This is a genomic window from Enterobacter cloacae complex sp. 6730903 (assembly GCF_048283985.1).
Taxonomy (GTDB): domain Bacteria; phylum Pseudomonadota; class Gammaproteobacteria; order Enterobacterales; family Enterobacteriaceae; genus Enterobacter; species Enterobacter hormaechei_C.
Genome location: NZ_JBLVXX010000044.1, coordinates 1 through 44782 on the forward strand (window position 1 = coordinate 1; position 44782 = coordinate 44782).

53 protein-coding genes and 1 pseudogene are annotated in these 44782 nt (G+C 53.9%); 18 read left to right on the forward strand and 36 right to left on the reverse strand.

The genetic code is table 11. From position 1 onward, the window contains the following. Positions 1-6: 6 nt before the first annotated feature. The 7 genes from ACNQ0W_RS19660 to ACNQ0W_RS19690 all read right to left on the reverse strand — a co-directional run bounded on the left by ACNQ0W_RS19660 (position 7) and on the right by ACNQ0W_RS19690 (position 6814). Positions 7-759, reverse strand: a complete 753-nt coding sequence (locus ACNQ0W_RS19660; RefSeq protein WP_417933234.1) for a DUF6651 domain-containing protein — start codon at positions 757-759, stop codon at positions 7-9. Positions 760-1110: 351 nt separating this feature from the next. After that, positions 1111-2214, reverse strand: coding sequence for a phage minor head protein (locus ACNQ0W_RS19665; RefSeq protein ID WP_417933235.1), 1104 nt, complete (start codon positions 2212-2214; stop codon positions 1111-1113). A gap of 1 nt (position 2215) precedes the next feature. Further along, a complete protein-coding gene (locus ACNQ0W_RS19670) occupies positions 2216-3619 on the reverse strand; it encodes a DUF4055 domain-containing protein (protein WP_116330024.1) in 1404 nt (467 codons plus the stop codon). A 4-nt stretch (positions 3620-3623) separates the two neighbouring features. Continuing rightward, a complete protein-coding gene (locus tag ACNQ0W_RS19675) occupies positions 3624-5195 on the reverse strand; it encodes a terminase (RefSeq protein ID WP_116330023.1) in 1572 nt (523 codons plus the stop codon). Beyond that, positions 5192-5842, reverse strand: a complete 651-nt coding sequence (locus ACNQ0W_RS19680; protein ID WP_116330022.1) for a helix-turn-helix domain-containing protein — start codon at positions 5840-5842, stop codon at positions 5192-5194. The genes ACNQ0W_RS19675 and ACNQ0W_RS19680 overlap by 4 nt, the downstream gene beginning before the upstream one ends. A gap of 165 nt (positions 5843-6007) precedes the next feature. Beyond that, positions 6008-6226 carry a hypothetical protein gene (locus ACNQ0W_RS19685; protein WP_116330021.1) on the reverse strand — a complete coding sequence of 73 codons (219 nt, stop codon included), beginning with the start codon at positions 6224-6226 and terminating at the stop codon, positions 6008-6010. Positions 6227-6532: 306 nt separating this feature from the next. Further along, complete coding sequence (locus ACNQ0W_RS19690) at positions 6533-6814, reverse strand: DUF7681 family protein (protein WP_057060560.1); 282 nt, start codon at positions 6812-6814, stop codon at positions 6533-6535. A 115-nt stretch (positions 6815-6929) separates the two neighbouring features. Between ACNQ0W_RS19690 and ACNQ0W_RS19695 the strand changes: the two genes are divergently transcribed. Then, positions 6930-7112 (forward strand): hypothetical protein, encoded by a 183-nt coding sequence (locus ACNQ0W_RS19695; RefSeq protein WP_048701753.1) that lies wholly within the window; start codon positions 6930-6932, stop codon positions 7110-7112. Positions 7113-7139: 27 nt separating this feature from the next. Here ACNQ0W_RS19695 and ACNQ0W_RS19700 read toward each other — a convergent pair whose 3' ends face one another. The 19 genes and pseudogenes from ACNQ0W_RS19700 to ACNQ0W_RS19790 all read right to left on the reverse strand — a co-directional run bounded on the left by ACNQ0W_RS19700 (position 7140) and on the right by ACNQ0W_RS19790 (position 18700). Further along, positions 7140-7586, reverse strand: coding sequence for a lysis protein (locus tag ACNQ0W_RS19700; RefSeq protein ID WP_417933249.1), 447 nt, complete (start codon positions 7584-7586; stop codon positions 7140-7142). Positions 7587-7612: 26 nt separating this feature from the next. Beyond that, positions 7613-8056, reverse strand: a complete 444-nt coding sequence (locus tag ACNQ0W_RS19705; protein ID WP_116330036.1) for a lysozyme — start codon at positions 8054-8056, stop codon at positions 7613-7615. Next, on the reverse strand, positions 8040-8381 hold the full coding sequence (locus ACNQ0W_RS19710) for a phage holin, lambda family (RefSeq protein ID WP_048976644.1): 342 nt from the start codon (positions 8379-8381) through the stop codon (positions 8040-8042). Before ACNQ0W_RS19710 ends, ACNQ0W_RS19705 begins: the two co-directional genes overlap by 17 nt. A 361-nt stretch (positions 8382-8742) precedes the next feature. Then, on the reverse strand, positions 8743-9552 hold the full coding sequence (locus tag ACNQ0W_RS19715) for an antitermination protein (RefSeq protein WP_417933236.1): 810 nt from the start codon (positions 9550-9552) through the stop codon (positions 8743-8745). Further along, positions 9552-9689: a YlcG family protein gene (locus ACNQ0W_RS19720; RefSeq protein WP_000801961.1), complete on the reverse strand. Its 138-nt coding sequence runs from the start codon at positions 9687-9689 to the stop codon at positions 9552-9554. Before ACNQ0W_RS19720 ends, ACNQ0W_RS19715 begins: the two co-directional genes overlap by 1 nt. Next, positions 9686-10042, reverse strand: a complete 357-nt coding sequence (locus tag ACNQ0W_RS19725; RefSeq protein ID WP_116330018.1) for a RusA family crossover junction endodeoxyribonuclease — start codon at positions 10040-10042, stop codon at positions 9686-9688. Before ACNQ0W_RS19725 ends, ACNQ0W_RS19720 begins: the two co-directional genes overlap by 4 nt. Next, positions 10039-10332 (reverse strand): DUF1364 family protein, encoded by a 294-nt coding sequence (locus ACNQ0W_RS19730; protein WP_032160589.1) that lies wholly within the window; start codon positions 10330-10332, stop codon positions 10039-10041. The genes ACNQ0W_RS19725 and ACNQ0W_RS19730 overlap by 4 nt, the downstream gene beginning before the upstream one ends. Further along, the gene (locus ACNQ0W_RS19735; RefSeq protein ID WP_057060569.1) at positions 10323-10529 is read right to left on the reverse strand and encodes a hypothetical protein; all 207 of its coding nucleotides are present in this window, start codon (positions 10527-10529) and stop codon (positions 10323-10325) included. Before ACNQ0W_RS19735 ends, ACNQ0W_RS19730 begins: the two co-directional genes overlap by 10 nt. Continuing rightward, the gene (locus ACNQ0W_RS19740; RefSeq protein WP_116330017.1) at positions 10529-11128 is read right to left on the reverse strand and encodes a DUF1367 family protein; all 600 of its coding nucleotides are present in this window, start codon (positions 11126-11128) and stop codon (positions 10529-10531) included. The genes ACNQ0W_RS19735 and ACNQ0W_RS19740 overlap by 1 nt, the downstream gene beginning before the upstream one ends. A gap of 404 nt (positions 11129-11532) precedes the next feature. Beyond that, complete coding sequence (locus ACNQ0W_RS19745; protein ID WP_048986190.1) at positions 11533-11766, reverse strand: DinI family protein; 234 nt, start codon at positions 11764-11766, stop codon at positions 11533-11535. Positions 11767-11909: 143 nt separating this feature from the next. Continuing rightward, positions 11910-13880, reverse strand: coding sequence for a DNA cytosine methyltransferase (locus tag ACNQ0W_RS19750; protein WP_417933237.1), 1971 nt, complete (start codon positions 13878-13880; stop codon positions 11910-11912). 272 nt (positions 13881-14152) lie between these two features. Next, positions 14153-14623: pseudogene (locus tag ACNQ0W_RS19755) on the reverse strand (class I SAM-dependent methyltransferase); the annotation flags it as partial. Beyond that, positions 14616-15101, reverse strand: a complete 486-nt coding sequence (locus ACNQ0W_RS19760; RefSeq protein ID WP_417933238.1) for a hypothetical protein — start codon at positions 15099-15101, stop codon at positions 14616-14618. The gene ACNQ0W_RS19760 and the pseudogene ACNQ0W_RS19755, both read right to left, overlap by 8 nt. After that, positions 15098-15358, reverse strand: a complete 261-nt coding sequence (locus tag ACNQ0W_RS19765; protein ID WP_417933239.1) for a DUF977 family protein — start codon at positions 15356-15358, stop codon at positions 15098-15100. The genes ACNQ0W_RS19760 and ACNQ0W_RS19765 overlap by 4 nt, the downstream gene beginning before the upstream one ends. Continuing rightward, a complete protein-coding gene (locus ACNQ0W_RS19770) occupies positions 15345-16076 on the reverse strand; it encodes a hypothetical protein (protein WP_417933240.1) in 732 nt (243 codons plus the stop codon). The genes ACNQ0W_RS19765 and ACNQ0W_RS19770 overlap by 14 nt, the downstream gene beginning before the upstream one ends. A gap of 16 nt (positions 16077-16092) precedes the next feature. Continuing rightward, the gene (locus ACNQ0W_RS19775; RefSeq protein WP_057060578.1) at positions 16093-16845 is read right to left on the reverse strand and encodes an ATP-binding protein; all 753 of its coding nucleotides are present in this window, start codon (positions 16843-16845) and stop codon (positions 16093-16095) included. Beyond that, positions 16842-17825 (reverse strand): replication protein, encoded by a 984-nt coding sequence (locus ACNQ0W_RS19780; protein ID WP_417933241.1) that lies wholly within the window; start codon positions 17823-17825, stop codon positions 16842-16844. The genes ACNQ0W_RS19775 and ACNQ0W_RS19780 overlap by 4 nt, the downstream gene beginning before the upstream one ends. Positions 17826-17924: 99 nt before the next feature. Beyond that, positions 17925-18467, reverse strand: coding sequence for a toxin YdaT domain-containing protein (locus ACNQ0W_RS19785; protein WP_417933242.1), 543 nt, complete (start codon positions 18465-18467; stop codon positions 17925-17927). Between the two features lie 2 nt (positions 18468-18469). Next, the gene (locus tag ACNQ0W_RS19790; RefSeq protein ID WP_417933243.1) at positions 18470-18700 is read right to left on the reverse strand and encodes a hypothetical protein; all 231 of its coding nucleotides are present in this window, start codon (positions 18698-18700) and stop codon (positions 18470-18472) included. Between the two features lie 111 nt (positions 18701-18811). On the opposite strand from ACNQ0W_RS19790, the gene ACNQ0W_RS19795 reads away from it, so the two are divergent. The 9 genes from ACNQ0W_RS19795 (at position 18812) to xis (ending at position 25654) form a co-directional block, all read left to right on the forward strand. Further along, entirely contained in the window at positions 18812-19225 is a 414-nt protein-coding gene (locus ACNQ0W_RS19795; RefSeq protein WP_417933244.1) for a helix-turn-helix domain-containing protein, read from the forward strand. Between the two features lie 194 nt (positions 19226-19419). After that, positions 19420-19620: a hypothetical protein gene (locus tag ACNQ0W_RS19800; RefSeq protein WP_032682189.1), complete on the forward strand. Its 201-nt coding sequence runs from the start codon at positions 19420-19422 to the stop codon at positions 19618-19620. After that, a complete protein-coding gene (locus tag ACNQ0W_RS19805; RefSeq protein WP_087878464.1) occupies positions 19620-19817 on the forward strand; it encodes a DUF1482 family protein in 198 nt (65 codons plus the stop codon). The genes ACNQ0W_RS19800 and ACNQ0W_RS19805 overlap by 1 nt, the downstream gene beginning before the upstream one ends. 7 nt (positions 19818-19824) lie before the next feature. Continuing rightward, positions 19825-19986, forward strand: a complete 162-nt coding sequence (locus tag ACNQ0W_RS19810; protein ID WP_417933245.1) for a YdaE family protein — start codon at positions 19825-19827, stop codon at positions 19984-19986. Between the two features lie 137 nt (positions 19987-20123). Next, positions 20124-23429 (forward strand): RecE family exodeoxyribonuclease, encoded by a 3306-nt coding sequence (locus tag ACNQ0W_RS19815; protein WP_417933246.1) that lies wholly within the window; start codon positions 20124-20126, stop codon positions 23427-23429. 9 nt (positions 23430-23438) lie between these two features. Further along, entirely contained in the window at positions 23439-24524 is a 1086-nt protein-coding gene (locus ACNQ0W_RS19820; RefSeq protein ID WP_121425091.1) for a RecT family recombinase, read from the forward strand. A 34-nt stretch (positions 24525-24558) separates the two neighbouring features. Further along, on the forward strand, positions 24559-25041 hold the full coding sequence (locus ACNQ0W_RS19825) for a hypothetical protein (protein ID WP_417933247.1): 483 nt from the start codon (positions 24559-24561) through the stop codon (positions 25039-25041). 39 nt (positions 25042-25080) lie between these two features. Continuing rightward, on the forward strand, positions 25081-25323 hold the full coding sequence (locus ACNQ0W_RS19830; RefSeq protein WP_417933248.1) for a DUF4060 family protein: 243 nt from the start codon (positions 25081-25083) through the stop codon (positions 25321-25323). 76 nt (positions 25324-25399) lie between these two features. Continuing rightward, positions 25400-25654 (forward strand): excisionase Xis, encoded by a 255-nt coding sequence (xis, locus tag ACNQ0W_RS19835; protein ID WP_229692509.1) that lies wholly within the window; start codon positions 25400-25402, stop codon positions 25652-25654. On the opposite strand, the gene ACNQ0W_RS19840 is transcribed toward xis, so the two are convergent. The 5 genes from ACNQ0W_RS19840 to rpoE form a co-directional block, all read right to left on the reverse strand. Beyond that, the gene (locus tag ACNQ0W_RS19840; RefSeq protein WP_048981735.1) at positions 25632-26861 is read right to left on the reverse strand and encodes a tyrosine-type recombinase/integrase; all 1230 of its coding nucleotides are present in this window, start codon (positions 26859-26861) and stop codon (positions 25632-25634) included. The genes xis and ACNQ0W_RS19840 overlap by 23 nt on opposite strands. Positions 26862-27292: 431 nt before the next feature. Beyond that, positions 27293-27769, reverse strand: a complete 477-nt coding sequence (rseC, locus tag ACNQ0W_RS19845) for a SoxR-reducing system protein RseC (RefSeq protein WP_062933315.1) — start codon at positions 27767-27769, stop codon at positions 27293-27295. Then, positions 27766-28719, reverse strand: a complete 954-nt coding sequence (rseB, locus tag ACNQ0W_RS19850; RefSeq protein WP_003860717.1) for a sigma-E factor regulatory protein RseB — start codon at positions 28717-28719, stop codon at positions 27766-27768. The genes rseC and rseB overlap by 4 nt, the downstream gene beginning before the upstream one ends. Next, positions 28719-29369, reverse strand: a complete 651-nt coding sequence (gene rseA, locus ACNQ0W_RS19855; RefSeq protein ID WP_003860719.1) for an anti-sigma-E factor RseA — start codon at positions 29367-29369, stop codon at positions 28719-28721. The genes rseB and rseA overlap by 1 nt, the downstream gene beginning before the upstream one ends. Before the next feature lie 31 nt (positions 29370-29400). Further along, positions 29401-29976: an RNA polymerase sigma factor RpoE gene (gene rpoE, locus ACNQ0W_RS19860; protein WP_006176728.1), complete on the reverse strand. Its 576-nt coding sequence runs from the start codon at positions 29974-29976 to the stop codon at positions 29401-29403. A 425-nt stretch (positions 29977-30401) separates the two neighbouring features. Between rpoE and nadB the strand changes: the two genes are divergently transcribed. Continuing rightward, a complete protein-coding gene (gene nadB / locus ACNQ0W_RS19865) occupies positions 30402-32021 on the forward strand; it encodes an L-aspartate oxidase (RefSeq protein ID WP_062933316.1) in 1620 nt (539 codons plus the stop codon). Here nadB and trmN read toward each other — a convergent pair. Beyond that, the gene (gene trmN / locus ACNQ0W_RS19870; protein ID WP_062933317.1) at positions 32006-32743 is read right to left on the reverse strand and encodes a tRNA(1)(Val) (adenine(37)-N(6))-methyltransferase TrmN; all 738 of its coding nucleotides are present in this window, start codon (positions 32741-32743) and stop codon (positions 32006-32008) included. The genes nadB and trmN overlap by 16 nt on opposite strands. Before the next feature lie 132 nt (positions 32744-32875). Between trmN and srmB the strand changes: the two genes are divergently transcribed. Further along, the gene (srmB, locus tag ACNQ0W_RS19875; protein ID WP_003860725.1) at positions 32876-34204 is read left to right on the forward strand and encodes an ATP-dependent RNA helicase SrmB; all 1329 of its coding nucleotides are present in this window, start codon (positions 32876-32878) and stop codon (positions 34202-34204) included. A 52-nt stretch (positions 34205-34256) separates the two neighbouring features. Here srmB and grcA read toward each other — a convergent pair whose 3' ends face one another. Further along, the gene (gene grcA, locus ACNQ0W_RS19880) at positions 34257-34640 is read right to left on the reverse strand and encodes an autonomous glycyl radical cofactor GrcA (protein ID WP_003860727.1); all 384 of its coding nucleotides are present in this window, start codon (positions 34638-34640) and stop codon (positions 34257-34259) included. A 315-nt stretch (positions 34641-34955) separates the two neighbouring features. On the opposite strand from grcA, the gene ung reads away from it, so the two are divergent. Further along, the gene (gene ung, locus ACNQ0W_RS19885; RefSeq protein WP_062933318.1) at positions 34956-35645 is read left to right on the forward strand and encodes a uracil-DNA glycosylase; all 690 of its coding nucleotides are present in this window, start codon (positions 34956-34958) and stop codon (positions 35643-35645) included. 39 nt (positions 35646-35684) lie between these two features. Here ung and ACNQ0W_RS19890 read toward each other — a convergent pair whose 3' ends face one another. Then, positions 35685-36770 (reverse strand): tRNA/rRNA methyltransferase, encoded by a 1086-nt coding sequence (locus ACNQ0W_RS19890; RefSeq protein ID WP_045344820.1) that lies wholly within the window; start codon positions 36768-36770, stop codon positions 35685-35687. A gap of 204 nt (positions 36771-36974) precedes the next feature. Here ACNQ0W_RS19890 and trxC point away from each other — a divergent pair, with 204 nt between their 5' ends. From trxC to ACNQ0W_RS19915, 5 genes are all read left to right on the forward strand, one after another. Next, positions 36975-37394 carry a thioredoxin TrxC gene (trxC, locus tag ACNQ0W_RS19895; RefSeq protein WP_003860733.1) on the forward strand — a complete coding sequence of 140 codons (420 nt, stop codon included), beginning with the start codon at positions 36975-36977 and terminating at the stop codon, positions 37392-37394. A gap of 70 nt (positions 37395-37464) precedes the next feature. Further along, a complete protein-coding gene (gene tapT, locus ACNQ0W_RS19900) occupies positions 37465-38163 on the forward strand; it encodes a tRNA-uridine aminocarboxypropyltransferase (protein ID WP_062933319.1) in 699 nt (232 codons plus the stop codon). Between the two features lie 35 nt (positions 38164-38198). Further along, on the forward strand, positions 38199-40862 hold the full coding sequence (locus ACNQ0W_RS19905) for a bifunctional acetate--CoA ligase family protein/GNAT family N-acetyltransferase (protein ID WP_062933320.1): 2664 nt from the start codon (positions 38199-38201) through the stop codon (positions 40860-40862). A gap of 109 nt (positions 40863-40971) precedes the next feature. Further along, complete coding sequence (pssA, locus tag ACNQ0W_RS19910) at positions 40972-42327, forward strand: CDP-diacylglycerol--serine O-phosphatidyltransferase (protein ID WP_026094276.1); 1356 nt, start codon at positions 40972-40974, stop codon at positions 42325-42327. 45 nt (positions 42328-42372) lie between these two features. Continuing rightward, on the forward strand, positions 42373-42696 hold the full coding sequence (locus tag ACNQ0W_RS19915) for a YfiM family lipoprotein (RefSeq protein ID WP_003860739.1): 324 nt from the start codon (positions 42373-42375) through the stop codon (positions 42694-42696). On the opposite strand, the gene ACNQ0W_RS19920 is transcribed toward ACNQ0W_RS19915, so the two are convergent. Together ACNQ0W_RS19920 and ACNQ0W_RS19925 are read right to left on the reverse strand one after the other, a co-directional pair. Next, positions 42693-44000: an MFS family transporter gene (locus ACNQ0W_RS19920; RefSeq protein ID WP_017383558.1), complete on the reverse strand. Its 1308-nt coding sequence runs from the start codon at positions 43998-44000 to the stop codon at positions 42693-42695. The two genes, ACNQ0W_RS19915 and ACNQ0W_RS19920, sit on opposite strands and share 4 nt — an antisense overlap. Before the next feature lie 151 nt (positions 44001-44151). Beyond that, the gene (locus ACNQ0W_RS19925; RefSeq protein WP_039270055.1) at positions 44152-44604 is read right to left on the reverse strand and encodes a DUF4385 domain-containing protein; all 453 of its coding nucleotides are present in this window, start codon (positions 44602-44604) and stop codon (positions 44152-44154) included. Positions 44605-44782 lie beyond the last annotated feature (178 nt).

Sequence of the window (44782 nt, forward strand, 5' to 3'; positions counted from 1 at the left end):
TTTCGATTAATCAACGATGCTCGTGCCGCCGCCAATCGCAGCCTGTTGTTCAGCTGGTGGCAGGGCGTCAAAAGCAGCGCGTTTCATGGTTTTCTGCCCAGCCTGATGCTGCGACTGGTGAGAACCACCGCCGCTGTTGCCGGACGCTTTGAGGATGTAGTCTTTCTGCGGGTGCGACTCGACCAGAGATTCCAGCGCTTCATCGAAGCTGGCCAGCTCGCCGGGCTTGGTGCGAGAGAACACCTTATTACCCTGGCCGTCGTAGGCCACAACCTTGCCGTCTTCGATTTTGAAGTTCTGCCCGAAGTACGAACGCACGAACTCAGCCGGGATCGCCATCTTCTCTGAAATGAATTTGGAGCCACCGAAGCGGCCGCCGATCATCTCGTCGTAGAGCTGGCTTTCGAGCTGTTTGGTCTTGCCGTTCGCTTCATCCAGCTGCTGCTGGAATACCTTGGTAATCTCAGCCTTAACCTGGTCAACAGCGCCAGCGTCGATCAGTTTTTTCTGGTCGATTTTGGTCATCATCTCCAGGGCTTCGAGCGCCTTGGCCGGGTCGGTGATGCCAGAGAATTTCGCGAGATTGGCTTCCGCCGCTTCCTTCGCTTCGCGGTGAGTTTTCGCCTCGCCATTCAGGGAGGTGATTTTGGTCATCGCTGCGACCGCATCGAACGGGATCTCTTTGCCATCATCATGGATGTACACAGGCATACCGTTTTCAACGACCACATTTCCGTTAGCATCAAGTTTCAGTTTCATTGTTTTTGCTCCAGCCTTCCGGCCATACGTAAAGGGTCATCCGACCCGGGCACCGCTTCGCATCCGCTCAGCGGCAGGCATAAAAAAAGCTGCCCGGAGGCAGCCTGATGTTGATTAAAGCAGGGGAGTCTTAATTGCTGTGCATTCTTTCGTAGAATGCCTCATCCAGATACCCAACCCATTTCCCATTGATGAGCACGACTATATCACCAGAGCAGTGGCTCTCATCTATGGATATGCTCGCTGGCGAGCACCTGTGCTCATTGGCGAGGAACAACACCTCATCCATATATTTGTCTGACGCGTCGTGTAGCTCGGATGGATGAAAGCGGATTTTGGTCATATGCGGCTCTACTCAAAAGCAGCGGCATCAATTCGCCGCAACTCATCCAGTGTAAGGAACTCACCTCGATCATTAAACATATCCGGCACGGTGATTTTGCCGTCACGCAGCATCTGCGCACGAGTAACGCCCAGCACCTGCTCCTGCCGCGCGTATGGTTGCCTCGCAAGCCATTCGGCATAGCTGGTATGCGCTGGTACCTGTCCGTCCATTGAGGCGCGCGTGGCGCTGCTCAGCTCGCCAGAGGCTATCTGCATCTCTTCCCACGATTTGGTAATCAGGATTTCACCGGAGCGGCAGCAAAAGTGGATTTTGCCGGGTCCGCGCAGATACGGAATTGCATGGCCCAGCGGCTTGCCATCGAGCGAGTAGAGTTTGCGGTCGCGGATGATGCACCACTGGCTGGTGTGGGTGTCCAGAGTCGAAGACCACTGTTTGGCCTTCACGATATCGCTGTTGGCCTGGGCGAACTCCTGACGCGCCGTAGCGGCCATGTGATTCACCGCGGTGCGGGTCACCACAGCCAGGTCGCGCCGGGATGCATTAATCACCCCGTCTTCACGGTTAAGTTTTGGCGTGCCTGCAACGCGCCGGACAATCTGCTCTACCGTTTCACCCTGAAGGAAGCCGGAACGCACGGCGTTAGTGATTTTATCCAGCCGGTCGGCTTCAAGCTTCTGCCCCCACTCTTTCAACAATCGCCCCTGGAAGGGCTGCGCCACTGCTGCGGCGTATACCTGCTCGGGCGCTATGCTCTGCAGCGGCACATGCTTGAGGATCTGCTTTGGAATGATGCTGCTGAACAGGTCAAGCTGATACCCGGCCTCATACTCAACGTAGCGCGTCAGTTCACGTGCCAGCGCATCAATTACCGGCTCATAGGCCTGTTGGTTCAGTTCACGCACACCAGCCAGCAGCGAAGCCAGGCGGCGAGCGCTGTAGGTATCGGCACGCTTACCATCCAGCAGCACCAGCAGTTTGGCAGCCAGGTCAGCATCCATCTTGCTGAGCAGCGCCACCATCCGACGAGCGACGCCAGTACCGTAGCGGTTTACATACAGGCCGTGCGCTATCGTTTCGTCCTGCAGGCGGTCATTGACGGAGCGGGCCATGCTATACCTCGTCTAACGTTCTGGTATCCAGAGACGATGATTCAGCCAGCAGTTCGCTCAGAACCACATCAGGATCCGCATCGGCATCAATAATGTTCAACTTCTGTAGCGATTTAATCGCATCAGCTCGACGGATATCACCACCCTGGCGCAGTGCCTGGATGGCAAGCGCGGCGGACGGATTGAATACGGTCGATTCGACATCCAGCTCAGTGCGAACATCAACGTTGCCACCATCTTTCTCGCCGATGTACTCGGCCATGATTTGCAGAATGTTGTCGATCGCATCTTCAAGGCTGGTAGCCATGGTGTAGAGCGGTGACTGCTCCTGCATTTTCTCTTCTGAGGTCTGGTCGACAGACTTCGTTGAGGTGTTATCCGTACGCAGCATCTTCGCGCCAGCCTGGCGCATCTGCTCCACCAGGTCGGTCAGTGACTCTTTGCCAGCGCCGATGGAGGAGCCGGTATGCTCGACGTATTCGAGACCCTGTTTCTGCCGATCGTTAAAACTTGCCGCAGAGGAAGAGCCAATCACCAGTTCCTGCCCTTCCTCGAGCCCAAACACAGTTAAGATCGGAACGCGTGCAACATGCAGGATGTTGTCCTGCTCGCTCTGGCTCTGCCAGTGCTTCACGTTTAGCAGCGCCATGTTGAGCAGGGGCGGTGAGCCGCACATAAACCCGGTGCGCTTGGTATAAAGCGTCACCAGAGCAATGTCCTGACGTGATGTAACCCATTCGTCGAATAGTGCCCAGTTCGCCGCGCCATCGGCATCCTTCGATTTCCGGTAGATTTCCACCTTACCCGGCGTCAGATAGCGTATCTGCTCGACTTTCGTCTGTCCGAAGTCGTCACCATCTTCGACGACCACCTCTTTAATGCGCAGCGCGGTCAGAATCACCTTTCCGCCTTCGATCTTAGACTTCCAGCCGATCACCTGGCGCGGATTCAACATAGTGACATATGGGCGCGCACCGGTAGCCTTTTCATCCGCTTTGGTCTTCACTTGCTCGGCGTCGACCCGCGGGTAATCCACCAGCGCATGGGACAAACCGTACTGCATCGCCAGGCCGAAGAATGACTGAGCCCAGACATCAAGGCGTGTACCTTCCAGGTCGATGTTCTTCGCATACTCGCGCAGTTGATCAGGAACATTCTCGGCCAGCTTAATCGGCTCGGCGAATACACGTCCGATGTTCTGCTTAATGGTCTCTTCGTAGGCTGGCAGAAGCGTGGCCACGGCGAGGCGTTTTTTGTAATCCTCTTTGTCTTCCTTGGGCCAGCGAGGGAGATAGGACTCGCCCAGCTGGCGCATATACAGCGTGCCGCCCATCAGGGCATCGTTGATATCCCACGCCTCGACCATGTTCCCATAGTCCAGATTTGGGGTTGAAATATCAGGCATGGGATTAGATCCGTAGGTTGGTGACTTTGCCGACTTTCTTCGGCGGTGAATGCAGGACGGCATATCGAGTGCCATCCCAGTCGTGATCTTCCTGCTGAGTGTCTACGTCATCAGGGTTCTTACTGTCGCGAACGAGCACCGGAACACGGCTTATCCAGCCGCGGCAATAGTCGAAGACGTAGAATGCTGGTTTCTCAGGTACACCAGATTCCAGCTTCTTACCCTCAAGGACGGCCTCCAGCATGTCAGCAAAGAGGGCCGCTCCGTTTACGCGCGATCCCGGTTTCTTGTTGGATGGAACCCACTTAACGCCCTGCGATTCCATCTTCTGGGCAATAGAGAGCTCGTCATCGCCAGTGTTGTAGATGGCACCGTCAGCTGGGCCCGGCACAACCTTTTTGCAGATACCGGGCATGATGTTCAGTTGCCCCTGAGTTATCCCATTGAGTTTTATCTCTTCAGGTTCAGGCAGCTCTTCGCCCATCAGCCGCTTATCAATCCAGGCCACACCCTTGGCGACGTTTGTCGAGCTCATATTGAGCCCTTTGTTCAGCTCGTCAGGTGGACAGCCATACCACTCGCCAATCAGGATCAGCGACCCGGCTGGCGGGCAGAACTGGCGACCATCATGAAGTTCTGCGGCGGTGCCGTCGGCACGCGCCCACCAGAGATTAGAGAACGGCTTCGACTCGCCCCAGTCATGTGAGCGGTCTACGGTCCAGCTATCCGGTATGCGGAACGGCTTGATAACGTGCAGCGCTTCATTCCAAAGATGGTCAAAGCGCCCGCCGCTGGTAACGTCCCAGGAACCATCAACCCACGCTTTGCGACGGTTCGGGTCTTTGATGGCCATCAATGTCGCGATGTATTGTGGATCGAGATACGGGTTCTCTTTGAACGAGCCGTGAATCGCAACGCGGGTAAGCGTGATTTCCTCTTCTCGTTCAGTCTGGGGGTTGAATACCATTTGCCGGTCGCGCTGAACGGTTCCGCGTGGCGCTGGCTCAATGAAACGCTTCTTCACCCAGGTGTGGCCGATGCCAAACGGGTTGGTCGTACTGAACGTCTCCAGCGGGATAGGCCTCAGCAACTTGCCATTATCCAGCGGGTAGTTTTCCGGCCGGAAAGATGAGCGTCGGCAGGAGAACATCATTTCGTAGAACTCAGGAGACTGCTGTTTCGTCAGCTCGTTAAAGCCAATGAATGGGAATTCCTGCCCGTGGAAATCCCAGTAGTCGTCAGCCTCTTTGCCGAAGCGAAAGAGAAGCTCCTCGCCTGTCGGCCACACCCAGCGCAATTCACTCGCAGATGACAGGTATCGAGCGCCATCGTTGAACAGGCGAAACATACGCTTCGACTGAGTGATGATGTCGGCAAGGTTCTTATATTCGGTGTCGAAGATGACGCCGCGCCAGAACGAACCATAGCCCACGCCGACATTGCGCCGGAACCTGGCTAACTGCGCAGCGGTTTTACCCGGGCCGCGAGTGCCTTCGAACAGGATTTCGTTACACGGGCAGCTCAGCGCCAGAGACTGCGATCCAGGCAGTGGCTTCCATACAGCTTTGTAATTCATCCACCGAGCACCCCGCCCTGTTGTTTCTGCGCCGCCGCTTCCCAGTCATCCACGCTGTCACTGGTTGGCACCAGCATGACGTTATGCGTTACCTCTTTCGTTTCCGCCTTATTCTCGATGCTGTACGCCTCACGCTCGAGGCCGATCAGCGTCTTCAGGCTGTCACTCAGGTCTTTCATGGATTTAACACGGGAAGGCAGGCTGATTATTTTGTGGTACAGATCGTTGAGTTTATCCATACCTTTGTCATCTTCACGTCGCATCAGCTCCCCGAGCTGTTCAAGCGCGGCCACGTCGCCACACTCTCCGGCCAACTCATCGAATAGCGTGTTGGTCAGTTCGCGAGCCCGGCGGATATCTCCTCGGTGTTCCATTCGAACAGTGGCGATCACCTCTGCCGTCGCCTCGATTAGTTGCCGCTCTGAAATAGTGCTTTCGGTGGCAACCTGCCTGGCAACCTCACGTTTGGCAACCAGCGCATCTGCCTTTGCCTGGACTTTGGCTTTTAGATCTCGCTCCCATCCATCCTTTTTGGCTCTCTTGCTGATGGCCTGGTGAGAGATGCCATATTTTCCGGCTAACTCCCTTACCGATAGCACTCCAGCCCGGTAAGCCGATTCAATGGCCTCCCAATCTGGTTTGCTCATTGGTTACTCCGTTATTTCTTTACAGGCTCATACTTCAGCTTCTGGGTAATGCCATGCTTAACGAGGAAGTTTCTCACCTTTTGGTAGTCAGGCTCGCAACGCATCATCAGGCAGAAAACTGTCAGCGTCCTTAGGTAGACAGGAACCCACCACCTGCTTTTGATTTCAACTGACAGTCTGCACATCGCCATTGATTTCTTCCTCGCTAGGAACTGGTGTGAACTCCACGCGCTTTACATCAGTAGGAGCGAAATACAGCCACTGACCCGTCTCAGTCGCCAGCGGCACGAAGCCGTTTACCAGCTCAGGCTGACGTCGTGACATCTTGCCCGTGAAGGTTTCGCCAGTCTGGGTTGTAAGGGTGATTTGGTAAATGTTGGACATAAAGCCTCTTATCCCCTACAGGGTATATTTACGATTTATCCGCTATAGCCATTACGATGGGTCTGCCCATGGTGATAGCAATAGAGAACCACCAGCCCAGTGGCTCACTGTTTTTTTGATGTGGCTGAACACTCCAACCTGACAGCTTCGCTTATGGGAAACTTCCCATACCCACTTAATGTCACGCTGCTAAATTCAAGGTGTATCGAATATGCATTTGCATGCCCTCAAAAGAATTTGGATTCCCTTCCTTTGAGGGTTTCTTTTCCCATTATCAAGCCCACCAGCGGATGAGCTTTGTAATGGTTAACAGTCAGCGTCTGGACGGGCTACGGCACGACATGCCCACATGCAGGCTTCCTGCATTTTGGTGCGCGCAATGGCGAGACAGCGGGCAGCTTCGTGGGCTTCAGCAGAGTGGTTGCCGGTAGCAGATAACTCATCGTTGACATGCTCACGCTCTGTATCAAGTAAATTACAGAAGTGTCGGCTGACACCCTTCAGGCGATTCATGCGCTCAATATCACCAGGCGTTAAGGTTCGATAGCCTTTAACGGTGGTGCCATCCTGCGGTTTAGCTTCGCTCATAGTTTTTTCTCAGTTGGTTTCTGGCAGTTCGCCTGCCACGCTTTGTTATGCGCCAACTTGCTTTTGCTGGCTTGTAGATGGATATTGCTGGGATGAAACACATGGAGATAACCAAATGAAGCAGATTCTTTTTGCGTGGTTTGTTTTAACAAATACCTTTGCCTGCATCACCGCCAGCATTAACGTGAACAACTCACTAATGCTTGATTCAGCTGTGCCGTGGATTGTTGGGATTTCTCTTGCAGCAATCACTAATTACTTATTGGCTAAAAAACTGAAGAAAAGCGGTTTTCTTTAGCACATCCTTAAGGCATTGGTGTATTCACTATTTCAGGCACTGCGTGCGGATGTAGTCCTGTAGGACACTCAGGGATTTTTGGTCGCTGATGATTCCGGATCGGATACCAAGAACGTTTCGTCCAGCAACTGCAGAGAGTTCGACGGTGGCATCATCGCCCATGCTGGCGGCGCCGGGGGTTTCGGCCGCGGCTGGCACTGGACACTTGCCTTTGACGTGCATCCGACCACCATTATCAAGCTTGCGCTGCAGAGCATCATTTTCAGCATTAGCATCAGCCAGTTCCTTCGTATATTTGGCATCCAGAGCAGCAACATCTCGCTGCCGGGTTGTCATGTCAGTGATTGTGGCGTTAGCCAGGCTGAGTTTCTCAGTGGCCTTATCGCGCTGGTCTCTGTAGGTGATGGCGTTGTCGCGGTAGTGATTAACGAGGAACGCCAGCACGCCGATTAACGCCACCACCAGCAACTGCAGCCAGTAACGCTTAACCAGTGCGCTAATCACGACAGGAACAGAGCGCGCTCCGCCTCACGCCGACGGGTCAGCCCATTCAGGACTTTGCCACCAGCTTTATTCCAGCGCAGGAACTCATCGGCAGCGCCAGCGTAATCACCGGCGTTAAGTTTTCGCAGAAGAGTCGATGTCGACAATGAACGGGCGCCGAGGTTGTACGTGATCGACACCAGGGCATCAAATTGCCCCTGAGTCAGCCCCACTTTAACCAGGCGGGACACGTCACTTTCGTAACTGACCAATCCAGTCTTCAGCAGGCGCTCTGCTGTTTCCTGCTTAATCGTCATCCCGGCGCGGATTGGTTTGCCGTCTACTGGCTGAGTCCAGCCATAGCCGATCGTCCACACTCCGACGCTGTCCTGGTACGCGGTGAGTTTGCAGCCTTCGAATTGCTTGATCAGGGCAATGCCTTTATCACTGATTTGCATCACCGCCTCCAAAGCGAGAATTAAACACCCGGGAAGCCATAACCTTAACCTGCTCTACGCCAACAAACCCTAGCGCGCCGCCGATAGCTATCGACAGAGACTGTGGAAGGTTAAAGTAATCAAGAGCTGACACAGCGGTAAGGGTTAGAGCTCCGCAGATTGCCCCCTCAAGGAGCATTTTCTTCCAGCCGCCACCGCCGTAAGCGATTCGCATGGCGGCCATGACAACCGATAGCAATACGGCACCCATCGGCGTTTCGCCACGCCACCAACTGTGGAGTAGTTCGATAAACTCCGTCCAGGAGTGGGGATCGTTATGCATTTTCATAGTCTCTAACCTCCGGCTTAAAAGCGGGGGCTGTGTGTTTGAAAGGGGGCAGGCCCTCGGGACGATTTAACAAGTAGGCGTGTCGATGATGGTTCCCGGGGCCTGGAATAAAAAACCCGGCGACAGGCCGGGAAGATGAGGGTAAGGCAATGTCGGCTCTCTGGCCGAAGGGTCCCAGGTAGTGGGTTTGGTGTGCGGCGTACCGCAAATAAAAAAGCCCAAGGCGTTAACCTCGGGCTTGAATTTTTTTGGCTTCGGAACGACTGAACGGATTCCCAGCGTTAGAGATGAATCTATCCAGTTTTTCCGCGAAATGCAATATCTATTTCCTATATATTTTCAACATTAGGGAAAATTATTTTCATCTCGTTACTTTTGAGAGAATGGAATCAGCCATAGACTCCTGTTTATGGCATTCGGCGACCAATTCCTCAAATAGCGGCTGAAGTTGCTCATATGCCGCCGTTTTCTTTATCTCCGCAACAGTATTAACGCCCTCAATTACCGTTGAGAACTTAAGCCTGGCGTAACCTCTACCACCGCAGCGGTCGCAGGCTTTCATTACTGGAACGCCCTGGCGATCACTTTCTGCCTTGTCCAGCACCTTACCTTTGCCATGGCAGCGACACGAATTGCTGATAACGCCTTTTCCGTTACACGGCTTGCACTTAACTCGCACCACCTCACGCGCCTGTGTCCAGCTCTCCCAGTCGCTTGGGCGAACGGCACGCGACATTTTCGACCAGTAAGGCGGTTTCCCCCATGGGTATGAGACCTTGTTGGTAAACACTTGCGCCTCTGTAAATCCGCCACCATCACAGCAATCACATTTTCGAGTGCTGGCAGCACTTCTTGAATAATCCTGGTATGCAAAAGCGCAGAGAACCTTAAGCACGCCTGACCGAGCTGATTCCTCGAGTTCAGACAGTGCTCTGAATTTACCTGATAACTTACGTGCCTGCTCATAGAGTCTCTCCAGTGCTATATCTGGGCTGCTAATGCCGATTTTCGAGAGGTAAAGATCGAAACCAAACCCGCACTTGTGACCAGCAAGTCCAAGCGCCGCCATAACGTCAGTGCCGGTGAGACTGTCTGATGCGGTTGCGCGAGGAGAGTCACTGAACATCGGTGATTTAGGCGCGAAGTATTTAGCGATTGATTCGAGGTTCATTAGGCTGCTCCTGCTGAATGATAGATACGAACAAAATTACGAAGAATGCGGTAATCCACCAGCACAGATCCCCGGTAGCGGTAAATGCGAAGGCGCTGCCAGCGCGCGCGGAGTATCTCAAGCGTTTCTGGCTTCATCTGGCCTCCTCGATAATGATTTGCCCGGTTTCTCCCCAGATTTTGGTAACCCGTCCGTCCCAGACATGGCTATCCTCGTCAAAAACTGCATCCAGCAAAGCTTTCTCCAGGTTGTCTTTGTCCGGCTTTTGTTGATGTGGCTGGCCGACATATTGCGCCCGCTTTGCCTTGCTCCAGCTCTTTGGCATGGGGATAACGAACGTGACGTGATATCCGGACTCAGGCAGACGGATGCCGAGCAACCTGACATGTTCTTTGTAAGCCCAGTACGCTGCCGTTTCTGGCCGTTTATGCCATCGGTCACGCTGAGTCATCCTGGGCTTGCCAATCGGCGTAATTTCGTAAATTTTCATGCGGGCACCACCAGCCCGCGGCGGGCAACTTCAATCACTGTCAGAACAATCGCGCGGTCCATAAGCTGACGGCGCTCTTCCCTGTTCAGCTTATTGCCGTTATCAATGCTGTCATGGCAGCAAACGCAGAGCGCAGCTGTCGCACAGTCATCGGTTTTTAATCCCATGCCTTTCCCTTCGTTCCGGTGTGCCACCTGCGTTCCCCATGCGCCACAAAGAACACAACGTTCGATCTGCCCGACGGCTGCGAGCCATTTCTTGCTTCGATAAATAGCCACGCTCACCCCCATATCCGGTTTTGCCACTGACGATTTATACGCGGTGGTTTATTGCCTTCAGGAAGCCGGGCGCTGACGGTCCAGGTGAGATAATCGGAGTTCAGGCTGCGCTCTACCATTACGCCGCGGCGCTGGTATTCCGCCATGAGCTCTTCGGCCTGCTGGGTTGTGCAATCGGTATGATGGAACCAGGTATGCTTCATCCCCATCACCCCGCGAAGCTCATGAGCTGCGCAGCGGCGTTCTCCGCCTCACGCTGGTCCGTGAACGCTTTTGACAATATCCAGCGCCAGAGGACATCGAGCGCGGCTTTGTACAGCTGCTGGAACTCGATTTCGTCCATGTTCGCGAACGAGATACTGCGAGGATGTTTCTGAAGGGTGCCATCCGGAAGCTTTATGGCGTCGTAATGCCCGGCCTGAATCGTCACCCAGGCGCGGTATGCATCGAAGGATTTACAGAGGCTGATCCCGTTCGTGACGCGGCGGCTCGCTACCTGCTCAAGATAGTGCTCAGCGGCATCAAGTAGTGCGCCTTCGTTGCCGCCGTAGGAAGCCAGGAATTTAGCGTAGCCGGTTACCAGCTTGCGCTCATTGGAGGAGATCGCGCCGCCGGTCGGCTCCCAGTATTCGAAGCCCAGATTCAGCAGAGCGAAAAAGCGTCGGTGAAACGCTGGATTGCGTACCTGTTTAAAGTCGGCCACCAGCACAGCGCCGAGCTTAATTTTGGATTGAAGTAAATCGCTGCTCTCCGGCGTAGCCGGGATCAGGATCCCTGAGGACTGTTTGATGAGTTGTAACTGCGCCATGGTTTTCACTCCGTGGCGCATCGATGTCAGGTTGCTGGTTGTTCAGGCCAGCTCAAGAATAATGATTGCGTACGTAGTGACAAGTCAATTTTTTGAAGTCATTTCCCTTACAACTTCCATTATGGTTTCCTTCGACCAGTATCGATCGTCCCTGCTTAGTTTTCTGTGAGTTATGGAACTGTCGTTGGTGGAAATTATATACCGCTCCTCTGCCCTCATACTGAACGTCAGCAGCTCTTTTCCTTTCCCATCGGTTATGGTCACTCGTAGATCTGACTGAGCTACACCCTCCACGAAATCCCCCTGAGCGACATACAGACGCGATTAGAAATTGTCGGCAGCAGCATCAAAGGGATTCGCAAATTGCGGTATTCTGAAAATGCGCGCTACCCCTGTGTGCAATCTTAATAGAACCAGTCGTCTGCACTTTCCCAGGTTTCCTGAAGAATTCCCTCGACCGTCTTCTTTGCTTCCTTCTCACCGCCGTAAACACTTAGTCCATCCGAACCTGCACGACGAATAACAAGGCTGCAATCTTCAAAATGATTCTGGAGTCGTTTTAAAAGTTCTTTTTCCAGCGCCGGTACTGCGCCATTAGGAAGTTTTTTAGTACGATCAATGGTTAATTCAACTTTCATTGTGGCCTCCTTTGCTTGTACTGTATTTTTATACAGTATACCTACATGGAAAAATGGTCAACGCCTTAAGAGCACAAAATGTTAATTCCATGTCAGGAAGTAAAAATAAAACCCGCCGTAGCGGGTTGAATAATAAGCCTTTTCTATGCTGCAATTTCTTTCGATTGGCAAAGTTCAGGGAGATTTGCTCTCACAAGCGCCTCGGCGAACGGCGGCGGAACTGCATTACCGCAGCGGGCTACCTGCTTATCCTTCGCATACTTCACGCCGCGGTAGTCTCTGTCGATGATGTACCACTCAGGGAAGCCCTGCGCCCGGTATAGCTCATGTGGCTGCAGCATTCGCATGCCGATATCAACGATGCGGTACACCACACCTTCGATGGTCACCAGCCCGGTGCTGTCCGGGCCGCAGTATTCGCGCAGGAACTCCAGCGCCAGCTGCGCGCGCAGCTCGTCGTACCCGTCAACGGCAAGAAGGGTTTTCACTTCTCCCACATGCAAGCCGCCAGCGGTGACAGTCGGCATTGGCTCGTCGGTGCGCTGCCCGTCCCGGCAGGTACCGCGAAGCTTCACCAGGTGAGACGTCACCGCGGCATGGTGATTTCCCGTGGTGATGGTATGGGTAGGCTGCCCCACTTCGCCGCCAGGATGACCAGTGTTGTCGACCATCAGATGAGCAGCGACAACCGCATGATGATCGACAGTTGTCACTGAATGCATCGGCTCGTCCATGCCCACTCCAGCCCCCTGGTAATTCCCGCCATAGTGCTTAACCAGATTCGCGGCCACCAGCCCGAACTTGCCGCCACCGGCGACGACCGTGCCCAGTGGCTTATGCAGACCTGGTACGCGAGGCTCCTGCCCAGGGCGTTCGCCATAGCCCATCTGAATGAGCGTGGGCATCACCAGCTGTGATTTACCGCCACCACCAGCCGTAATAGTCGCGCTTGGCTCGTCAGCACCATGTCCGACACTGGCTCCGAACTGGCGGGCAATGAACGGCGCCAGCGCCGCCTCAACCAGCCCCAGCGCGTGTCCATTACCGCCCGGGCGCCGGGATGTGCCAGCGGTTACCGTTGGTACCGGCTCAGTTACTGGTTGCCCGGTGGCACCGGTGCGGAACTTGGTCAAGTGCGGCACGGCTATCGCATATCCATGGGTTTTGGTAATGGTCTGCAGCGGTTCCTCCAGCGCCTGGCCGCGGAAGCAGTCGTACTTTCCTTTCGTCGTGGTGTGGTTACACTTCACGATAAACGGCGCCGGGTTATCCAGGACGAAACGCTGTATGCCGCGGGCGATGCGCTTCAGCGTGTTCTCTGCCAGCGGCTTTTTGCGTTCAAAGATAGAAGGCGCGCCAATAGACCAGTCGATACACTCTGCGGCGGTGCGCCATGGTGACAGCCTGCCCATTTGGACAGCTGGCGACTTCGGGTCCGCGTGGGTTGCTTGCGGCCAGGCTATCGGCTCCCCGTCCCGGCGCATCACCATGAAAAAGCGTTTCCTGATGGTCGGAGCGCCATAGTCGCATGCGCGCAGCTCGCGATAGTCCACGTCATAACCAAGCCCGGCCACCAACTGCTGCACCTGCTCGCCTTCCGGTGACAGCTGCAGGAACTCGCAGCATTCCAAAAGCGCAGGATGGTCAGCTGGCACGCCGGTGCTCAGCATGCCAATAAACGCCTCGAATGTTTCACCGGCGCGCTCAGGATCAGGACGCATCTCTCCGACCAGCAGCGGCCCCCACGTTTTAAACTCTTCCACGTTTTCCAGCATCATCACGCGCGGGCCTACTTCCAGCGCCCAGCGAATAACGATCCACGCCAGTCCGCGAATCGCTTTCTCAACTGGCTTAGCGCCCTTGGCTTTTGAGAAATGACGGCAGTCCGGCGAGAACCAGGCGAGCCCTACTGGGCGACCTGCAGTAGCAATCTTCGGCTTTACCTCGTACACGGATTCGCAATAGTGCAACGTGTCCGGATGGTTGGTAGTGTGCATCGCCACGGCGTTCGGGTCGTGATTAATCGCGATGTCCACGCTCCGGCCGGTAGCCAACTCAATGCCCGTGCTCGCCCCGCCGCCTCCGGCAAAGTTATCAACGATAATCTCTCTCACGCGTATTCCTCCATGGCGGCGGCCAGCGAACGGGCAGCAGCGACAATTGACGGTACCGGCATTCGTTCCAGCCACATCCGATTGATGTGATGCTGCAGGCGGCGCTGGTGGTGCGCCGGGAGGTTCCCGGCATTTTCAATCTGGCTGTATACCATACCGACCTCGGCAGGCCATACGGTTTCAGGCACCTCCGCCAGCAGCAGGCTTTCCAGCTCGATAATTCGTTTTGTGGCGTACTGCAATTGCGGGTCAAAGTTATTCTGCGACCCGCCGTCTTTGACGAAGGATATCCAGTGGGTTTTGTCATTTTTCCCGGTTCGCTGGCCGATGATTGGCTTCACATCCGTGAGCGCCAGAACCTGGCTAACTGGTATCTGCGTTTCGTTCCATTTAAAAATGAGAACACCGTGTGGCCGCAATACGCGGAATGCTTCCTCAAACCCGGCGCGAAGGTCGGCGCGCCAGGTAGCTTTGTTCAGTCTCCCGTATTTTTTCCCCATCCAGGCAGCTTCCCCAACTCGTTCAAGATGGGGAGGATCGAACACCACTACAGGGAAGGTGTTGTCAGCAAACGGCAGCGCGCGGAAGTCAGCAATCAGGTCAGGACGGATAACCAGACGGCGGCCATCGCAAAGCTCATGCTCTTCACTGCGAATATCAGTAAAGACAGCACGAGTGTCATGTTTGTTAAACCAGAACATGCGGGAACCACAGCACATATCCAGAACGGTTTGCTCAGCCATGTTCCCCCTCCTCGCAAGCGCGGACACCAGCAGTTGCTAACGCCGCCAACACATCCTCGCGTGAATACCAATCCCCATCCGGGGACGGCGTTGGACACATTTCAACTTCAAAGCGCTGCGGCAGCCTCACTTCCCGCGCCTCCAGTTCGGCTACGCGCTTTTCAAGAGCGCCTTTCTCGCGTATTAATCGCTCAACGGTGAGCGGGGGGAATCCACTTTCTGCTGCTACCAGCTTTGATTCCAAATGTTCAATAAATTCCCTCAGCACGTCGGCGCGGTGCTTACCCCAGGGCTTAATAACGTCAAAACGTTTATCGGTCTGCACCCAATCTGTCTTATCGCTGTATTCCATGAATGCGGTTCGGAATAATTCAAGTTTCACGCGAAGGCCGTCACCGCATTCATGATTCCCGCTGCGCCCTCTCTCAAAGGAAAATCCGCAGTCACAATAAAAAACGTTATCTTTCTCGGTGATCATTCTGTTGCTCCCCGGTGCGTAAAACGCTCCCTGTCAAAGTCGATAACTGCGCGCTGGTCGCGGAAGATGCCGCAGCGACCGTGACGGATGAGATTCCCCCGAACCACCGCAACTCGGATGTATTTCTCAGCGGTGGTGCGATGCAGGCCAAACATTGCGACGATGTCTTTGGTCGTTGCGTGGCCATGTTTCTTCACCATCTCGATGATCCAGGCGATGAACAGGCTACGTTCCTCTTGGGTCTTAGGCCTTGCCATTCTCCACCTCCGCGTTTACCAGCTGCTGCACGAGATTTTTATACCGACCAACTACGCGCACCGCATCGCGCAGTTTCTCCAGGCTCGCCAGCTTGTTTCTGGTGCGGCGGATTTCGCGGGAAATCACCCGAACTGTCGGAACGGTCTGGGCGGTTGCGTGCCCTTCGGTGAACGAGGGGATCTCGCTGATAATCAGCGCGGTATCCTTCGGCTGCGCGGTAGCGGCCAATTCAGGCTCAGCAATGACTGCAGTTACAGATTCAGCAGCAGGTTCTGGCTCCGGTTCTGTCGATGACGCCGGCAACGACCACGTTACGCCTTTGCCCTGCCCGTTCTTCACCACAACGCCCTGGCGCTCCAGCGCGCGAAGTACAGAGACCATCCCGCGGGCATTGCGATTGACGGCCGCGGCCAGCGAAACTGTCGTCATTGCCCCCTGATCACGCAGCTGCTGTCGGACGACATCAGGATCAACAGGTTCCGGCTCCTCACCTTTCAGACGCGGGTCCGGACTCACAGGAGCCTTTGGCGTTGACTGCTGAGGCTGACCTGTCACGGTACCGATGAACCAGCCACCATCGCCAAAATCGCATAACCCCTGGTCACGCTGCTCACGTAACATGGTAAGCGCATCAACAGGGTCGATATCCAGACGGGCTGCCACTTCGCGGTATGTCGCCCGGCCCATTTTTTCCAGTACTTGAATTACGGTTTTCATAGCTTTCCTTCCGAAATTATTTAACAGGACGCAGGTGCGACACTTTTGTGCGGTAGCTTGACCAGTCAAAGTTCACCCAGATACCGCCATCCATCTGAAGACGGTCCATAACGCGCGCGCCCAGGGTGTTGACCAGTTCGCCGTGATTCAGGTTGGTAAGAATGCCAACCGGACGCATCGAGGAGAGTCGGCGGTCAATGACCTGATTGATGATGACCTTCTCGCCGCTGGATCCTCGCTGAATACCGACCTCATCCAGCACCAGGAGATCAACATTGCACAGGTCGTTAAGCAGTGACGATTCGGACTGTCCGTCGTCGTAACATTCACGAACACGGAGCATCAGGTCAGGGATGGTCACCACCAGAACCGAGTGGCCAGCGCCCAGCAGGTGATTACCAATTGCCGCGGCAAGGTGGTTCTTACCGGTTCCTGGCGCTCCACTGAATACAAAGCTTGCGAAGCTGCCGCCTCCGAAGTTCTGCGCGTAGCTTTTTGCCATGCTGTATGCCTGGCGCTGCTCCGGCCCATTCACCTCGTAATTCGCGAACGAGCAACTGCGATGCAGTGCCTGGATGCCGGCACGACCAAAAATCTTTTCTGAGCGGGCGCGCTGGTTCATCTTGTCGATTTCGCCCGACCGCTTACGACCTTCGGTTTCCTGCCACGCCTGCCACTCTTCAACGCTGGTGAATTTTGGCTGAACACTGGCCGGGATGATTTTCTTCAGGCGCTCGAGTGCGCTGCCAGTACCCATTACGTTTTTCATTGATGCCCCCTGAAACCCGGTGGAATTTTGCTGTCAGGCTTGGATATCTGGTTCACGTCCCGGCCAGCCTTGCTGCCGCCAAAGGCGAATTTCGGTTTGAACAGGCCCTGATAACCATTGGCAATGCTCGCGTTTATAACGGCTACCGGATCGTGGCCTTCGTCCAGACACTCTTTCAGCAGGTTGAAAGCCTTGGTCACTGTCATCTCGGTTTTAATGGGCTTACCGGCCTGGCGACGGTATGTGACCCATTCCTCCCAAGAGGTTGCATCCAGCCATTCAGGGATCGGCACACTAAGCGGGTCAAACTTAACCTTTCCCCTTGGGGGATTAGAGGGGGTTAGATCTGTATTTATATTTGTCTTTGGAAGAATGTCTTTGGTGTTCCCTGTTTTCGGGGATCCCTTTCCCTGTTTTCGGGGATAACCATCCCCATTTTCAGGGATGGTTTGACGGTTATTTTCACCATCCCCGTTTTCAGGGATAACCATCCCTGTTTTCAGGGATAACCATCCCTGTTTTTGGGGCTGGTAATGACTGACTTCAGGGATTGAAATAACCCATGTGACAACTTCAGCAGCCGGGAAAGCCGCTGGGCATCTTGTGCAATTTGGCTTTGTGTAGGCCCACTTATCCAGGTTGGTATTAATCCCAATGTATCTGGTTTGCCCAATGCGCCGCAGGATGATGATGTTCCGATAAGCGAGGCTCAGTACCGCTTCTGAAACGTGCTTCACCTTCAGTGTTGTTTTGTCCGCAATGAGGCTGTTGGCGATCCTGTCCGACTTTTTGGACCAGCCATAGGTCAGACGGACGATAGCGTTCAGAACGCGGAATTCGCGGCCTGATAGCTCGACGATACACAGGGCATCCTGGATCTGGTTGGCTAAACGCAAATAGCCGTTCTCCAGTTCAGCCATGCGACTCTCCTGCTTCCCCTCTTGCGTGGGGAATTTGTAAATTTCAGCGGTGTTTGACATACTGCTCTCCGCAACTACCGGACGTATTTGCACCCGAAAGCCGTTGGTGTTCGTGCACCGCGGCTTTCACCTTAAATTCGACATGATTCACTGTGAACCTCACATGACTCCTGGGCCCATGACCGCGAGACCACTCAGAACCTGAACAACAGCCTCCCCTGGCAGAAGCGCCAGCAGGTGTTCAATGCCCTCTCTCACCTCTTTAACCAGTTGATGCTGTGGCGCCCTCAGAATTACCGCGCGTTTCGCTTCGCCGATCTCCTTCTCCATCGCTGCATAACGCGTCATAAAGCAGTCTTGGGGTACCAAGCGGCCACGGAACTCAAGCGGTAGAACGGCGAGGATCGCGGGTGACAGCTGGCTGATGTTGTTGCGGGCATACTCCGTATCACCATCGAGCCAACGGAATAGCTTCTGACGCTTACGGCTCAGGTCTTCAGGAAAATCCAGCCCGGCGCCGCCCTGTCGCTCCCATTCCTCAACGATGATTCCGGCAACGACATCCTGGTTATCCAGTGATGCGGCCCAGGCACGAACGGCATAGCGGATCTGTTCGTGCTTATCTGCCGCGCTTGGCTGATTGCGATTTATCATCGCCACCGGAGTTATTCCGGTATTTTGTTGATATGAAATGGCATGCATGGTCAGGACTCCTGTTTTGGAAGCCCGTCAGTAGGGTTTGGGTAAGCCTTGGGATCGATCTCATGTGGAGTTACAGCCCAGTTGAGAAACTCGCAAAGTTGGATAATTCGCTTTTGGGGAACCCCATTCTCGTGAATCCACTTACCAACAGCCTGCCCGCTGATGCCGAAGTGCTTTCCGATACATGCACGAGAAGCGGCTTTGCTGATTTTTTCTTGGATATCTTTGTTCATATGCTCTCCTTCAGTAGTTGAATCGAAGCATACACGACGAAAGTTTATGTTTCAACAAACGAAACATATTGTTTTAGTGCCTAGCGAAACCTTAGGTTGTAAAATGAATTTATGAATGAGATGACCAACTCGGTTTTTGCCAAAAGAATTCAACAAGTCATGACTGAAAAGGGCTGGAATAAATCCGACCTTGCTAAAAAAGTCATGCTTTCGCATACGGCTGTGCAGAATTGGGCTAAAGGCAAAAGCGTTGCCAGCGGAGATAGATTGAAACGCCTGGCTGCTGCTACCGGAAAGCCAGAGCATTGGTTCTTCTTGCCTTCTGATGTTTATGAAGAGGGAGTGTCTGGAGAGCAGCCAGCCAAAAGACAGCTGGATGAGACAGAAGTAGTTATGCTCTCATTGTTTAACCAGTTGCCTGAGGCTGAAAAGTTAAGGCTAATCCTCCATACCAAAGGAGTTTTGCGCGATATAGAGCTTCTGAAGAATGATGTTTTTGACCTAATAAACAACGCTAAAAAGTAAAAACGAAACCTCAGATAGAGAAAGGCACCTTCGGAGTGCCTTTTTTTTCGCCTCTGCGCGAAATAATTACTTTCACACCGCTTTACAATCGAAACTTATTGTTGCACACTTCTTTCCATCGACAACAAGCGCACCGTTGTCAGGTTAAGAAATGTTCCGCCAGCCTGGCGACAAGGGCAAACAAGGGGATTGAGATGAAAGGCAACCCATCAGTACCAAATAGCGGTCGCGCTGTTCCAATGCGCAACCAGCGAACCGGAGCAGCATGGCTGGTCTCTTTTAACTACAGCGACGGCACCTACTGGCACGAACCACAGGGAAATCTGCGCCACATACGCCGACCATATGCTTCACGCAGCATAGAACCGCATCTGGTCCCGGCAGGTACGCACTGATGAATACTCTTTTTGCATTAGTGCTGACCATTGGCATGACCAATGGCGAATTCCAGGACGTAGTTGTTGATGTCTATGAGAGCCAGCAGCAGTGCGAACAAGCAGCTGTTGAACAACACGTGACAGGAAACTGTTACCCGGTAGAAAAAATTGTACGCGCCGATGAGGTTCCAGCTGACACCACGGCGAAATTCTGAGGAGACGATGATGCTGAAGAAATGCGCTTACTGCCGCAAGCCGATTGAGCAAGGGAAGGAATTTAAAAACGAACTGCTCTTCATCCACGGCTCACAGCTGAAACGCGAACAACGTGATTACTGTTCTGTACGTTGCGCTTCTTTCGACCAGATGGCCCACGAAGCATAACGAAAACCCCGCGCAAGGCGGGATTCACGTCCGGTGCCACCGACCAAAGTTACACCGGAATTTTTACCAAACCAAAGTTAACCCTAAGGGCCAATCGATGGCCCGGGGATTCTAACATCCAAAAAAGAGGATCTCATATGGAATTTTTCTATGTAGTCAAAGCTACGCAGAAATCCGGAAAGCAAGATGCTGTGGTCTGGTTTACAGCGAAAACTGAAAGCCGCGCTAATCTGCAACTGGATGTCGCGCTAGAAGATGCTGAAATCGAAACCGGCCGCGGTAAAGACTACGCCAAACCGATCCGCACCGATTTCCCGGTATACAACGACCTGCCAGAAGAAGGCGCTGTGGATTATACCTGGTGCGAGCGCTACGAACTGCAGGAAGACGGCCGTACCTGGCTGCCAAAAGCTGGCGCTGTGTCGCCTGAAGTCGTGGGCAACACTGCCGCACCGGAAACGACCGTTAAAGACGAAACTACCGACGAGAGTGTCCCGCTTGAAAACCGGACTCCAGCGGTCCGTTTTGCCTTCCACCTGACCAGCGACAAATATCAGACTCATATCAGCAAAGAGCAGCAGCTGGCTGCCAGCGAAATGTCACTGGATGAAGGCAACACCTATCTCCAGAACCTGCTGCAGGCGAAGAATGAAATCCCTGAAGTTGCCGATCTCAGCCTGAACGCTGAGTGGAAACTGGTTCAGGCAATTAAGCAGGTATTCGCGCCAGATGAAGAGCACGAAGTAAAGCTGCTTACTGCTTTCATGGCTGACTGGGCGAGAGCCGATGCCGGCGACCGCAATCAGTTAGTTGAAGAGTGGAGAGGCGGAAAGCTACCTGCAACTGCGGAAGGCGATGTTGGTACCACGTCGGAGAATGTCTATGATGCGGTGAGAGAGTTCCGCGAGCGTGAACTCCCGGTATTAACGACCGTCGCTACCCTGCCTTTCCGTCAGCGTATTCTGGCGCAATACATCGCTGACAAACAGTATTTCTACCACGTCGATGAAGAGCAGAAGAAAACCATTCTTGAGCTCGAACTGGATGTGGACAACAGCTACGTGCAGAACATGATTCTGGCCGCCGAAAATGTTGAGGGCTTCAAGAAAGCACATGATCCCGATATATGGAAAGTGGTCAATGCACTGAAAACCATCTTCCCTGTTGATGGAAAACGCACTGAGCTGTCTGTCGTCATCCAGTTTTTCAAAGCGTGGTTCAGCACCGACCACATTGACCGTGGCATCCTGGCGCGCGAATGGGCTGCCGGAAACCGCATCAGCAGCGTGCAGCGTACTGACGCCGGCACAAATGCAGGTGGCGGAAATGAGACAGATCGTAATCCAGGCTACACACATACGCTCGATACACTCGACAGTGAAATAGCTCTGGCCACCCTGCCTGATGAGTTCAATATCTACGATATCCCCGGTGCTGTTTACCGTCGGGCGAAAGACATCGTCGCAGCTAAAGAAAGCCCATTCAAGGAGTGGTCTGCCGCCCTTCGCAATACCCCTGGCATTCTCGACTATTCACGCGCATCAATCTTCGCGCTTATCAGAAGCGCACACCCGGAATATTACAAAAACCCGGGGCGCCTCAGCGGATACATCAGTGCCAATCTGACTGAAAGCGATCATGGAAAACCAACAGCCGAAACGCTGGCTGCAGCGCGGCACAATCCAGAGGTGAGCTGGGAAAGTGAAGTTAATGAGCAGATTGAAGCGGAAAAAGCCGCTGCAAGCCAGCCGCAGGTCTCAAACCTCGGGGGCGGCATATTCTCCATCGATGCCCTAATGGGTGGAACTACCGATCCGGTCATCAATACCACCTCAAATGAAGTCCAAAAAACGGAAAACGCAGCGGAGACCACCAGCGATGTGCAGATGGAAGCGACTCAGCCAGAGAAAGTCGAAAATACTGATCCGGTACAACCAGGCGAAGGCGCTGATGCAGCTGATACGCAAGCAGTTACCGTAGCACCGTCAGAGATACTTGCCGCTGCCGCGCCAAGCCTGGCGAATCAGGAACAGGCGAGCGTTGACCATAAAACAGATTCAGCCAGCCAGAATAGCGTTCCTGCACACCAGAATGAGCCAGAACCGAAACAAAGCGCGCCAGAACTGCAGCAGGGGGAACCAGCTGTTGAATATCCTGCTTATTTCGAGCCAGGCCGCTATGAAGGTCTGCCGAACGATGTTTACCACGCCGCCAACGGCATCAGCTCCACTCAGGTGAAAGATGCCCGTGTGTCGCTGATGTACTTCAGTGCGCGCCACGTAGAGAAAACCATCGTCAAAGAGCGCTCAGCGGTGCTGGACATGGGCAACTTGGTGCATGCGCTGGCGTTGCAGCCTGAACAACTGGACGCGGAATTCAGCGTTGAACCGGTAATCCCTGAAGGCGCATTCACAACGGCCGCGACCCTGCGCGCCTTTATCGATGAGCACAATGCCAGCCTGCCGGCGCTGCTGTCTGCCGACGACATCAAGGTGTTACTGGAAGAGTACAACGCCACCCTGCCGCCGCAGGTTCCGCTTGGCGCTAACCTGGAAGAAACGGCACAGAACTATATGGCGCTGCCAGCTGACTTCCAGCGTATTGATGGTGACCAGAAGCAGACGGCGACGGCAATGAAGGCATGCATTAAAGAGTACAACGCCACCCTGCCGCCGCAGGTTAAAACCAGCGGCAGCCGTGACGCGCTGCTGGAGCAGTTGGCAATCATCAACCCTGACCTTGTGGCTCAGGAAGCACAGAAACCGGCACCACTGAAAGTGTCCGGTACCAAAGCAGACATGATCCAGGCCGTGAAGGCAGTCAAACCAGATGCCGTATTTGCCGACGAACTGCTGGATGCCTGGCGCGATAACCCGGAAGGAAAAGTGCTGGTCACCCGCCAGCAGCTGAGCACCGCGCTGAATATTCAAAAAGCGCTTCTGGCACACCCGACCGCCGGCATGCTGCTGACCCACCCTAGCCGAGCCGTTGAGGTGAGCTACTTTGGCTTTGACGAGGAGACGGGCTTGGAAGTTCGTGTGCGCCCTGACCTTGAGATCGACCTGGATGGCGTGCGTATAGGTGCAGACCTGAAAACCATCAGCATGTGGAACGTTAAGCAGGAAAGCCTGCGCGCCAGGCTGCACCGGGAAATTATTGAACGTGATTATCACCTGAGTGCGGCTATGTACTGCGAAACCGCGGCGCTGGATCAGTTCTTCTGGATTTTCGTCAACAAAGACGAGAACTACCACTGGATCGCCATCATCGAGGCATCCGCAGACCTGCTGGAACTGGGCATGCTCGAGTACCGCAAAGCGATGCGCGCTATAGCAACCGGCTTCGACACAGGGGAATGGCCAGCGCCAATCATCGACGATTACACCGACGAACTGAACGACTTCGACCTGCGCCGCCTTGAAGCGCTGCGCGCTCAGGCTTAAGGGGGATTTATGCAAAATACTAATGTTACGGTTACTGACCAAAACACTGTTGTTAACTCAAACGTGGCTTTGTTCGATTCACAGTATCTGAACGCCATCAGCACGTTCGCGCAGATTATGGCGCAAGGCGCCGCGACTGTTCCTAAACACCTTCAGGGTAATCAGGCCGACTGCATGGCTGTGGCTATGCAAGCGGCGCAGTGGCAGATGAATCCCTTTGCCGTGGCGCAGAAGACGCACCTGATTAACGGTGTGCTCGGTTATGAAGCGCAGCTGGTTAATGCCGTCATTTCGCGCAGCGGTGTGCTGGCCAGCCGCTTTGAATATGAATGGTACGGGCCATGGGAAAAAGTTGTTGGAAAATTCCACATCCGTAAAGGCGAAAAAGGCGAGTACCGAGTCCCGGGCTGGACCCTGGCTGACGAAGCCGGTATCGGCATCATTATCAGCGCAACGCTAAAAGGTGAAGATCAGCCGAGAGAACTGGATTTACTGTTGGCTCAGGCCCGCACCCGAAATTCTACCCTATGGGCTGACGATCCTCGCCAGCAGCTGGCGTACCTGGCTGTCAAACGTTGGGCGAGGCTGTTCTGCCCGGATGTGATTCTGGGCGTTTACACCCCGGATGAGCTCGATGATCGCCGTGAAGAACGCGAGGTAAACCCAGCGCCGGCGCAGCACGTAAGCCTTGCTGACATTTCAGGTGACCATGTCACCACGACTGAAACGGCACAGGAACCAGCTCAAAACATCGAAACACTGGCCAAGGATTTCCGCGACCGCATTGATGCCGCTCAGGATGTGGATAGCGCCAAAGCGCTGCGTGCCGACATCGAAACAGCGAAAGCGACGCTTGGATCCGCACTCTTTACCGAGCTGAAAAACAAAGCCGTGAAGCGTTATTACCTGGTGGATGCGCGGAACAAGGTGGAAGCGGCGATCAACTCCCTGCCCCAGCCCGACGAGCCGAATGCCGCTGAACGATTCGCGGAAGCCGAGCGCGTGCTGGCATCTTCAAAGCGTCACCTGGGCGACGAACTGCACGATCAGTTCAGCATCACCTTGGCGGATATGAAACCGGAATACATGGCCTAAGGGAGGCGGGAGGGTTCGCCCTCCCGGTAACAACATGACGAAAATTACTGAAGGCAAAAAATATTGTTACCGCTATTTCGAGGGGCATGACAGCGAGGGGAGACCGACCGTTAGCCTGTGGAAGCGAGTGATTATCCGTGAAACCGAAAAGACCTTTTGGCACGTCGAAGATATGCCCAACATGACGTTCGAACAGTTAGTTCAGTACCGCACCGGAGGACGCAGGGAGAACCAAAAATACCACGTTAAGCGTTGTCTCAAAGACGCCGTTCGTTCCCGTTATCACTATACGCGCGAAGAGGCGTTGCGCGCCTTTGTCTACCGGAAAATGTATCAACTGGAAAAGTTACAGCTTACCGCTGAAACAGTGCAGATGTGCCTTGCGGGTATGCGTGAAGCCCAACTGATTACTGGCGGGTATCACTGCACAGTTGAAAAACTGCCGGATGATACAGGGTTTCTCGCTTCATCAGTTCCTGGTCCAGTCGCTTCAACCTATAGCTGGGGAGAGTATTAATGTTCAAATTTTCTACTTGGCTAATTTCTGGAGGCGATCATGCGACTGATTAACCGAGGTAATCAGCAATCCCCGTTAGCGCGCCAGGCGTGCGATATCGCCATGACAGCCCACCAGCAAAGATACGGCGACTATGGGCGCAGCAAGATGAAAGAGACGTATACGGTGAAGGTTGAAGGCGTGAAGGTCTGGGTGGAGGTGGTGAACCGCAAGGCGAGCTATGTGGCCACGGCAATGACAGGCATGCGCCGCTTGCGTGCCCTTCCCGGCCAGGCGTCCTGATAAAGAATTATCAAACGGCCCCGGTTGGGGCCCTTGGAGAACGAAGATGAGCAAAGCAACGAATAAATTTGAGCTGATGAGCACTAAAGACATCTGCGGGCAGCTGTGTATCTCCTCACGTACGCTCGAACGCTACAGGAAAAGAGCCCCAAACGAGAACCCTTTTCCTGAGCCCGATTGCGCTTACATGGGTGGACCCAATAAATGGCTAAGAACTAAAGTCACCGCCTGGCAGATTAAAGAGATGTCACGATCAACCCGTAAGCCGATGTCGCACCTGAATCTAACCCGTGATGATAAAGGCCGTCTCACCCGACCTGACGCGGCGTGAACTCCAGAATGTCGGGCTCGACGATGCTCATAAGTCGGGCCCACCACTTACCATATGCCACTCTCATTTCCTCAACATAGGTGTGCTTGTCGTACACCGACCACACCCCAGGCAATTTGTGCCCGAGCATTATCTCAGCGATATGCGGCTCGGTTAGCTCTGAGAAATTCGTTCGCGCAGTCCTGCGCAGATCATGAATAGTAAAGTGTGGCACCTGCTCGTTATAAGCCTTCAGCATGAACTTAACCAGGTTGCTGCTGATGCTCATGTGAAAGCCTTCGCTCATCGGTTTGTCTTCGTATTTTGAAAAAACAAAGCGTCCTGGCGCCAGCTCAATGGCCCGTTTTATCAGCGGGAGCATTTCCGGGATGATAGGTCGAATTATTGGTTTCTTTGTCTTCCGTCCTGTCTTGTGGTTTTCCCATGGAACAGTCCAGATCCCTTCTTCAAAATCAAAATGTGCGACTTCTGCCTGCCGGAGTTCGCCGACCCTGCACGCCCATATCAGTGACAATTTATAGAGGATCTTGTTTCGCTCAATGAGGCGGGAATCCTCAATTGCTCGCCAGACAATCGCCAGTTCTTTACGGTCTAAGGTTCGCTCGCCCATTTGTTTCTGGATACCGAAATCACGGCCAGACATCTCCGATAGTGGGTTGACCTCAAGCAGTTGCCGTTTTACCGCCCAGGAATAACACTGTCGGCCGTTGCTGATTACGCGGCGGGTGATCTCGCTGTAACCCTGGGCCAATCGGTCCAGCACAGTGAGCCAGTTATGCAGCGTGAGCTGATGCGCAGGGTATTTACCGAGCTTGGGGAAAACGTGCAATTCGAATGTACGTAAAATCTGCCCTGCCGTTTCTTTCTGAACGCACACCATTGAATGCCATTCGCGAAACAGCTCTTCGAAGGTGTACTGGCTGTTAATTTTGGCTTTGTCGAGGCTTTGCCTGATCCGTGGGTTTTCGCCACGGGCAAGAATAGCGGCCCACTTAGCGACTTCATCGCGCGCGGCTTTTAATCCGAACTCCGGATAGCTGCCGATCGTCATCTTGTCCTGTTTGCCCAGGAAGCGGAATCGGTAGAAAAAAGTAACGGCCCCCTTTTTGGAGATGCGTACCCACAGCCCATCACGGTCTGCCTTTTCTTCAACTTTGTCTCGTTCGCGCCCAAGGCACGACTTTAGATAACTATCTGAAATAGCCATGATTTGTCCCTGCGTGTGTCCATCAGAACGGGAGGTTATGTGTCCATCATAGAATATGGACGCACTGGTGGACACAAAAACCATGACTTATGATGTCGTAGGTTGACTGTACATGCAAACAGTATAATTTTTGGAAAGGCTGATTTGATGGGGATCTTGAAGCGTTTTTGTCGGAGGTTTGCGGAGGCTGGCGGGGTATCAATTATCGATGTGAGCAATGATCGAAAAGTTACGTATGTTCTTCATATAGTTAAATAATTATGCCTTACGAATTCCTGGAGGCCGCTGTTCTTAGCCTGACGTTTTTCAGTGCGAAAACGCAGCATTCTACACTACATCCTCGTCAGCTGGAAATGCACTTAGAGCCAGGTATAGCGCGAAGAGACGGCGTTTTCTTTATTGCGATGTAAATAATAATAAAGCCCGGCAGATCACCGGGCCTCAGAAGAGAGCATCTCAACACGAAGTTGGTCGGGTGCCAGTGCAACGTTGAGGATGACGGGTTGCCACGCTTCCCGGGCGGCAAGCCTTGGGGAAACGCCTTTAGCAAGCCAGAACCCGCCCACGCCGCCCAACGCGGCCCCGCACATGGCGGCCAAATCTGTGCCGAACAGCATCTGGAAAACCCCGCCCATCACGAACAGACCTGCCAGCGGAGAAAGGTAAACCAGCATGGCGGAAGTGAGCAGGCTACCTTCAGCGATGCCCAGCTCCACTTTTTGCCCTGCCACCAGCGGCTGATCGCTTGGCACAGCAATAGTGTGCGACGTTTGCGGCCCCAGCTTATTCAACACGCGGCTGCCGCAACCGGCTCGCGAAGCGCAGCTGCTGCATGATGCTTTAACGTCACAGCTGACAAGCGCTACGCCATCCTGCCAGGATACGACCGTGGCCCACTCTTTAATCATTGCGCAGCCCTGAATTTAATGCTGTCTGAAATACGTTTTGCCGTTGGCGGCGGTAATTCACCGACGATGGTAATTTCCGCATTATCGCGCACCGTCGTGCTAACCGTCCGGCGACCGGTACGGAGCATCTGTTCGGAACTGTTCGCCGTAGCGCGATTAATATTCACCGAGAAGCTAAACAGCCCATCGGAATAGAGTCGCGACTCAACCGGCGTTTCGATGGTCGGCAGCTGGCGACGGCTGCTGGAAACTTCGCTGAACCCTTGCGGGATCCAGGATGGTACCCAGTTAAAATTGACAGAGTCGCCGGCAGGCACGGAAAGCAAAGGCGGCAGGCTGGCTTTGGCCAGATTCTGCATGCTGTTGCCTACCTGACTGTTCACATCGAAGGAGATCACGCGGAACTGCTCCAGCGTTTCACCGTCGCGATCGAGCAGATCAACGCGCATCGGCAGCTTCGTCTCTGCGTCAATCCAGACGATATAGCTGTAACGTGTCCCATCCCGCGCGACAACGCGTATCACTTCGCACAGCCTGTCGGCAATACGCGTTCGCCCCACCGAGATAAAATCATAGTAGGGGGCGAGACGTTTAAAATCGGTGTAAATGAGCGACGGCAGGGAATCAACGATGTAGTCACCATTGAGCGTAAACGGCTCAAGGCCTGGCTCGAAATAGCTGATTTCGTTCCCACGCTGGACCACTTCCCGACGCGGGCCATCCATCTGTAAAAGCTGGGCGAGCGGCTGATTATCAAGGCGGGCGTGGCGATAGCGTAACGATTCGACACCCTGCTTATTGATGCTGATAAATGCCAACTCGTAATTGAGTGACTGGCTGGCCAGATTCATTTGCTGCAACAACGCCCCGGATGAAACATCAGCCGAGGCGTTAGCAGAGAAGAACAGGCTACCCGCCATCAAGGACATGGCGAACCAAAGTTGCTTCATTACTGCGATTGCGTTCCTAAAGTTTGGTTTCCTGGCACCTGCACAGCAGCCTGCTGGGTTTGGGCCTGCTCAAACTGAAGCTGCTCGGAGTGCAGACGACGCTGCAACTCGTAATCCTGCAACATCGCATTAATGCGACGACGCTGCTCCTGTACCTGCTGTTGCTGTCCGCCGCTTGCGGAGGCATCTGCCGGTACGCCCAGGCTAACCGGGCTGGCTTTACCCATCATCGGCAGCGTATTGAACACTGGCGCTTCAGGCTGCTGATTGGCTTCAGACTGAGTGTTATAGTGCTGGACCCCAACGATAACTGCAAGCGATACGCACGCTGCGACCCCCATCTGGGTGAGCTGGCTGGCCCATGGACGCACCTTGTGCCAGAACGGCATTTTCTGCCACTGGTGAGGTGCAGGCTGCGCTTCAGGAATCAGCGGCGTGGTCTGATGAACAGGTTCGTTCTCAATGGCCGCCATAACGCGTGCTGAGATATCGAAATGGAGAACTTCACTGGTATCACCGCGCAGCGTGTCGCGGATAAGATGATAGCTCTCCCAGGTCTGTTGCATTTCGGGAGAATGAGACAACTCATCGAGCAGCTCATTATCCAGCGTTTCACCATCCATTAAAGCGGAAAGTTTTTCTTTCTGCATGCCTAATACCTTTTCCAGTATCCCGCTATCGTCAACGCCTGATAAGCGGTTGAACTTTATTATCAATGGCTTCTCGCGCACGGAAAATTCGTGAACGAACCGTGCCGACCGGACAATCCATGATGGCGGCTATCTCTTCATAGCTTAGGCCATCCAGCTCCCGTAACGTAATTGCCATGCGTAAATCTTCCGGGAGCGACTCGATCGTGCGAAAAACGATTTGTCTCAGTTCTTCTGACAACATTAAGTTCTCAGGGTTCGAAATTTCTTTCAGCGCGCCGCCACTTTCGAAGTTTTCTGCGTCGATAGCGTCAACATCACTTGAAGGCGGACGACGGCCCTGAGCAACCAAATAATTCTTAGCCGTATTGACTGCAATACGATACAGCCAGGTATAAAAAGCACTATCCCCCCGGAATGAATCCAGCGCACGATAGGCCTTAATAAAAGACTCTTGCACCACATCAGGAACATCGCCTGACGGTACATAGCGGGAAACCAGACTCGCTACCTTATGCTGGTAGCGCACCACCAGTAGGTTAAAAGCTTTCTGATCTCCCTTCTGGACCCGTTCAACCAGGACCTGGTCCGTTAACTGCTCGCTCATCCGAGGTAATGTCTCCCCAAACCAAATTCCACGCGTTATCGAAACGCCACTCTAACAACATTGCACTTTGAGCAAGCACCGAATTAGAGTGTCTGTTCTTCAATAAGTTCCGTAACGCCTTTGTTTTTGTTCATCGCGCCGCAGACCGTTCATTTTCTCTCATTATAAGTCTGTTCACGATACGCACCCGCTTTCTGACAAGAATCATCAACTTTATCGTCAGAAGAGTAACGCAACACAGGCTTTATTTCACCACAAAAACTGAAGCTAACGATCTGCTTCGCAAAATATTTCCGGCCATTTAGCGCAGATTTAACTTCCGGCCTTTCGTTTAGTCATTGCAACACACATCAAAAAAAACGTGCGATATCTCGCATCGCAATGCTATTCTCCCCACACCATGTTTAGTAAATTAAACAAACATCATGAACACGACGCCTGAACTTCATTGTGATGTACTGATCATCGGCAGCGGTGCTGCCGGCCTCTCCCTCGCACTGCGCCTGGCGGAACATCAGAACGTAATCGTGCTGAGTAAAGGGCCGATAAGCGAAGGTTCCACCTTCTATGCACAAGGCGGTATTGCCGCGGTGTTTGATGAAACGGACAGCATTGCCTCGCACGTAGAAGACACCCTGATTGCCGGCGCCGGGATCGTGGATGAGCATGCCGCAGAGTTTGTCGCCAGCAATGCCCGCCACTGCGTGCAATGGCTTATCGATCAGGGCGTGCTGTTTGATACGCAGGTTCAGCCTAATGGTGAAGAGAGCTATCACCTGACCCGTGAAGGCGGGCACAGCCACCGCCGTATTCTGCACGCTGCTGATGCAACCGGAAAAGCGGTTGAAACCACGCTGGTCAGCAAAGCCCTCAGCCATCCCAATATTCGGGTGCTGGAGCGCAGCAACGCCGTCGACCTGATTATTTCCGATAAAATTGGCCTGCCCGGCACGCGCCGTGTTGTCGGCGCATGGGTGTGGAATCGGAATAAAGAGAAGGTGGAAACCTGCCAGGCAAAAGCCGTTGTGCTGGCGACCGGCGGCGCCTCCAAGGTTTACCAGTACACGACTAACCCGGATATCGCCTCCGGAGACGGTATCGCCATGGCCTGGCGCGCAGGCTGCCGCGTGGCGAATCTGGAGTTTAACCAGTTCCATCCTACCGCCCTGTTCCACCCGCAGGCGCGTAACTTCCTGTTAACTGAAGCGTTGCGCGGCGAAGGCGCGTATCTGAAGCGTCCGGACGGTTCCAGGTTTATGCCGGACTTCGACCCCCGAGGTGAACTTGCCCCGCGGGATATCGTGGCCCGCGCCATTGACCACGAGATGAAGCGGCTTGGCGTGGACTGTATGTATCTGGACATTAGCCATAAACCGGAAAACTTTATTCGCCAGCACTTCCCGATGATTTATGAAAAGCTGCTGAGTCTGGGTATTGATTTAACCCGCGATCCGGTGCCGATTGTACCTGCCGCACACTATACCTGTGGCGGGGTGATGGTTGACGATCATGGTCGTACCGATGTGGATGGTTTGTATGCGATCGGCGAGGTCAGCTACACCGGCCTGCATGGTGCGAATCGCATGGCCTCAAACTCGCTGCTGGAGTGTCTGGTGTATGGGTGGTCGGCGGCGGAAGATATTACCAAACGCATGCCCTATGCACGTCCGACAACACACCTGCCGGCATGGGATGAAAGTCGGGTGGAAAACCCGGACGAACTGGTGGTTATCCAGCATAACTGGCACGAGCTACGGCTTTTCATGTGGGATTATGTCGGGATTGTACGCACAACGAAGCGTCTGGAACGCGCGTTACGCCGCATCATGATGTTACAGCAGGAAATTGATGAATATTACGCCAACTTCCGCGTTTCCAATAATCTGCTGGAGCTGCGCAACCTTGTGCAGGTTGCCGAGCTGATTGTGCGCTGTGCGATGATGCGCAAAGAGAGCCGTGGCCTGCATTATACGCTGGACTATCCCGAACCGCTTGAAACGTCCGGCCCGTCGGTGTTAACGCCGCAGGTTCACATAAACAGATAAAAGGCCTGGGTCAGGGCAGTGTAATCTTCGGAATAACGCTGGTCTGGCCCACGAATGACCATCCTGTCGATAAAGCACTCCCCCTCTTTCGGCGAGAGCGCCAGCAACACGCGGTGCGGTAAGCGTCCCTCCGTATCCGAAATATCGGTACGAAGGCGCAGATTCCAGCCGATCTCCCGTGCGATCTCAATGAAGGTGTTACCCGTGCTTTCAGGCAAGACCACGCAGAAAAAACCCTCTTCCGAGATGAGTTCCGCCGCACTGGTCAGTAGCGCCTTGTGATCGAGCGAGCCGGTGTAACGTGCCTGCTCGCGTTCCGGCGTTCCACATTCCACGCCTGGCGTGAAATACGGCGGATTGCTGACAATCAAATCGTAACGCGCGGTCTGCTCCGGCGCCCAGGTCAGGACATCGGCGCATTCTACCCTGATGCGTTCTGCCCACGGGGAGTCGGCAGCGTTTTCACTTGCCTGCCGGGCCGCCTGAGGATCAAGCTCAACGGCGTCGATCGTGACGTGTTCTTCCGTTCGCTGCGCCAGCATCAGCGCCAGAAGTCCGCTGCCCGTACCAATATCCAGAATGCGTTTTACACCTGCGACAGGCGCCCATGCACCCAGTAAAATACCGTCTGTACCGACTTTCATCGCACAACGATCGTGCGCCACAAAAAACTGTTTAAACGTAAAACCATCGCGGCGCAACTGCGCTTTGAGTTGAGACATGTCAGGGCAACCTTCTGAGTGAAACTGGAGTAGCATAGGGGAAAGCGAAGTGGTCGAAAAGCGATATCCATACAAACAGATGAAGATTACAGCCGTAACGTCTATAATCAGCGCCCCACACAGAGGTAGAACATGACTGTAACGACTTTTTCCGAACTTGAACTCGATGAAAGCCTGCTCAATGCCCTTGAGAGCAAAGGCTTTACACGCCCGACCGCCATTCAGGCCGCGGCCATTCCGCCTGCGCTTGAGGGCCGCGATGTGCTCGGTTCTGCGCCAACCGGCACGGGGAAGACAGCAGCCTACTTGCTGCCTGTGTTGCAGCATTTGCTCGACTTTCCGCGTAAAAAATCAGGCCCGCCGCGCATTTTGATCCTGACCCCGACCCGTGAACTGGCGATGCAGGTTGCCGAACATGCGCGTGAGCTGGCGGCGAACACCCATCTGGATATCGCGACCATCACCGGCGGCGTAGCGTATATGAACCACGCCGAAGTGTTCAGCGAAAACCAGGATATCGTTGTCGCGACGACGGGCCGTCTGCTGCAATACATAAAGGAAGAGAACTTCGACTGCCGCGCGGTAGAAACGCTGATTCTCGATGAAGCTGACCGTATGCTGGACATGGGCTTTGCCCAGGATATCGAACACATCGCGGGTGAAACGCGCTGGCGTAACCAGACAATGCTGTTCTCGGCAACCCTTGAAGGGGATGCTATTAAAGATTTCGCCGAACGTCTGCTGGAAGATCCGGTGGAAGTGTCCGCTACGCCATCGACGCGTGAGCGTAAGAAGATCCACCAGTGGTACTACCGCGCAGATAACCTTGAGCATAAGGTTGAGTTGCTGAAACACCTGCTGAAGCAGGAAGAGGCAACCCGTACCATCGTCTTCGTCCGCAAACGTGAGCGCGTGCATGAGCTGGCAGAAATGCTGCGCAATGCCGGTATCAACAACTGCTATCTCGAAGGTGAAATGGCGCAGGTTAAGCGTACCGAAGGGATCAAGCGCCTGACCGATGGCCGCGTGAATGTGCTGGTTGCCACCGACGTTGCCGCGCGCGGGATCGACATCCCGGACGTGAGCCACGTGATCAACTTTGATATGCCGCGCAGCGGTGATACTTACCTGCACCGTATTGGTCGTACCGGCCGTGCGGGCCGCAAAGGAATTGCTATCTCTCTGGTAGAAGCGCACGACCATCTGCTGCTACAGAAAATTGGCCGCTACGTTGAGGAGCCGCTGAAAGCTCGCGTGATTGACGGACTTCGTCCGACCACACGTGCGCCGAGTGAAAAAATGACGGGTAAACCGTCCAAGAAAGCGCTCGCGAAACGTGCTGAGAGAAAAGAGAAAGAAAAAGAGAAGCCGCGCGTTAAACAGCGCCACCGCGATACCAAAAATATTGGTAAGCGCCGTAAGCCAAGCTCTGCTGCGTCAGAGACAAAAACGGAAGAGTAAAAAAAAGCCGGGACATTCCCGGCTTTTTTATTCCACCCCCGAAGCTGAAACCTTACAGGCTTTCAGTAAAGGTACGCGCGATAACATCGCGCTGCTGTTCCGGAGTCAGCGAGTTGAAACGCACCGCATAGCCAGACACACGGATGGTCAGCTGCGGGTATTTTTCCGGGTGCTCAACGGCATCCATCAGCGTTTCGCGACGCAGGACGTTAACGTTCAGGTGCTGACCACCTTCCACGCGAACTTCTGGCTGCACTTGCATTGGGATTTCACGGTATTCAATTTCGCCCAGTTTGCTCACCGGAACAATTTCGTCTTCCGCAAAACCTGCTTTCGCTACTACACAGCGCGCTTCGTTTTTCTCGCTGTCCAGCAGCCAGAAAGAGTTCAGCAGATCGTCATTTGCAGCTTTAGTAATCTGGATACCTGTAATCATGTGTTGCCTCCCTTAGGCTACATTAACTGATGCTGGCCTTTTGCGGCCAATTGGTAAAACCATTGTTTGTTGTGTGTATATATAACATTCAGACCCGGGTGATTTATTGATTTAAATCAACAAAACCACCAACCACACAAAGAGTGTGGTCTGTATTTTTTGTTTTAGATCAATTTTAAAGGTTTACCAATTCGACTTATCCTGCCTGGTTTTCAACATAAATTGAGTCACTTAGCCTGGTTTTCCGCGGGTAATTTTGCTCATTGGTGTTTAACAGGTAAGCTAGACACAGAATGAGATTCGCAGGAGAGCGAGATGACAACACCTTTAACCTGGCATGACGTGCTGGCAGAAGAGAAGCAGCAGCCCTATTTTATTAACACCCTCAGTACCGTTGCGGCTGAACGGCAGGCCGGCCAGACAATTTATCCGCCGCAGAAAGATGTGTTTAACGCCTTCCGCTACACCGAACTGAGTGATGTAAAGGTGGTTATCCTGGGGCAGGATCCGTACCACGGCCCCGGGCAGGCTCATGGACTGGCATTTTCCGTGCGTCCGGGCGTGGCCATCCCCCCTTCTCTGCTGAATATGTATAAAGAGCTGGAAGGAACGATTCCTGGTTTCACCCGCCCTAATCACGGTTATCTGGAAAGCTGGGCGCGCCAGGGCGTGCTGTTGCTGAATACCGTATTAACTGTCCGGGCGGGTCAGGCACACTCCCACGCCAGTCTGGGATGGGAAACCTTTACCGATAAGGTTATCAGCCTGATCAATGAGCATTGTGAAGGCGTCGTGTTTTTACTCTGGGGTTCGCATGCCCAAAAGAAAGGGGCGATTATCGATCGTCAGCGTCACCACGTGCTGAAGGCACCGCACCCGTCGCCGCTGTCTGCGCATCGCGGTTTCTTTGGCAGTAATCATTTTGTTCTGACGAATGAGTGGCTGGAAAAGCGTGGCGAAAAGCCGATTGACTGGATGCCTGTGTTACCGGCAGAGAGTGAGTAGGGTTTGAATGTGCCGGGTCAGGCCCGGCACATAAAAGGCTTATGCCTTGTTCTGACGCCACCATTCCGCCAGCAGCACGCCGGTCGCAACGGATACGTTCAGGCTTTCAACGTTGCCAGTGCCGTCGATAGAGACGCTCAGGTCAGCGCTGGAGAGTGCCGCATCAGACAGACCGTCACGCTCCTGACCTAACACCAGCACCATTTTGCGCGGCAGCGTCGCTTTAAACAGCGGCGTAGCGGCACGGCTTGAGGTGGTGACAATGGTGTAGCCCGCTTTACGGAATTGCTCCAGGGCTTCCAGCACGCTGTCGCCGGTGATCGGCTGAACGTGCTCTGCGCCGCCTTCCGCGGTACGAATCGCCGCACCGGATTCCAGCAGCGCGGCATCCTGCAACAGAACGCCTTTCACGCCAAAGTGCGCGCAGCTACGCATCATAGCGCCCAGGTTATGCGGGTTACCCACATCTTCCAGCGCCAGCACGCAGTCATCGGCATCCGCCTGGCTAACCCACTGCTGCACGGTAGTGCCGTTACGTTTTTTGATCAGGAAGCAGACGCCGCCGTGGTGTTCTGTACCGGACGCTTTTGTCAGCTCGGCATCGTCAACAACATGGTAGGCTTTGCGGTTCGCCGCCATCCAGCGCAGCGCTTCTTTAAAGCGCGGGGTCACGCTCTGGATAAACCATGCACGAACGATACACTCCGGGCGGCTCTGGAACAGGGCCTGACAGGCGTTCTCACCGTAAACACGGGTCTCTTCCGCACGCTGACGACGCAGCACTTCCGGATCGATAAAGCTTTTTCCGCTGATACCGCCGTGATCGGCCTTTTCAGTTACCTCTTCACCCGGCGCGCGAGAAACGGTACGCCATGGCGATCCACCGTCGCGGACAACATCATCGCGTTTGCGATCGTCACGCTTACGGTCATCACGTTTGCGGTCATCGCCGCGGTTATTTCTGTCATCGCGGGCGGGGCGACGGCCACCGTCTGCACGAGAAGACGCCGGACGCCCGCCACCTTTTCCGGTACGCGGATTTTGGGTGCGTTTATCAGAGTCATCATCACTGCGGACATACATCACTTTGACCTTGCCGCTTTTGTTTTTCATTTCGTCGTTCATGCTTTTCTCCACCAGCGCTGCGCGAAGCGCGCAGATTACCCGATGTGCAAGCTCATAGCCATAATTTCGTACAAAAGCCTGTGACTATTGTTCCCATTGAATAAAACGCGTTGTCGTTTCATACAGGCTCACTGATAATATGTAACATATCAGAAACATTATCGGCGTTCTGCCGTTGTTCCACGGCTCTATCAGAGGTTAGTTATGAATACCGTATGTGCCAACTGTCAGGCTTTAAACCGCATTCCGGACGATCGGATGGATGACGGTGCGAAATGCGGGCGTTGTGGCCACGAATTATTTGATGGCGATGTCATTAACGCGACGGGTGCTACGCTGGACAAACTCCTCAAGGACGATCTGCCTGTTGTGGTCGATTTTTGGGCACCGTGGTGCGGCCCCTGCCGTAACTTTGCGCCCATCTTCGAAGACGTGGCTGAAGAGCGCAGCGGGAAAATGCGTTTTGTCAAAGTGAATACCGAAGCGGAACGTGAACTCAGCGCCCGTTTTCGCATTCGCAGCATTCCAACCATTATGATTTTCAAAAACGGTGAAGTGATCGACATGCTCAATGGTGCAGTACCGAAGGCGCCTTTCGACAGCTGGTTAAACGAATCCCTGTAACATTCGCGGGGCATAGCTTGTGCCCCGTTCTCTCCTCTGCGAAAATGGGGTTTTTCCTGCCTTTTCGCCCATGACTGATAACGCTGTACTTCAATTACGCGCCGAGCGCCTTGCGCGCGCCACCCGCCCTTTTCTGGCCCGAGGCAATCGTATTCGCCGCTGCCAGCGCTGCCTTTTACCGCTAAAAGTGTGTCTGTGCGAAACGCTTGCACCGAGCGAGGCGAAAAGCCGCTTTTGTCTGGTCATGTTCGATACCGAACCGATGAAGCCCAGCAACACGGGGCGTTTGATCGCCGATATTCTGCCCAACACCGCAGCGTTTCAGTGGTCGCGCACTGAGCCACCTCAGGCTCTGCTCGACCTGGTGGCAAGCCCGGACTATCAGCCCATGGTCGTTTTCCCGGCATCATATGCAGGCGAACAACGTCAGGTGCTTACGGCGCCACCATCTGGTAAGCCGCCGCTGTTTATTATGCTCGACGGCACCTGGACCGAAGCGAGAAAGATGTTTCGCAAAAGCCCTTATCTTGATGCGCTGCCGGTGATTTCCGTCGATCTGTCGCGCGTTTCGGCCTATCGCTTACGTGAAGCGCATGCCGACGGTCAATATTGCACCGCTGAAGTCGCTATTGCGCTACTGGATCTGGCGGGTGATACCCAGGCGGCTGGCGCGCTGGGCTCCCACTTCTCCTGCTTCCGCGAACGTTATCTTGCGGGAAAAACCGTTCATAAGGGTAGCGTCACAGCATCTGAGGCAGAAAGCGTTTAAAATCATCAGGTCGCTTGCATTCACAGGAGGCCTGTATGAGCCAGAGAGGGTTAGAAGCGCTACTCCGTCCGAAATCCATTGCTGTTATTGGCGCCTCGATGAAACCGGACCGCGCAGGGTATCTGATGATGCGTAACCTGCTGGCTGGCGGGTTTAACGGCCCGGTCATGCCCGTTACGCCCGCTTATAAGGCGGTACAGGGGGTGCTGGCGTGGCCGGATGTGCACAGTCTGCCTTTCGTTCCCGACCTCGCCGTGCTCTGTACGCATGCGAAACGAAACCTCGAACTGCTTGAGTCGCTCGGTAAGAAAGGCTGTAAAACCTGCATTATTCTTTCCTCGCCTCCTGAACAGCAGCCCGAACTGCTGGCCTGCGCCAGCCGCTACCAGATGCGCATTCTTGGTCCAAACAGCCTCGGCCTGCTTGCGCCCTGGCAAGGACTGAATGCCAGTTTTTCCCCGGTTCCGATCCGTAAAGGCAAACTGGCCTTTATTTCGCAGTCAGCTGCGGTATCCAATACTATCCTCGACTGGGCGCAGCAGCGTGAGATGGGTTTTTCCTATTTCATCGCTTTGGGCGACAGCCTGGACATTGACGTCGATGAGCTGCTGGATTTCCTGGCGCGTGACAGCAAAACCAGCGCTATCCTGCTCTACCTTGAACACCTGAGCGACGCCCGTCGTTTTGTGTCGGCGTCGCGTAGCGCATCGCGTAATAAACCGATACTGGTCATCAAAAGCGGGCGCAGCCCCGCGGCTCAGCGCCTGCTACATTCCCGTTCCGGGATGGATCCCGCATGGGATGCAGCGATCCAGCGCGCCGGTCTGCTGCGGGTACAGGATACGCACGAACTTTTTTCCGCCGTCGAAACGTTAAGCCACATGCGCCCCCTGCGCGGTGAAAAGCTGATGATTGTCAGCAACGGTGCCGCTCCCGCCGCCCTGGCGCTGGACGAGCTCTGGCTACGCAACGGAAAGCTGGCCACGCTGGGTGAAGAGACGCTCCAGCGCCTGCGGGACGCGTTACCGGGAAGCGTTGTTCCCGATAATCCCCTCGATTTGCGCGATGATGCCAGCAGCGATCGTTACATTAAGGCGATCACGATTTTGCTGGATAGCCAGGACTTTGATGCGCTGATGATTATCCATTCGCCCAGCGCGGTTGCGCCAGGCAGCGAAAGTGCGCGAGCGCTGATTGAGGCAGTCCGAAACCATCCCCGCGGCAAATACGTTACCCTGCTGACCAACTGGTGCGGCGAGTTCTCCTCCCAGGAGGCACGGCGTCTGTTTAGTGAAGCCGGGTTGCCAACCTACCGTACCCCGGAGGGCACCATTACCGCGTTTATGCATATGGTTGAATACCGCCGCAACCAGAAGCAGCTGCGTGAAACGCCTGCCCTGCCGGGCAATCTCACCGCAAATTCGGTGGATGTGCACAGGCTTTTGCAGCAGGCCATCGAAGAGGGCGCCACTTCCCTTGACACACATGAGGTGCAACCCATTCTTGGCAGCTATGGGATGCAAACCCTGCCCACCTGGATTGCCGGCGACAGCGCTGAGGCGGTACATATCGCTGAGCAGATTGGTTATCCGGTCGCGCTGAAGCTGCGCTCTCCCGATATTCCGCACAAATCGGATGTACAGGGCGTCATGCTGTATCTGCGCACCGCGACAGAAGTGCAACAGGCCGCGGATGCCATTATCGATCGCGTAAAAATGACGTGGCCACAGGCCAGGATCCACGGCCTGCTGGTGCAGAGCATGGCCAACCGTGCGGGTGCGCAGGAGCTGCGCGTGGTTGTCGAACACGATCCGGTTTTTGGTCCGCTCATTATGCTGGGTGAAGGCGGCGTTGAGTGGCGGCCAGAAGAGCAGGCGGTTGTCGCGCTTCCTCCTCTAAACATGAACCTGGCGCGTTATTTAATTATTCAGGCCATAAAAAGCAAAAAAATCCGCGGGAGAAGCGCTCTGCGGCCGCTTGATATCGCCGGATTAAGCCAGTTTCTGGTGAAGGTCTCCAACCTCATTGTCGACTGTGCGGAGATCCAGCGCCTGGATATCCACCCCCTTCTTGCCTCCGGAAATGAATTTACCGCGCTGGACGTGACGCTGGATATTGCGCCCTATAACGGTGATCCGGAAAGCCGTCTCGCCATTCGTCCTTATCCTCTTCATCTGGAAGAGTGGGTGGAGATGAAAAATGGGGAGCGGGCGCTGTTTCGCCCTATCCTGCCGGAAGACGAGCCGCTGCTGCGGGCGTTCATCTCGCAGGTGACGCAGGAAGATTTGTACTATCGCTATTTCAGCGAAATCAATGAATTTACCCACGACGATTTAGCCAATATGACCCAGATCGACTACGATCGAGAAATGGCGATTGTGGCGGTCCGCCGTTCCGGAACGGAAGAGGAGATCCTCGGCGTGACGCGTGCCATTTCCGACCCGGATAACGTGGATGCCGAGTTTGCCGTACTGGTGCGTTCCGATCTTAAGGGTTTGGGGTTGGGCAGACGGCTGCTCGAAAAACTTATTGGTTATACGCGCGATCACGGATTGTCACGCCTGAATGGCATTACTATGCCAAACAATCGGGGTATGGTGACCCTGGCGCGGAAGCTCGGTTTTGACGTTGATATCCAGCTGGATGAAGGCATTGTCTCTCTGTCCCTCAGCCTGACTTCGACGGATAAACAAGAGTAAGCTGCTGGAAATGTTACCCACTTTTACCGGCACTGGGGTATCATTGTCCGCTTATGTTGTTTGCCTGGTACAGACAACCCTTCAATGAACAGAGAAGAAACGCACTGTGATGTTGTCAAAATTTAAGCGTAATAAACATCAACAACACCTTGCTCAACTACCGAAGATTTCTCAGTCAGTTGATGATGTAGAGTTCTTTTATGCTCCCGCTCATTTCCGGGAGACGCTTCTTGAAAAGATTGCCAGCGCTACGCGACGTATTTGCATTGTGGCGCTCTATCTTGAACAAGATGAAGGTGGGCGTGCGATCCTGAACGCGCTCTATGAAGCGAAACGTCAGCGTCCGGAACTGGATGTTCGCGTGCTGGTTGACTGGCACCGCGCTCAGCGTGGCCGTATTGGTGCGGCTGCCTCGAATACCAATGCTGACTGGTATTGCCGCACGGCCCAGGAAAATCCGGGTATTGATATCCCGGTGTATGGCGTACCGGTGAATACCCGTGAAGCGCTTGGCGTTCTTCATTTTAAAGGATTTATCATTGATGACAGCGTCCTTTATAGCGGCGCCAGCCTGAATGATGTGTATCTCCATCAGCTCGATAAATACCGCTACGATCGCTACCATCTGATCCGCAATCCGCAGATGGCTGACATCATGTTCAACTGGGTTGATAAAAACCTGGTTCATGGTCGGGGTGTGCACCGTCTTGACGATCCTCATCGCCCGAAAAGCCCGGAAATCAAAAATGACGTTCGCTCCTTCCGCCAGGAACTGCGCGATGCGGTTTATCGTTTTCAGGGTGATGCCAGTAATGAAGAACTGTCCGTTACGCCTCTGGTAGGTCTGGGAAAATCCAGCCTGCTGAACAAGACTATCTTTCATTTGATGCCGTGCGCTGAGCATAAGCTTACCATCTGCACCCCGTACTTTAACCTTCCCGCCGTTCTGGTGCGTAATATCATTCAGCTGCTGCGTGATGGTAAAAAGGTGGAAATCATTGTTGGGGATAAAACGGCAAATGACTTTTTCATTCCGGAAGATCAGCCTTTCAAGATCATCGGCGCACTGCCTTATCTCTATGAGATTAACCTGCGTCGCTTCCTGAGCCGTTTACAGTACTATGTGAACACAGACCAGCTGGTTGTGCGTCTCTGGAAAGATGAAGACAACAGCTATCACCTTAAAGGGATGTGGGTGGATGATGAGTGGATGCTGCTGACCGGTAATAACCTGAACCCACGCGCCTGGCGTCTGGATCTGGAAAACGCCATCCTTATTCACGATCCTCAGCATGCGTTAGCCGCGAAACGCGATCGTGAGCTGGAGCTTATACGCACGCATACTACAGTGGTTCGTCATTATCGCGATCTGCAAAGCATCGCTGATTATCCGGTGAAAGTTCGCAAGCTGATTCGCCGTCTACGTCGGATCCGTATCGACCGCCTCATCAGCCGCATTCTGTAATACACGAGCCCTGTCATCGACGGGGCTTTTTTATGGAGTCTGTTAATGCGTACGCCTTTCCTGATAATCCCTCTTTTCCTGACCGGTTGCAGCCATATGGCTAATGATAACTGGTCGGGTCAGGATAAAGCTCAACACTTTCTGGCGTCTGCAATGTTGTCCGCTGCGGGTAATGAATATGCGCTGCACCAGGGTTATAGCCGGGATCGAAGTGCCACAATGGGGCTGATGTTCTCCATCAGCCTGGGGGCATCAAAAGAACTTTGGGATAGCCGCCCCTCGGGAAGCGGCTGGAGCTGGAAAGATTTTGCCTGGGACGTAGCCGGGGCAACAACCGGCTACGCCGTCTGGCAGATGGCGCATTATTAAAGGCGGATCCCTTTTCCTTTACGATGCAGCATCAGGGAGACAATAAACGCCAGCGCCCCCATGATGGTGACATACCAGAAAAAGGTCGATTCACTGCCCCATGACTTAAGGGATAGCGCGACATACTCTGCCGAACCGCCGAACAGGGCGTTAGCGACCGCATAAGAGAGGCCTACGCCCAGCGCCCTCACCTGTGCGGGAAACATTTCTGCTTTCAAAATGCCACTGATTGCCGTGTAAAAACTAATAATAATAAGTGCCACCATAATCAAAGCGAAAGCGGCATACGGAGAGGTTGTATGCTGTAGCGCCGTCAAAAGCGGAACAGTCCCCAGGGTGAGCATGCCACCAAAGATCAGCATGGAGGTGCGGCGACCTATTTTGTCCGACAGCGCGCCAACAATCGGCTGGATGAGCATAAAGACCAGTAACGCCACCGTCATGACGACACTCGCAACGTTAGCATGCATGCCCGTGGTGTTGACCAGATATTTTTGCATATAGGTGGTGAAGGTATAGAAGCTTAGCGAGCCTGCGGCGGTAAAGCCTAATACCATCAAAAACGCTTTGCGGTTTCGCCACAGCCCTTTCATCGAACCGGCTTCTTTCAGCGCCCTGACCTCCTGCTGGGAGGTTTCATCAAGCTGACGGCGTAACCACAGCGCCACAACCGCCAGGGCAGCCCCCAGGGCAAACGGGATGCGCCAGCCCCAGGCGCGTAAATCTTCATCGCTAAGGATTTGTTGAAGGATCACCACAACCAGTAACGCCAGCAGCTGACCGCCAATGAGGGTTACATACTGGAATGATGCATAGAAACCTTTGCGCCCTTCAACAGCTACTTCGCTCATGTATGTCGCGCTGGTGCCATATTCGCCACCCACTGACAGCCCCTGGAACAGGCGTGCCAGCAGCAACAACGCCGGTGCCCATGTTCCGATAGTGTCATATCCGGGAAGGCAGGCAATCACCAGCGAGCCGACGCACATCATGCACACGGAGATGAGCATGGATGTCTTGCGCCCTTTCCTGTCCGCGATCCTGCCGAACAGCCATCCGCCAATGGGACGCATCAGGAACCCGGCGGCAAAAACGCCTGCGGTTTGCAGAAGCTGCGTTGTGGTGTTCCCTGACGGGAAGAAGATATGTGCAAAGTAGAGTGAACAAAATGAATAGACGTAAAAATCAAACCACTCTACAAGGTTCCCCGATGAAGCTCCAACGATTGCCCAAACCCGACGGCGAGTATCCTTGCCTGCTAAACTTGTGTTATCCGTATCTGCACTGGCTACGGTTTCTGTCATTTTAAAATCCCCTGTCTCACATTGCGGGCCATTGCCCACAAACAGTAAAACCGGATTTAAAACGAATCGTTAGGTAAATAAAATGTTTACAATATGTTTCATTGGATTTTGTGAACTCGATCAGGTATCGAATTATTAGCGGACGTAGTAATTATCCCCACGCTTGCTGGTGAGCCTTTTTTCGCTGCAAATAATCTTCATCAGCACGAATTTTATCCCACCACGTTTTGAACACCGCAGCGGCTTCTGCTTTTACTGGATCGTGATCGAGGGGTTTGACCTGGCGCTTCTCATCATACTTTTTACCGCCTTTATGATTGGCGTATCGCCGGGCACGGGTGTATCCCATCTGTATGAATTTACGCGCCATATCCATGCCGACAAAATCGTTTTTCCTGCGGTATTCTTCAAAAAGGGCGTAGATCTCTTCTGCCGAACGCGCTGCGACTTCAGCATTTTTATAACGCCAGTGCGGCAGGATTTCGCTTTTATAAGGCTCGACCATCAATACGCCCTGCTCACCCCGGCCAACCTGATACCATTCGGGATGTTCGCGAAAATTAATATTGGCAAAATCTTGTTGATAATCAAAGGGACGAGTCAAAGCGGCACCATTGTTAAAATTGTTTTAACAATTGTAGGCCGGATAAGGGGAAGCCGCCATCCGGCATGTTTTCTACGTACAAAGCAAAAAACCCCGCACCTTACGGTACGGGGTTCTTCTTAATTGATGCCTGGCAGTTCCCTACTCTCACATGGGGAGACCCCACACTACCATCGGC

Coding starts and splice junctions, on each gene's coding strand:
- rseC (WP_062933315.1), bottom strand. CDS start 27,769: ATGATTAAAGAGTGGGCCACGGTCGTATCCTGGCAGGATGGCGTAGCG.
- ACNQ0W_RS19685 (WP_116330021.1), bottom strand. CDS start 6,226: ATGTCCAACATTTACCAAATCACCCTTACAACCCAGACTGGCGAAACC.
- ACNQ0W_RS19790 (WP_417933243.1), bottom strand. CDS start 18,700: ATGAACAAAGATATCCAAGAAAAAATCAGCAAAGCCGCTTCTCGTGCA.
- ACNQ0W_RS19905 (WP_062933320.1), top strand. CDS start 38,199: ATGAGCCAGAGAGGGTTAGAAGCGCTACTCCGTCCGAAATCCATTGCT.
- ACNQ0W_RS19760 (WP_417933238.1), bottom strand. CDS start 15,101: ATGATCACCGAGAAAGATAACGTTTTTTATTGTGACTGCGGATTTTCC.
- tapT (WP_062933319.1), top strand. CDS start 37,465: ATGACTGATAACGCTGTACTTCAATTACGCGCCGAGCGCCTTGCGCGC.
- ACNQ0W_RS19715 (WP_417933236.1), bottom strand. CDS start 9,552: ATGAACCTCGAATCAATCGCTAAATACTTCGCGCCTAAATCACCGATG.
- ACNQ0W_RS19720 (WP_000801961.1), bottom strand. CDS start 9,689: ATGAAGCCAGAAACGCTTGAGATACTCCGCGCGCGCTGGCAGCGCCTT.
- ACNQ0W_RS19825 (WP_417933247.1), top strand. CDS start 24,559: ATGACGAAAATTACTGAAGGCAAAAAATATTGTTACCGCTATTTCGAG.
- srmB (WP_003860725.1), top strand. CDS start 32,876: ATGACTGTAACGACTTTTTCCGAACTTGAACTCGATGAAAGCCTGCTC.
- ACNQ0W_RS19785 (WP_417933242.1), bottom strand. CDS start 18,467: ATGCATGCCATTTCATATCAACAAAATACCGGAATAACTCCGGTGGCG.
- ACNQ0W_RS19915 (WP_003860739.1), top strand. CDS start 42,373: ATGCGTACGCCTTTCCTGATAATCCCTCTTTTCCTGACCGGTTGCAGC.
- nadB (WP_062933316.1), top strand. CDS start 30,402: ATGAACACGACGCCTGAACTTCATTGTGATGTACTGATCATCGGCAGC.
- ACNQ0W_RS19695 (WP_048701753.1), top strand. CDS start 6,930: ATGAAGCAGATTCTTTTTGCGTGGTTTGTTTTAACAAATACCTTTGCC.
- ACNQ0W_RS19735 (WP_057060569.1), bottom strand. CDS start 10,529: ATGGGGATGAAGCATACCTGGTTCCATCATACCGATTGCACAACCCAG.
- ACNQ0W_RS19765 (WP_417933239.1), bottom strand. CDS start 15,358: ATGGCAAGGCCTAAGACCCAAGAGGAACGTAGCCTGTTCATCGCCTGG.
- pssA (WP_026094276.1), top strand. CDS start 40,972: ATGTTGTCAAAATTTAAGCGTAATAAACATCAACAACACCTTGCTCAA.
- xis (WP_229692509.1), top strand. CDS start 25,400: ATGAGCACTAAAGACATCTGCGGGCAGCTGTGTATCTCCTCACGTACG.
- ACNQ0W_RS19660 (WP_417933234.1), bottom strand. CDS start 759: ATGAAACTGAAACTTGATGCTAACGGAAATGTGGTCGTTGAAAACGGT.
- ACNQ0W_RS19890 (WP_045344820.1), bottom strand. CDS start 36,770: ATGAACGACGAAATGAAAAACAAAAGCGGCAAGGTCAAAGTGATGTAT.
- ACNQ0W_RS19775 (WP_057060578.1), bottom strand. CDS start 16,845: ATGAAAAACGTAATGGGTACTGGCAGCGCACTCGAGCGCCTGAAGAAA.
- ACNQ0W_RS19815 (WP_417933246.1), top strand. CDS start 20,124: ATGGAATTTTTCTATGTAGTCAAAGCTACGCAGAAATCCGGAAAGCAA.
- ACNQ0W_RS19730 (WP_032160589.1), bottom strand. CDS start 10,332: ATGGGGGTGAGCGTGGCTATTTATCGAAGCAAGAAATGGCTCGCAGCC.
- trmN (WP_062933317.1), bottom strand. CDS start 32,743: ATGTCTCAACTCAAAGCGCAGTTGCGCCGCGATGGTTTTACGTTTAAA.
- ACNQ0W_RS19740 (WP_116330017.1), bottom strand. CDS start 11,128: ATGGCGCAGTTACAACTCATCAAACAGTCCTCAGGGATCCTGATCCCG.
- trxC (WP_003860733.1), top strand. CDS start 36,975: ATGAATACCGTATGTGCCAACTGTCAGGCTTTAAACCGCATTCCGGAC.
- ACNQ0W_RS19745 (WP_048986190.1), bottom strand. CDS start 11,766: ATGAAAGTTGAATTAACCATTGATCGTACTAAAAAACTTCCTAATGGC.
- ACNQ0W_RS19770 (WP_417933240.1), bottom strand. CDS start 16,076: ATGAAAACCGTAATTCAAGTACTGGAAAAAATGGGCCGGGCGACATAC.
- rpoE (WP_006176728.1), bottom strand. CDS start 29,976: ATGAGCGAGCAGTTAACGGACCAGGTCCTGGTTGAACGGGTCCAGAAG.
- ung (WP_062933318.1), top strand. CDS start 34,956: ATGACAACACCTTTAACCTGGCATGACGTGCTGGCAGAAGAGAAGCAG.
- ACNQ0W_RS19820 (WP_121425091.1), top strand. CDS start 23,439: ATGCAAAATACTAATGTTACGGTTACTGACCAAAACACTGTTGTTAAC.
- ACNQ0W_RS19675 (WP_116330023.1), bottom strand. CDS start 5,195: ATGAATTACAAAGCTGTATGGAAGCCACTGCCTGGATCGCAGTCTCTG.
- ACNQ0W_RS19840 (WP_048981735.1), bottom strand. CDS start 26,861: ATGGCTATTTCAGATAGTTATCTAAAGTCGTGCCTTGGGCGCGAACGA.
- ACNQ0W_RS19710 (WP_048976644.1), bottom strand. CDS start 8,381: ATGAAAATGCATAACGATCCCCACTCCTGGACGGAGTTTATCGAACTA.
- grcA (WP_003860727.1), bottom strand. CDS start 34,640: ATGATTACAGGTATCCAGATTACTAAAGCTGCAAATGACGATCTGCTG.
- ACNQ0W_RS19810 (WP_417933245.1), top strand. CDS start 19,825: ATGATGCTGAAGAAATGCGCTTACTGCCGCAAGCCGATTGAGCAAGGG.
- ACNQ0W_RS19805 (WP_087878464.1), top strand. CDS start 19,620: ATGAATACTCTTTTTGCATTAGTGCTGACCATTGGCATGACCAATGGC.
- ACNQ0W_RS19725 (WP_116330018.1), bottom strand. CDS start 10,042: ATGAAAATTTACGAAATTACGCCGATTGGCAAGCCCAGGATGACTCAG.
- ACNQ0W_RS19680 (WP_116330022.1), bottom strand. CDS start 5,842: ATGAGCAAACCAGATTGGGAGGCCATTGAATCGGCTTACCGGGCTGGA.
- rseA (WP_003860719.1), bottom strand. CDS start 29,369: ATGCAGAAAGAAAAACTTTCCGCTTTAATGGATGGTGAAACGCTGGAT.
- ACNQ0W_RS19920 (WP_017383558.1), bottom strand. CDS start 44,000: ATGACAGAAACCGTAGCCAGTGCAGATACGGATAACACAAGTTTAGCA.
- ACNQ0W_RS19670 (WP_116330024.1), bottom strand. CDS start 3,619: ATGCCTGATATTTCAACCCCAAATCTGGACTATGGGAACATGGTCGAG.
- ACNQ0W_RS19800 (WP_032682189.1), top strand. CDS start 19,420: ATGAAAGGCAACCCATCAGTACCAAATAGCGGTCGCGCTGTTCCAATG.
- ACNQ0W_RS19665 (WP_417933235.1), bottom strand. CDS start 2,214: ATGGCCCGCTCCGTCAATGACCGCCTGCAGGACGAAACGATAGCGCAC.
- ACNQ0W_RS19830 (WP_417933248.1), top strand. CDS start 25,081: ATGCGACTGATTAACCGAGGTAATCAGCAATCCCCGTTAGCGCGCCAG.
- rseB (WP_003860717.1), bottom strand. CDS start 28,719: ATGAAGCAACTTTGGTTCGCCATGTCCTTGATGGCGGGTAGCCTGTTC.
- ACNQ0W_RS19780 (WP_417933241.1), bottom strand. CDS start 17,825: ATGTCAAACACCGCTGAAATTTACAAATTCCCCACGCAAGAGGGGAAG.
- ACNQ0W_RS19690 (WP_057060560.1), bottom strand. CDS start 6,814: ATGAGCGAAGCTAAACCGCAGGATGGCACCACCGTTAAAGGCTATCGA.
- ACNQ0W_RS19795 (WP_417933244.1), top strand. CDS start 18,812: ATGAATGAGATGACCAACTCGGTTTTTGCCAAAAGAATTCAACAAGTC.